Raw genomic sequence first — 57,671 nt, 5'->3', positions numbered from 1 at the left:
CAACACAATGGCACTTGCGCTGTTCAAGAGACCAAGCCGATCCGCAATAATATAGTTCGGGACGAGCGTCACTTGAAATGGCATAAGCATAACCATTACATAGATGAAGAACAGTGGTTCGCGCCCTCGAAACCGTAGTTTTGCAAAAGCATAAGCCGCAAGAGATCCGACTACGACCTGCCCAATAATGATGGGTACCACCATGAAAGCAGAGTTCCAAAACATATTTAAATAATTTGGTGTTTCCAAGAGAATCTTTTCATACTGCTCGTAAGACACCCAATCGGGAATCAGCTTTAAAGTTACAAATGGATTCTTCTCAACCCAATTTTGATCAGTCATTTGGCGAATGAGATAATAATGATGTCCGATCTCATTTTCTGTCATAAGTGAATTTGTAAATGTCATAAAAACAGGGAATATCATACATGCCGCAATAACCATCAGGAAAACAGTTAACAACCATTTATTAATCAATGATGACTTTTTCATCTTTTTCACCATCACTCCATAAAACGTCTGAATTGTCGTTCTAGCGTAAACATCCCTAAAACGAGAATCAGCATAAAGCCCACCATTATTGTTGAGGCTGCCGTCAGTTTCTGGACATCAAGCGAGAAAAACATATTATTCATATAATGCTGCAGCATATAAATGCTATCATGTGGATAATCCCCCGCGATTAAATAGGTTTCACGAAAAATTTTGAATGAGTTAATGATCGACATGAGGACAACGAAAAACATGGTCGGTATTAAATAAACAAGGGTAATGCTGACTAACTTCCGAAAGGGACCTGCTCCTTCTAAATCAGCAGTTTCGTAGTAGTCTCTCGGGATACTCTGCAGTCCGGCCAGAAATAATAGGATATTGTATCCAATGTTTTTCCATAAACTAATAACGGATATTACCCCTCTTGCCCACTCTGATTTCATCCAATCCATTCGCTCAAGCCCAAAACTGTGCAACCAACTATTGATCACTCCATTCCAATCAAAAAAAATTTGCCACATCATGACTACAGACGCGACGGGTACGACGAGTGGCAGAATATAAGCGGTTCGCAGCCACTTGCGGAAATAAACATTTTGATTCAAAAACAGTGCCAGCAGCAGAGACGTAACAATGATGAGCGGTACACTTACGCCGGTAAACAACAGAGTGTTTACTGAGGCTTTATGAAAAGAACCACTGTCAAACAAATGTTCATAATTGGTAAAGCCTACAAAGGAACCATTCATCGTCCGATCCATGAAGGAGTAACCGACACCAATAACGAATGGAATGAGATAAAAGATGGCAAAGCCAATTAAGCTTGGTGCAAGAAAACCAATCGCAATTACACTTTGCTTTCTTAAGAACGGAGGAAACTTCATTTTTAACCTCTTATCTGGTTAGTGGCGTTCATAAACACCACATTCCTTTTTAAATAATCACAATCGATGCTCCTAGGATAAATATTCAATAATACCCTCGACAATCATGTTTGCGGACTTCGTTTGGAACTCTAGTGATTGAATCCGTTGTTCATCCTCTTTATTTGAAATAAAACCTAGCTCAAGTAAAATGGCTGGGCACGTGTTTTCACGTAGTACATGATAGTCACCATAGGACACTCCTCGATCTTTTGCCCCCATGCTTTGTGTAAGTATTTGATCGTGTACCATTTCTGCTAATTGTTGATCTTCATCCTTGTTAAAATAGGTCGTTATCCCTTTTACTCTATTGGATTCAAAAGCATCGAAGTGAAGGCTAATAAAAAGATCAGCTTGATGGTCTGTTGATAATTTCACGCGTTCGGGTAAAGACAGAAATTCATCATCCTCACGCGTTAAGATGACCGTCGCACCTGTTTTCTCTAATAGCAATCGTTGTATATTTTGGGCGGTATGAAGCGTTATTTCTTTCTCATTTAATCCAGATTGCCCCGTTGCGCCTACATCCTTTCCGCCATGACCAGGATCAAGGACAATTGTTTTCCCTTCCAAAATCTTAACTTCCTTATGGATAGATTGTTTATAAACAGTCTCACCATTTTTCATGTCTGTCGCTTGTACCTTGAATAATAAGTTGTATGAAACCAATGCAGATATTGCTAAACCGGAAAAAATTATTGTTTTTTTCATAATTTTATTTCTCCTCACTTGTCTCTCGCGTTTAAGGTTGATCTCTTAATCTAGTACTAGTGTACAGATGAGAGATGAAGATAAAACGGAGTCGAAATGAAGTTTAAATAAAGATTATGACAAAAAAACCACTTTCTCTGATGTTGAAATTACACATCATGAAAGTGGTTAATGAGGTTAATTTATTAAGCTTTATTCAAATAAAAGTAAAACTGAACACCGTCGTCCGTGTTCGTCACACCGTAGGAGACACCGTGGAGCTCCAATATATTTTTGGAGATGGCGAGTCCTAAACCAGTACCACCTTTAGCACGATGACGTGCAGTATCACCGCGATAGAAACGGTCCCACACCTTGTCCATCTGTTCTAATGGGATATGAGCTCCTTTATTTTCGATACAAACCTTGATGAGCTCTTGTTCTTCTCTAACTGAAATATAAATATGTTCTTGTTCAGGTGTATACCGAATAGCATTGGTCAGGAAATTAGTGATGACTTGTTCGATACGATGCTGATTAGCCATGACTTCAATCGTTGCAAGCTCTGTATGCAAATGAAGCTGTTTATGGCTAATCTCTACAGATAACTGTTCACAAATTTGCTCAATGATCCGATCGATGCAAAACGGCTCCATCTTCATTTTATAGGTGCCTGACTCGAATTTTGCAAGCTCAAGCATATCTACGATCAAGAGATCCATCCGATCAACTTCTTTTTCCATCGCTTCGAAGTAATGTTCTTTTTTATGTGTCGCAACGCCATCCTTCAGAATCGAAATGCAGCTCTTCATCACACTAAGCGGTGTCTTTAGCTCATGGGATACTCCAGAAATAAATTCTTTCCTTGTGTTCTCTAATTGCTTTTCTTTTTCAATGTCCTTCTGCAGTTGTTCAATATAGGAATGCAGCGTTGTCGATAAGGAATTGATACTGTGAGACAAATCACCAATCTCATCATTTGATTTAATCAAGACGGTTTCCGAAAAATCCAAGCTTGCAATCTGTTTGGTCGTCTGATTAATTTGCAGCAATGGTCTTGCTATCTTTCTTGAGTAATACAAAGAAGCTAGCACAATAAGAAGAAAAACAAGAGCGATCATATATACATAATAATCTTTTAACATATTTACCGCTTCGTCAACGGGCTGCAGTGAAGCCATTGAGAAAATATAACTCGTTTCACCATCATGGTCTATGATAGGGTCAATAAACAATTTATACTTAACATCGTTTTGTGTTATATCAACAATTTGCTGTTGTTTATAGTGGTCAACATTCTCATCAAATAGTAAATCAGCTTGGAACTGCTTGATTTTTTCCATAAATAAACGGTTCGTATAAATAAAGCTGGAGGATTCATTTCCACTCGGCAAATGAACTTTGGTAATCGTACCGCTAATTGAAAGAACAGGAATTGGAGTATAATCAATTTTTTCAGCATATTTGATTTTCAAAGTGAGCTCTTGTATCTTTTCGAAAATAGTCTCGTTTGTCCTAACCTTACCGTTATTATCCAATTGCAACTGAAACGGAATGAATGCTGTATCTTTTTTAAACTCAGAAATAATAACGCGTACATCGGGTTTTAAAAAAGAATCCAACTGATTTGGGCCTGTATTCATCACTTCATCAATATTAATTATGTTATACAAAGGAACCGAAATGATTTTATTTGAAATTTCAGTATCATTTTTAGTACGATCTGTTTTTACTTCTAAATGAAAATCATTTACATTTTTCAAGTTTCCATAACGATCTAAAGTTGTAATCCACGTATTATTGTTCCGATAGAAGTCTAGCTCTAACTTCTGAATAGCCAGCATATTGCCACCGCTGTTCAAGAATTCTTTCTTATAGGTTTGAATATTCGCTTGAATATCCGCTACTTTTCTATTCGCATAGTATTGCTTAAAAAAAATCGTTTGCCCCATATAGATCGTAGCAAGGATGAACAAGCATAACAGAGTCGTCAACGTAAATATTTTAAAAACAATACTAATCCTCATAGGTCACCGTCGAACTTATAGCCCGTTCTTACGATGGTTGTAATAACTTTGGATTTATCGCCTAGCTTACTTCTTAGATTACGGATATGTGTATTCACGGTACGATCATCACCCTCGTATTCATATCCCCAAATTTTTGTGATGATCTGTTCTCTCGTAATGACAATGCCTTTATTCTGCATTAAATAGGCCAATATTTGGAATTCTGTATAGGTCAGGTATATTTTCTCATTATCTACGGTCAAGGTTCGAGAAGGCAAATGCATACAAATACCGTTAGTAGATAATGTATCCGTTTCATTATTTTTAGCAGTATCTGGTTTCTTTTCTTGACGGTACCTGCTATCTAGAAGTCGTTTGGTTCTTGCTAATAAAACTGGCGGGCTATATGGTTTTGTTACATAATCATCAGCACCTAATTCAAATCCGAGCAGCGTATCATCTTCGTCTACCCTTGCTGTTAGCATGATAATTGGAACATTAGAAGTTTTGCGGATTCGTCTGCAGACAGACCATCCATCCAGCTCAGGCAGCATAATATCAAGAATGATTAAATGAACCTCATGCTCTTGAAATAAGTGTAATGCTTCTTTCCCATCGGCTGCCTCTAACACTTTATAATTTTCACTCAACAAATAATCTTTAATGATTTCTCGTAAAATATCTTCGTCTTCCACAACTAAAATTGTATTATTCATCTGTAGTCTCCCTCCGCTAGAAATGCCATGGTGCATCGAATCATTTCATATATGTTTTCCTCATGGCTCTTTTTTTATAGAGAAATATGTTTTCCTCATATTTAATATACAGTAACATAGCCAGATGAAGATTATGTCAAGAAGAAAATACATAACGAACAAATCGAAAAGGCTGACACCAATATAAAATCGATGTCAGCCTCAAGCGAAGAAAAGTTTTTCCCATTGGATTAGCTACCCTTTAATTTTCTCGGTAAGTACACATGAAATAAAGTACCCCCATCACTTTCTGCCCATACTTGTCCTCCATGACGTTCGACTAGCGTTTTTGTGATAGCAAGTCCTAATCCCCCTCCCCCCGATTTACGGTTACGAGATTTTTCCACACGATAGAAACGCTCGAATACATGCGCTAGCTGATCAGTAGGTATTCCCATTCCGGTATCCTTGACGGTTATCTGAACACCTTTTGGATCTGCTTTCCCATAAATTGAGACCTTTCCACCTCTCGGTGTAAACTTGAGGGCATTCGATAATAAATTCGTCCATATTTGGATGAGCCGATATTCGTCAGCGTGCATAGTAATTCTAGGTATGATGCCTCTTTCCAGAATAATTCCTTTATCAGAAAATGAGGGCTCCATAAGATCTATGACTTGCTCAATAGATTTTGTTAGAAGAACATCCTTCAATGATAAATGCAGTTCTGTTGAAGTGAGTGTTTGCAGTTCCTCAAGGTCATTAACCATTTGTACTAAACGGTGAATTTCTTCTCTGCATGATTGAATGCGTTCGGGTGTAGCTTCCCAAATCCCATCTTGTATGGCTGACAAATAACTATTTAACGTCGTTAAAGGTGTTCGGAGTTCATGTGCGATGTTTTCTGTCATGGTTACCCGTAAATGCTCTTGTTGCTCAAGCTGTTCAGCCAAATGATTTATAGAGGCTGCTAATTCATCGACCTCATCTTTAGGAGATCCCCTTAGCGGTAGCCGGACATCTCTTTTTCCTCTTGCCATAACTAGCGTTATATTTTTCATGCTTACTAAAGGTGAGGATATTTTTTTGGCGATGTAAACACTCAGAAAAAGTGCAATAAGAAGTGCTCCGCCGATCGTCAGACCAATGGACTGAAGAATCGCTTGCTCTAAATGTGAATTTAATAAATCAGTCTTATCGTGGCCTTGGGTTAACTCTTCACCGTATAGCTGGAAATGGTGATGGGTAGCCGTAATCAGAGCAGCTGAAGCAATGATTAATATGGCAGTTGTGTAGAAGAAAAGAAGAATGCTTAAGCGATAGGATAGCGATTTTTTCATTTGCTTCCCCCATGAAAGCGATATCCGGCACCAAAAACCGTTTGGATGAATATTGGATTTTTAGCATCTTCCTCTATCTTTTGTCGTAAATTTTTGACATGCTGATCAATTGTACGAGTATCCCCCTCAAAGTCCATACCCATCACCATATCAATTAATTGTTCGCGAGAAAGCGTTCTTTCTGCATTTCTAGCCATTACAATTAGCAGTTTATATTCATTGGGTGTTAAATTTATCGGATTTTGATAGATATAAACCTGCTTGGCTTGACTATCGAGCACTAATCTCCCATTACCGTATTCCAAACGATCGGCTAGAAGCTCTTGATGATTTGTACGACGAAGTACAGATCGAATTCTGGCTAACAACTCATGAGGATCAAATGGTTTAACGATATAATCGTCTGCTCCAGCAGATAACCCTTGAATACGATGATGGAGTGAAGCTTTAGCAGTAAGCATAATAATGGGTACCGGATTAGAGCCGCGTATATGTTTGCACAACACCTCTCCATTCATATCTGGAAGCATCAAATCAAGAATTATTAATTCAAAAGGTTGTCTGTCTATCTCATCCAGAGCAGATTGGCCGTCACTTGCTTCATACGTATCATAACCAGCCATGTGTAGATATGCGATTATAACTTCTCTAATTTTATCTTCATCTTCGACAACTAGGATTTTACTCATGTACGCTCATTCCAATTTACTTTTTTAAGCTGTTCTATTGTTATACGATTAACAAACTTGCTGAATTTTTCTTTTCCTTTTGCATGATCTTTATAATAATAAATGAGGTTGGTAATTGTAGGTATTAATTGTTCCTCCGATAATGCTGTTAGTAAAAGCTGGGCAAAGGAAGTTTTTAATCCTTTTGGTTCCCCTCCAACAAATACGTCAAACGTATTCCTCATTTTTACGACACCAATATCTTTTAATAGCGGTTCACTTGTACCTAGCGCACAGCCAGCATAACCCACTTTCATTGGAGTTGGTGTTACAATTCCAGCGATCGCCTGATTTAATTTACGTGCTATGTCTAAGCCGGCATCCTCAGGCCACTTGCAAAAGTTGCAGGCGATTAAGCTTTTTGTCGTGAACCCTGAAGGATTAACTTCGAGGCCAGCTGCTCGTAATTTTTCGGTTATTTCATCTTCTTGATCTAATGGTATTTCCACATAAAGCTGCTTAAAAGGTGTCATCTCTATGTTTGCCTCTGAACCAATAAGCGAACCTATCGTCATTAGTTGAAGTGGTGTAAACAGGCTGCCGCCTACCTGGATGGCTGGTGAGACCGCAATTTTTATTTTTTCATTCATATTGTATCCCTCCTTTGCATCGTAACCACTTAAATATACCCCCTAAGGGTATGTTGGTCAAGAGTTATTACTATACCTAGGTAGAGTATAGAGATGAAGCTTAATGATACCCTAAATCCTATGTCGTTGATTGAACAAAAAGAGTGAGTCGATTGCTCGACTCACTCTTTTGGAATAATGATGATCAATGGCTTCACACAAGCCGCTTTCCTATGCTAGACCAGACTTGACCATATAATTTGCTTCGTACCGAGCACGGATTCAGGTACCCATGAGTAGATGGATGGCACCATGATAACGACAACCAGCTTCTCAACCGGATCTACAAAAAATCCGGTTCTTCCCGCACCTTCCAGCTGGAAAGTTCCTACTGATTCATAGGAAAGGTGATTAATCGCAAGGTCAAAACCAAGCGCATGTCCTTTGTCTTTGATTTTACCTCCCCAATGGTATGCTGGAACGTTAAAGAGATGACGACGAGTCATCAGTTCTACCGACTTTCTTCCAAGGATACGCTGACCTTCAAAGGTTCCTCCGTTCAGCAGCATCTGTCCGAATCTCCACATATCATACAGGGTGGAATAAAGTCCGCTGTCTGAACGCGGTGGCAGAAGAGAACTGTCTTCTCTCCTAATTAACCTTTCGATATCCATTTTATCTACACTGCACACCTCAGAATGAAGATTCTCAGGCACATCAAAAAAAGTCCGGTTCATCTGGAGAGGTTCTATAATGTTCTCGGTAACGTAGACCTCATATTGCTGACCAGATACTCGCGAGACGATCTCTCCAAGCAGAGCGAAACCCACTGTGGAATAATTATAAGCTTCCCCAGGCTGGCAAACGAGCGGCCCTTGCAGCACTTTACGAATCCAATTATCCATTCCATTAGCGCCCCACCACTCTCGTGGATAAGGCTCATTATAATATCCCGTCACCGGCATAATACCAGACGTATGCGTTAATAAGTGGAACAAAGTGATATCTTTATGTACAGCGTTGTCGAACTCTTCCAAAATGCTGGACACAGGCAGATCGATGTATAGCTTACCGTCCTCTATTAATTTCATGATAGCAACATTTGTGAATGACTTTGTTATGGATGACATCTTACGCAAGGAATCCGGCTGCAATTCTCCTTGATTTGTCGAGCCATGTAGTCTACCCATCGATTTCCATGCTGCAACCTTCCCTTGACGAGCAACGAGATAACTGGCGGCTTGAATTTTTTGCTGGGAAATCAGATCCAGAAAATGATTATCCAGCTTATTCAATTGACGGGAGTCCAGTCCTACCTCCTCGGGTGCTACATCCAAGTGACCCTCCGTGATTTCCCACACGCTTAGCAATTCATTCATCCGTCTCCATCCCCTTCCATATATTAGGAACAATGAATCAATTCTACACGAGCTGCTCTAATTGCGTCTATAAGTATGAACAGACTGCCTTTAAAATTATAAAAGTTTGTTCATTTGTATCAAATTCCTAGCCACATTGCTTACACCTCCCTCTGCTCAGCAAAACCCATCCTGCACATTGACCAATTAAAACTTGTTTTTGAAATCTTATCACTCAAATCCCATAAATTATCGATCATACGAACTTCGACTTTTCTACGTATGAGTTCTCCAAATAAATCATTCACAGTTATTTTATTAATGGGTATCTGTGTTTTTTCGCTTACATAGTAACCTGCACTTTTATCTGCGCCATAGAAATCATCAGAATCGAATTCATATAAATACAATGTTGTTCCTCTCATGATTTCAAACCATTTATGCTCTATCGCAACAACGTGGTTAATCGATTTTGAAGATAAATACAGCATTTTATGCTCATCTGTTGTCGTTTCATTGCAATGATAGGTTACCCTTGGACAATTACGCGGTGTTAGGAAATTCGGCAAGCACAACTCGTTTATTGCCCACACTAAACCCTTGTTCTGATCCAGATCCTTTCGCGATGGTATTCTTGGTTCAAAAAGTGTAATATTACTTTCTTCACTTACATGAAATAACCTCAATTTATCCCTTCTTTCTGATTTTGCTTTAGTTATCGGTTGGAGTCGTTAAATGTTATTGAAGTTTTGAATAGTCATAAATATCGACGACAGCTCCATGTTCAAACTCCTTTTTAAATAAAAATCCAATTATTTGTTTTGCAGTTTCTTCAGGCGAGGTAAGCAGACCAGCATTTTTAACCATTCCAAATATTTCTGCTGATGGGAATGCTTCTTTGTCTCGGTTCCTTGCTTCTTCTTGTAGATTAGTGTCAATCATTCCAGGCCAGATTGAAACAATTCCTACTGGTGCTTGAAAGTGATTTTGTTCGAGGCCTACACATTGCGAAAATACATCTAACCCTGCTTTAGCAGCCGAATACAAACTCATACCGGGATGAAGATTCTTCGCAGAAGCTGACGAGATATTTACTATTCGTTTTTCAATACTACTATTACTCGTATGCTTTATAAATGAAGAAGTCAGAATAATGGGTGCAATTAAATTCACATGAATGTTATTCGTAATATCCGTTGCTGTAGTTGAATTAATGAATGCTACAGGAGAGATCATGGATGCATTATTGATCAGGTATACTCCTTCTGTTTTAGATAGGTCGATTGCGTTAAATATTCGATCCATTACACAATCTATCTGATCAATATGATTCAAATCGAATTCAATATATTCAATATTCATACTTTTACTTATCAACTTCGTATTCTTTCCACGTGAGATACAGAACAAATAATGCTCCGGAGAAATCAATTGTTCTGCGATAGATTCTCCAATGCCTCTTGATGTTCCCGTAATTATAAAATATTTCATAGAAGAGTCCCCCCCGAATAATTGGTATGTACTTCGTTATGTATAGGCTTAAAAAGGTTATGGTTACGAGAACAGTTGGCCTCAGAACAAGTTTATCTTTTTAGATAGACAGGTCTTTGTTCATTTTATGTCTTCTCTCAGCAAGCAGCAACGCTCCACTCCGTAACCAGAGGGCAGCTACAACCACTAGTACAATCAGGGCTTTAAGTGTATAATAATGGCGTTTTTTGATTCCCTCTTCAAATGTAATATTGCCGAGCCGCTTCTCAGCGTGCTTCATAAGGGACATTTGCAGCACTGGGTCATTTGCCTTACTTCCAGTATTCAATCGAAAACCATTCGTTTGTCCCGGCTTGTTTAAACCCATTTTTACAGTCAGCGTAACATTAATTCCTAATTGCTCACAAATGTCCAGAAGTGACTGCGAGAAACCACCAAAAGGAAAAGCAAGCACATTGTTTTGAATGCCCAGCTTCTTATTAAGGATGTCATTGGCTTGCTTAAGATCGTTAGTAACACGCTGCTTATACTCTTCCTCCGTTTCCTGCCTCTGCGTGCTCTTCAGGTAAATCGGACTGGCAAGCATAGCAGTCTGCGTAGCACTCGAAGAATCCTTTTTCACATACTTATGCGAATCATAGGTATGACTGAAAAATTCAATACCGTTTCTATGCATTAGCTCAACCTGCTCCCATGTTACCTTCGGTATTCCTTTATACTCCGGATTGTCGACTGCATTGACAATAAGAAAGCTGGACGCTGGAGCTTGATATTTCTGAAGGAGCGGATAAGCAAATGTATAAAATGATTCATAGCCGTCGTCGAATGTAAGGAGCACTGCATTGTCTGGAACAGGTGACGAGTGCAGTATGAAATCTATGTATTGACTCATGGAAATCCAATGAAAGTTATTTGCTCTCATTAACTCTAATTGCTTCTCGAAATTAGCAACGGACAATGTTCCAGGATCCTGCGGCTCAGGACTGAGATCATGGTACATCAACACAAGAACGCGATCCTTATAGTAGATACCGTTTGCATCATTAGCTTCAGGTTTTAATCCATCGTATGGGGAGATCGGAGTATCCAAAATCACCATTTGGGAACTTTTAGTAAACATCTGGTTAATAAAAGGTATTTTTGAATGATATCTTTGAACTAGGAAGTAGCTGACCACAATTGCGGAGGTTACTAGCAAAAGAGATAAAAATATAAATTTAACTTTTAATAACATGTTGTCTCCTCATAAAGTAAGATTAGTTTTAGAATTGTAATAATTTTCAACATATGAGGAGATTGTACCATAATTTGGAACATAGTAGATATAAAAAAAACCGCGATATACGCGGCTTATTTGGTCACTTAAACGTTATGATGTTTCATAATATCAGTTGACGTAAACGTATCACTTCGAGATGCTGCCACTCCAAGCGCCAATGCCTCCCTGTAGATGCGATAGCTTTGAATAGCCTTTCTTTTGCAGCATGCGAGCCGCGCTCTTACTTCTCATACCACTTCTACAATAGAGATAAACGCTGCTGGTATTCGGTATTTCATCCATTCGACTTCCAAGTTGTGATAATGGAACGTTTTTTGCGCCAGGAATGAAACCGCCTTTAAACTCTGAAGGTTCTCTAACATCTACCAGAATATAATCAGATGATGATTCGATTTCCTTAAGGAACTCAGATGCTCTTAACGTTCTTAAACCCTTAGTGGGACCAAATCGTTTATAGAAAAACCACATTATTAATACGATAAAAATAATATTGATCACTGTATTAGTGTCCATTCAGCTGTGTGCCCCTCTCGATTATTGTAAAATAGATGCCCACACTTTTAGTGCTGTAAAAATGAGCAATAAAACTAGGCTATAACGTAAATATTTCACGTTTATTTTAGCGCTGATTCTAGATCCGAGCGGCGCACCGAACAAGCTGCCCAACACGACAAAAACAGTAGGCCAAATCGGAATGGATCCAGCTGACAACTTTCCGATTACACCGCCAATCGCTGAGACAAATACAATGGCAAGTGAAGATGCAATTGTCGTTCGTGTCGGTATCTTTAAGATCGTTAGCATAATTGGAATAAGAATAAAAGCTCCGCCAGCCCCTACAACTCCAGATACAATGCCAACAATGAAAGCTGAAGTAACAGCTATGAGCTTATTAAAAGTGATCATGTCTACATTTGATTGTTGTTTTACCCGGCTCGGAATTAGCATCAGCACTACTGCAATGACGGATAATATTCCGTATATAATATTAATGGCGTCTTCATTCAAAAACCGCGACCCGAATCCGCCAATCATGCTCCCAAATAATATACTGCTGCCCATATAAACAACAAGTCCTTTATGAATGACTGCTGTTTGATTGCTTTTCTTGCGGAAAGCGATAATACCAGCTAACGAAGCGAAAAACACTTGAAACATGCTGATGGATGCAACTTCCTTTGCAGTAAACTGCGCCAAGCCAAGACTGGATGGAACATATAACAAAAGGGGGAAATTTATTATGGCCCCGCCGATGCCAAGTAATCCTGAAAAAAAGGATCCGACAAAACCGAGCAGCGTCATGATGATGTAAAGGATAATGTCCATAAAAACTCTCCTTGTTTGAATACAATAAGTAAGCTATAATTAAAACCAAGTAATTTCATGTGAAATGAGGTAATTAAAAAATGAAAAGCATATTCAAAAAAATATTTGAAGATAAATGCCCGACCTGCAATGAACCATTAACATCAATCAATGAAAGCCTGTCCAGCACCAAGTATTGTGAGCAAGGACATTACAAAGAAGAAAATTATAGCTCTTTAGGTGTAAGAATTATATATGACGACTTGGAATAAGCGAACACGATCCACCGTGTTCGCTTATTTTTTGTTAAATATCGATCTCTTTTACCGGCTTTTCACGAGCAGCTCAATTGCTTCTTTCACAAGTTTATTCGTATCCCCGCCCGCGGATTGCTCTTCAATGATACATTGATGAAGGTTTTCTGCAACAATTTGCGCCATAGCTTTGTCAGCTGCATTGCGGACTGCTGATAGTTGACTCACTACGTCCTTACAAGATTGTTGTTCATCCATCAATCTCAAAACGCCACGAACCTGACCTTCGATTCTTCTTAGACGTGTTTTCATTTCATCGGTATAATGATAAGCCATTTTCTTAACCTCCCATTCCATTACGTGTACGTGTATGGGTATATTATAAACCAAAAAAGAGTATTATTTCATTGATTATATAAATAAGTTCACTTTTGCATCGGTGGCATCACCTAAGTAACCGGCTACACCAGCAAGCTGAATACCATCAATGAGCTCTTCACGCTGCAAACCAAGAAGATCCATTGTCATCGTACAAGCTACAAGCTTAACCCCTTGCTCCTGCGCTAGTTCAATTAGCTGCGGAAGTGTTAGTGCATTATGCTTTTTCATAACATGCTTAATCATTTTGGGTCCCATACCGCCAAAATTCATTTTGGATAGTCCAAGTTTTTGTGGACCTCGTGGCATCATCCAGCCAAAGGCTTTTTCAAGAAGCCCTTTTTTGGTATGGACGGCTTCATCCTTGCGCAAAGCGTTTAATCCCCAAAAGGTGAAAAATATCGTAACCTCGTGATCATAAGCTGCTGCGCCATTTGCAATAATAAAAGCGGCTATTGCTTTATCTAACTCCCCGCTGAAGAGGACTATCGTTGTTTTCTCACTTGCAGATTCCATTTATTTTTTCCTCTCCCTTATAAAACATGAGTTATACTTTTTTAACTAGAAACGCGAACACGCCATTTTCTTCCTTATGCTGCACGAGTTCATGGTTGGTTTTTCTGATCCAAGCCGTAAAATCATTAAGGGAGCCTTTATCTGTAGATAATACCTCCATTAATTGTCCAGGCTTCAATCCATCTAGCGCTTTTTTTGCCTTGACGATTGGCATAGGACATGCAAGCCCCTTCGTGTCTACGATTAAATCTGCTTTCATCATTTGTTCCTCCTTAGTTTTCGTGAACGGCACATCGGTTAGGACCGATTTCCATATCACGTTGTTCTTCTTCACTCGGTGAGAGCTTACCCATATTAGTTTGGCGTATTTCTAAATAAGCGTTCGGGTGCTGCGGTAGATTCTTGGTCACCATGCTGCGAAACTCAGCTTCATCCGATATTTGCAATCCTGGATTTTTCTTATATACATCTGACAAAACAGCTGCTACACGCCCAGCTTCACCAAGTTCCGTGAAATGGCCGAAATGAGCTGGGAGTACAACTAAATCTTGAGACAACTCAGGATAACGGTTGTATAGCGTTTGACGGAGATCGCCAACCCAGTCTTCAGCGAGTCCAGCCAAATCAGGACGACCAATTGAATCAATAAATAAAATATCCCCAGTCAGCAAATACTGATCATCTACAATAAACGATGTACTGCCGATCGTATGTCCTGGTGAATAAATGGGTTGAATTTTTATAGTCGTGTTGCCTACCGAAATATCATGACCGTTCTCAAGCTGGGCATATTCAAATGTGACTTCTGTCGCATCCTTTGGAGGCAACCAATACGTTGCTGATTGTTGGTCTGCCAGTTTACGGCCACCCGAGATATGATCCGCATGTAGATGGGTATCCATCGTATGCATAATGCGAAAACCGTTGTCTTTCGCAAATTGTTCCAACACATTTGTCATTCTGGGAGCATCAACGACAGCAGCTTCACCGTCTGAAACAATCATATAAGACAAACAGCCTTTACCCATTCTAACGAACTGATAAATTGAACCTCCTTGGCGCAAATCGCCTATTTTCACTGGTTCCAGATGCTCGCTCCACGACTTCATGCCGCCCTGCAAGTAATAAACCTGATTCCTGCCTGCTGCTAGAAGCTGCTCTCCAACAAATTTAGAAGAGCCTTCCTTTGCACATACAACAAGCACTTTTTTGTGTAATGGAATTTGATCGAGAATCTCGTCCACACCCTCAAGCAATTCAAAGTATGGAATGTTGAGGATCTCCATTCGTTCACCTTCGATTTTCCAATCCACAAAGTCACTTTCATTGCGTACATCGAGGATAAAGAGGTCTTCTTCTTTATTTAGAATAAGCTTTGCCAGCTGCCCAGCATTCATTTCGTTTAACTCATTTCCTGAAGTCATGATGTATTCCTCCTACTATTATGAATGAGTTGTATTATTGAACGTCATTCTCCGTTGGCCCTTCCCATGCGGACATGCCTGGAATGACATTGTATACAAGTTTGAATCCTTTATCTTTTAGCATCTGACAAGCGATATCGCTGCGGGTACCAGTGCGGCACACTACATGAAGTTCCTGGTCTGATTGGAGTTCACTCATTCGCTTCTCAAGCTCTCCTAATGGAATTGATTTAGCTCCCGGGATGCGGTTGAAAACATATTCTGCAGACTCACGTACATCCAGAATCATGATGCTCTCATTTGAATTAAGCTTTTTCATCAATTCCTCGTTACTGGTTGTTTTCGGATATTTATTCTCTTCTTTTGTTTCAGTCGGGTTGGATTTTCTAAGGTAATGCTTCAACACATCGCCCTGTTTCATCGTACCCAAGTATTGATGTCCTGTATTTCTACTCCACCCTTGAATGTCGGCCAAAGATCCTTTATCCGTTGCAACCACTTCGATGACTTGCCCGGCAAGGAGCTCATCCATTGCTTTTTTGGTCTTAATGATGGGCATGGGACAAGCCATTCCTTTGCAATCTATGGTTTTGTCTGCTTGAATTTGTACCATCAATTCAGGAACCTCCTTTATTTTTTCAAAAAAGATGACTTAGCCAACATACCCATGGGGGTATGTTTTAGGGTAAAAAAATGACGCATTACTTATACCCCTATGGGTATGTGGCGTTGATAAGAATATACATGTTTTAAATTCAGATGTCAACGTGCTATTACAACATAAAAAAGACCGCAATTCAGCGGCCTGCTAGTCATCTCTTTCTTTTTCCCTATTTCTTCTTTCTTGATCTCTTTTCAGTGCACGCCTCACTTCGTCCTTGTTTCGGTCTCTTTTCGGCAGCTTGCCGTTGATTTCAAATAACAAAATAACAATTATGGTTAACAGTAAAACGATTAGAAATCCCATTTCTCTCCCCCTACCAAAATACGTTACCTGCTTTATACATTCGCTTATTTCCACTCATTTCCTTTTCACTCAAATAACGAAAATAAAAGGTGAAATAAATGATTTGAGATCTACTCTTTTTACCAATTGATTATGATCGCATAATGAGAGCATCAGGATTAAGCGGTATGAGGAGGAATGGATCATGTTGTTTCATAACTATGTTGCAGAAAGTTTATGGAGAGATCAGCAGCAAGCTTTGGAGAAGCGAATACGCAGAGGGGATTTTATTGATCATAAGATTGTAGCAGATACGCCTAAAGTATCCACTATTCGAAAATGGTTATCTTCCCGCAAAAAAAAAAGGGTTAATCCTCAAGTATGAAGATTAACCTTTTTTTTGGAATAGGTGCTGAATCTTAATCATCCAGCAATGACTTCACAAAACGAAGTGCAAATAAAATGATGTTGACCAAATCAAGATAAATGTTGACGATCATAAGTGGAATATCTTTGTCTTCAAAGCCTTCTTTGGACATGCGGCTAAAGTCGTAAAGAGTATAGCCGATGAAAATAAGTAAGCCAAAGCCAGCATAAATCGTCTCCATCATCCCTCCAAAAGGAAAGATAAATTGCATAAGCCCCATAACGATGAGCCCTATTAACGATGCGAATAAAAACCCGCCTAGAAAGCGGAAATCCTCTTTGGAGTAAGTAGCGTAGATCGCAAGTCCCGCATAGACGAGAACCGCTACTGCAACGGTTTGAATAACGACCGATGTGCCCATCGAAGCGATGTAATAGCTTAAAGAAAATTGCAAGGTTGCACCAGAAACGATCATAAACACATACATCAATGAGTATCCTATTGCCGTTGATTTGCGCAAAAACATGATCGCAATGATTAAACCAATCTCAACAATAAACAGTGGAATTCGCGCGGTGCTTGGAAGCAGCGTTCCTATGTACATGCCGCCTACTGAAACAATTAAGGCAAAGAAAAAGGTTAGCATTAATTTTTGCATCGGTTTACCATAACCGCTTGATTGTGTATAGCTCATCTTATTTTTCTCCCATCATCAATATTTATTGATCAATAATAGCATGAAAAGCATGAATGCAAAATGATTATTTACAACTGATGCTTACGCCAATACTGACGTTTTCCTTTATCGTTCAAGGTAATGCCAAGCTTTGACAACTCCTGTTTCAATTCTTTTAAATCTTCCTTCTCTCCATCCTGAAGATACTTATCCCGTGCTTTGAACAAAGCGTTCGCGCTTGGAGAAAGCTCTGGCATATCAGGAACCCATCGTCTAAAAATATCCTTATAAGGGTCTTCTGACACCATTTTGTAGCCATGCTTGGCAAAAGCATTTATCACTTTTTCATTTTTAGATTCATGTTTTTCACGAAAAAGCTCCTCTTCCATCGGACCAATTAATATAAGCTGCTTCCCATCAAGGTAAGCGAAAGCAATCTTTTCTTTAACAAAAGTGCTCTCAACACCGTTTATGTTTAGCAGGATGTCATCATTCGAGATTCGGATATCAAGACTTTCTTTGAATGAAGCTGCACTTAACCATATTCCTGCAATCAAGCCTAAGAAGGTTGTAATTGCAGTAAGCCATGGGCCATGAAAAGAGTTAATCCATTTAAGCGGACCTTCGAACGGTATCCATGGCAAAGTTAAAGCCCATTGTACAATAGAAGGAGTATAATACCCTAGAATGAGACCAAGTATGGCTGGGACTATCCAGATTACTATTTTGTCCACGGTTGAAAAGCCTAGATGGGTGTACTGATGCTGCTGGTTCACTTTCATGAATCTCCTCTTGGTTAAATTTATCTTGTCATGATTGATCTCGTCCACGCCATATGTAATCCGGCTCGTTCCATATTATGTTGACTAGTTGATCCAAAGCTTGCTTGCGCCACGACAAGTTCACAGCCTGCAAGATGGGCTTCGTGTAAACGCCGGCTTATGAGCGCTGTTTGCAGCCCTTGGTTTCTGAATGAAGGGGCAGTAGCCGCTAAAGCGCAGGATGCGATACCATCTTCGCTAATATACATGACACCTACGCCTGCAGGTATGCCATTCAAATAACCTAAAAAGATTTTCCACCCTTTGCGATTCAGTAATCCAATATTATTGTTAACGAAGTGGTGTTTATAGGACAATGACATGCCTGATCCTAAGCAATGGATTTCAGCATAATGATCGAACTCCTCTTCTGTAACTACTTCTGAAATCGTGATATTAGGCTGCAAAATAGGCTTATCTTCTCTAGGCAGTCCATAAAGAACGGAATGGAAGCCATTTTGACGAAAGTCCAGCTCTGCCAGTTTCCCAAAAAGTTTAGCTGAGCATTGTGTAGGATTCAAATCAATCTGAAAGCCTCTGTCTCTAGCATCATAGAACTCGATAATTTCCACTAGCTTGTCGTTATCCTCATCGCCTAGACCTTTTACCGAATTAAAAATGCCCCAAGGCATTGTTTTAATATAGTAAGCAACGGTTTGGCCATATTGATTAATTTCGACCCCTTCGGGATTGCCTGGTCTCTCCCCAATTGAACTTATTCTTGATGTAAGATATTCAATTTCCGACTGCTGAATTCGTTTGGCCAGTTCTTTACTCAAAAAGGGCAGCTTCATTTATATCCATCCTTGCGTATTATAATGGCATCCATCCGAAATGCGAAACTTACATTAACATTCATAAAGAACCTTCCCCGTTTGCGATAAGTCATAGCCGGAAATAGCCGCAAGCTCTTGTTGAAAAGATGAGGATTTCAATATTTCAATGATCAAATCAATGAGGGTGTTATTTTCTGAATTTTTCATAATGACGAGATCATAACGTTCACTAATTAGGGGTACAAAGTCCACTCCATCTACAATTGCTGCTGCTTTTTCGATCCCTACTCCAACATCCGCCTCGCCACCTGCCACTTTGGCCGCAACGCCCAAATGATTCGTGAGTTCATCCTCATAACCGAGAAGCTCTTGGGCAGAAATGCCATGCAATCGCAGCTGCTCATCTAACAATACGCGTGCTCCAGAGCCTTTCTCTCTATTTATAACGCGTAAATCCGGCTGAGACAGATCGTCCCATCCTTTCAGGTTTCGGGGATTTCCCTTTTGGACAAATAGTCCAGCTTGCCTTGAAAGCAAATTAATAACGACGTAAGATGAGCCGACGAGCAGCTTACGTATGTACGGTATATTATATTCGCCAGTATCTCCGTCTATCAAATGGGTACTTACTACATCGGAATGCCCATTGTACATTGAAATCAAACTGTCCAGACTACCGACATTAGAGCGTAATGGGCGCAGTGTAGGTGTATACTTCTCGATATGCCTTCCCAATATGTCCAAGCTGATGTCTTGTCCAGTGATGACAATGGAACGAGCGCCAAGGTTATTGCGAGCCGCGCTCACAACATCCGGTTGGACACTCAAAGATTCACGCACGATTTGCTGGCTCCCCTTTGAGCGCTGCTTATATGCTTCTAAATCAGAGGCGTCCACTCTCATTTGTTTGCCTACTCGGTATGAGGCCAAATCACCTTTTTTAATGAGATCATAAACGGTTAACTTTGATATTTTGAGCAGCTTGGAGATTTCCTCCGTCGTATAGGAAATATTTTCTGATATGTTAATCACCTCTTAAGGATTGTATGCAGCAATCATTATTGTAGCATAAACAACAGAAATACTGCGTGGGTTCACTTTACAAAAGTATTTCCCAAACCTTATAATCAAACATGTATTATATCTATTTATATCTAAACATAACGAAAGAGGGTATTATATGAATGGTTTAATTAGAAAAAGCTATGTTTTGTTTTCTTTAATTATGATTTTAGTTGTCGTAACGGCTTGTGGTTCGAATCCATCCAATTCAACCAATCAACCAGAAGCAACAGCAATAAGTACGGAAGCACCAGCTGCAAATGTTGAATTAACGATTTCGGCCGCTGCGAGTTTAACCGATGCCTTAAAGGAAATCGAGGCACAATTTAAGGAAGTCCACCCTAATGTGAAGCTGAATTTTAACTTTGGCGCCTCGGGCGCTCTTCAAAAGCAGATTGAAAACGGGGCGCCTGCCGATCTTTTCCTTTCTGCTGCTTCCAAAAACATGAAATCACTTGTAGATGCGAATCTTATTGCAGAGGACAGCCAAACAAACCTTTTATCTAATGGTCTCGTACTCATCACTTCAAAATCGTCAAAAACGAATCTTACAACAGTTAATGATCTATTGAATGCTGACGTCAAAACCATCGCGATTGGCATACCAGAAAGCGTTCCAGCTGGAAGCTATACAAAAGAAGCTTTGGAGCAAGCGAAGCTATGGGATAGCTTGCAGGCGAAGGTCGTTCAAGCCAAGGACGTCCGTCAGGTTCTCCAGTACGTTGAAACAGGCAACGCTGACGCGGGTTTCGTTTACAAGACTGACGCCTTAGCATCAGATAAAGTGAATATTGTACTTACAGTTGATCCTTCTACATACACGCCGATCTCCTATCCGATTGGAATCGTCACAGCAACGAAACATCTACCAGAATCGAAGCAATTTTATGACTATCTTCAAACGGAGGATGCAATGGCAGTATTTGAAAAATTCGGTTTTTCGAGGCCATAATGTTGTCCTTCCTTACTTAACTAACCGTTATTATACAAGAAAACCTCCGTCTTCCTAATGGAAGAACGGAGGTTTTTTCTTATTCATGCCAGCTACTACATTTACGGGTTCAAAATAAGCTTTAGGCCTTCAATTTTTAACTGATCCATACGAATAACCCAGTTTTTTATGGTTTCGCAAGTTTCTTCGTCGAGATTGAGCAGCTGTTTCATATCTTTTGTCAATTCTTTTTCATCGTCATTGTAGTCGCCGTCAGCGAATATGAGAAGCAGAATTTCTGCGAAAAAGATCTTTTTTACATGATCATCTTTAATATCTCCTATAATATCCGCTAACTGCTTCTCGGAAGAAAAGCTTATTACCGTTTGCAGCATATCCATCTCTTGCATATACGATTGAAGATATCCTTGTTCCTTCTTGTGAATGAACCCATCAGCGTTCGCTGCAAGATGTGCTAATTCGAGAAAAGCTTCTTTATGTTCCTTGGCTTGTAGAAAATGTAAAAACAAAAGGTCCACTCCCTTCATTCAAAAATAATTGCTCCTACACGTATTCGACATGATTTGACTATTTCCTACTTGTTGCATATCTTTTCTATTTCATTAAATGTTTTGTACCCTCCTGTTTTGTGTAGTTTTATAACAAAAGGATGGTGGTCTTAATGAAAGAAAAATTCAACACGCTGCAATTTATAAAATGCCTATACAGCCGTTTTCGCGAGGATGATGTGCCCGCGCTTGGAGCGCAGTTGACGTATTATTTGATTTTATCATTTTTTCCTTTTCTTATTTTTATGGTTAGCTTGCTTAGCTTTATTGAAATGTCTGGTGACAGTGTTATTGCAGAGCTGATTCGCCTCCTTCCCTCAGAAGCAAGTGACACGATTAGCGGTATTCTTGCGGAGGTTTTAGATAACAGCAGCGGAACATTGCTGTCGTTCGGTATGATTGCGACGATTTGGTCAGCTTCGAACGGAATTAACGCTATTTTGAAAGGTTTGAACAAAGCGTACGATATTGAGGAGCAGCGACCTTTTTGGAAGATACGAGGCATTTCGTTAATATCAACCCTTTTTCTAGTTGTCGTCATTGTTTTAGTGATGGTTATGCTCATTTTCGGAAAGGCAATTGGCGAGTACTTATTTAAATGGCTTGATTATCCGAATGGATTTGAGTGGATATGGAACGTTTTGAAATATGCGATACCAATTGCGGCAATGATCTGCGCTTTTACGCTGCTTTATTGGATCGTACCCAGCAGAAGGCTGCGTTTAAAGGAAGCATTGCCAGGAGCTCTATTCGCAACATTCGGCTGGATTGCCACTTCACTTATTTTTCAGTTTTATATGAACAATTTTGGTAATTACTCGAAAACGTATGGCAGTCTTGGGGGAGTAATCATGCTGTTGATTTGGCTCTATATAAGCTCGATTCTCATCATGCTGGGTGGTGAAATCAATGCTACTCTTGCATCAGCAAAAAGCAATATACCGCCTAATAACTCAGCAAGACATAGCTTCCGTATGCCGTTAAGCCATCATTAACCTTAAGAGGATTATAGGCATATGCTGTATGATCTGATTCTGAGGAGTAATGCTGCATGTTTCAAATTGAACAAGGCACCATTAACTACGCTTACCCCTATGCGAATGCTTTCACACTCTGCGAACGATTATTACCTAGCGAACAGCCGCTTACATTTGTACTCATTCATGGAGCCTGGGCGGATGCGAGCTTCTGGAATGGCATAGGTTATGAATTAAGCAAGATGGGGCATAGCGTTTATGCGCCTGAATATCCTGGGCACGGTACCGACCCTAATAAAAACGTTACCCATGAAATGATTAGTCAGTCTGTCGCAACTTTTATTGTAACAAGAAATCTTCATCAAATTATACTTGTCGGACATAGCTTCGGAGGCTCAGTCATCCAGAAGGTGGCTGAGCTTATTCCAGAGCGAATTAGAAGACTCGTTTTTTGGAACGCATTTGTGTTAAATGATGGTGAAATGGTTGCGGATGAGTTTCCTGAGCCTGTTCAAGCCGTTTTTCAACAACTTAGAGAAAGCTCAAATGATGATACGATCATGCTTCCTTTTCCACTGTTCCGCGAAACTTTTGTCAATCTAGCTAGCCTCGGCTTTGCAGAGAAAATGTATAGTATGATTAAGTCAGAACCCGCTAAGCCGTCATACGAAAATCTCGATCTCAAAGTATTTTATAGTCTAAATATCCCCAAAAGTTATATTTTTCTGACGGAAGACAATGTCCTGCCTCAATATAACAGCAACTACGGCTGGCATCCGCATATGTCCAATCGACTTGGCCTGTTTCGTTATATTCAAGGTCATGGCGATCATATGTCAACAGCAAAAAATAATCCAGCGATGCTCGCTCATCTAATATATGATGCTGGTAGAGACTGAGCCTTATAAAACATACGAGTGATTTGTAATATCGAATCAAAAAAAAAACCGCGACTTTCGCGGCTTTTTTTCGTGAAACTTCTTTTTAATTTATGGAATGAATTGCTGCACAATACGTACGATTTCCCCATTCTTGACAGTCATATGATAAGGGAAGCTCTTCATATCGAAGTCGTCTTCCGTATTTATAAGCTCAATAAACTTTTCAACTGAAATAGGTTCATTCCAAACGGTGTCTGCTTCGTTAATATTGCCTGTTCGATTATAGATTTGCATAAGCACCTCGGCGTTATCCGCAATCGGCAAATCACGCAAGGTTTCATCATCATTCTCGTAGTAATAGCCGTCTGGCGGGCCATCAAGCCCAGAATCCCCTTCACGCTCCAGGAAAATTTTTGTAGCTTCATCCCCCTCGTACCAATCGATTTGATCGATGGACAAGGTGTAATGATTATTTTCACCTTTTGTCATTTCAACGTAGCCAGTTATCATATCCGGTGTTTGTTCTACCGTTGTATATTCACGGCCTCCCGTCGGCGCAAAGCTAAAGGCCGTGAGACAAGCTATCGCAACTATTGCGATCGATACATATTTTTTCATAGCGCAGACGCTCCTTCTATATGGTGTATATTCTTATTCAGCTTACTTATAGAATATAACGAATTGGGTGTGTAAAAAGTTACAGAAAAGCTACAAAAAAAAATGATTTTAATAAGAAAAACCTGCGTTGTACGCAGGCATTCTCCTATATAACAAATCGTTCCATAAATTGTTGTACGGGCGTGTTTTCTAATGCTTGTTGATCTTGGCACAGCTCCAATATTGCTTGTGTTTGCTTGGCTGGAAACCTGCTCTTCAAACTGGACTCGAACTTTGTGAGCAAATGCGGTATGGCCTCTTCACGCCTGCGTCGATGGCCGATCGGATATTCAATCTGTACCCTCTCTGAGGTCGAACCATCTTTGAAAAAAACTTGAATGGCGTTTGCTATGGAACGTTTATTGGCATCCAAATAGTCCTGTGAGAAAGATGTATCTTCAGTAGTCATCATTTTTTGACGAAGCTCATCAATACGATGATCATTCGCACAATCTTCTTCATAATGATCAGCTGTTAAATGTCCGTGAAGAAGACCAATCGCGACCATATATTGAATACAATGATCTCGATCCGCTGGGTTATGGAGCGGTCCAGTCTTATCGATGATTCGCAGTGCGGATTTGTGTGTTGTAATGACTATTTTATCAATTTCATCCCATCTGTCCTTTACAAGCGGATATAGAAGGATGGCAGCCTCCACCGCTGTTTGTCCATGAAATTCAGCGGGAAAAGATATTTTGAACAATACATTTTCCATCACATAGGCTTCAAACTTTCGTTTTATCGAAAAGGAATTCCCTTTAAAAAGCACATCATAAAATCCCCATTCCGGAGTCGTTAGTGCAGCAGGGTAACCCATCTCACCTCGAAGCGCCATGAATGAAAGCCTTATTGCGCGGCTTGCAGCATCGCCGGCGGCCCATGATTTTCTCGTCCCCGTATTTGGTGAATGCCGATAGGTGCGAAGTGGATGACCATCAATCCATGCGTTGGATAAAGCATCGATAATTTCATTTGTCGTTCCTCCTAGCAGCGCTGTCACTACAGCGGTTGAGGCGACCTTAACAAGAATGACATGATCGAGTCCCACGCGGTTAAAGCTGTTTTCAAGGGCAAGAATACCTTGAATTTCATGAGCCTTGATCATAGCAGTAAGCACATCTCTCATGACAAACGGCGGTTTGCCCTCGGCTATGTTTTTTCTGCTTTCATAATCCGCAGCAGCTAGGATGGCTCCAATATTATCAGAGGGGTGCCCCCACTCGGCGGCTAGCCAGGTATCATTATAATCGAGCCAGCGGTTCATGCATCCGATGTTAAAGGCAGCAGTAATCGGATCAAGCTGAAAGGAAGTACCAGGAACTCGCGCCCCATTCGGAACGAGTGTTCCCGGTACGATAGGACCTAGCAGCTTCGTACATTCTGGATACCTAAGCGCTAACAATCCGCAGCCAAGCGTATCCATGAGACAATATCGTGCGGTCTTGTAAGCTTCTTCGCTTTGAATCGCGAAATTCGCAGCATACTCTGCAATATCGACTAATACGCGATCGGGCTCCGGTCTCTCATTGCTGATCAATGTAGACATGAGATTCAATTCCTCCTCTTAGTCGGATCGTTGCTCGATTGGCAGCCAAGAGAGCAGCTCAGGACCGATATATTCGGCATTTGGACGAATAATCCGATTGTTCGCACGCTGCTCGATGATGTGGGAAGCCCAGCCGCTGGTACGGGAGATAACAAAGATAGGTGTGAAAAGTGAGGTTGGAATACCCATAAACCGATAAGCAGATGCGCTGTAAAAATCCAAATTAGTAAACAGCTTTTTCTCTTGCAGCATTATTTTCTCTATACACTCGGAAATTTGATAAATCATAGGACTCCTACTATCTGTAGAGAGTTTACTGGACCAGCGCTTAATAATATCAGATCTTGGATCCGAGACAGAATATACGCGATGGCCAAAACCCATTATTAATTTCTTATCTTTCAGCATTTGCATTATTCCACTTTCGGCTTCGCTTGGGCTGCCGAATTGTTCAATCAGCTCCATTGCTGCTTCATTCGCGCCGCCGTGAAGAGGTCCTCGGAGTGTACCAATGCCAGTCGTAATGGCCGAATAAATATCAGATAAAGTAGAAGCTGTAACTCGTGCTGCGAACGTAGAAGCGTTGAATTCATGCTCCGCATACAATACAAGCGAAACATCAAAAGCTTTCTCGTGAAGCTCACTTGGTGGATGACCATGCAGCAGCTGTAGAAAATGTCCGGCTACACTTTGACGACCCGTTACTGTATCGATCCTTTTGCCGCTATCGTGATAATGATACCAATACAGCAACATAGAAGCACTGCTTGCTATTAACCTATCAGCGATCTGATAGGCATCACGCTCTTCATTCTCCGGTTCAAAGGCAGCTAACGCAGAAACTCCTGTTCGAAGTACATCCATCGGGTGCGTACTGCCAGGCAGCTGCTCCAATATGCTCAATACACCTGCTGGTAGCTCTCTAAGTGTGGTAAGCTTCTCCTTGTAATTTTTCAATTGTATATCATTTGGTAAAGTTCCATATAAGAGTAAAAAGGCAGTCTCTTCAAAGGTACCATGGGAAGCAAGATCATCAATCGAATAACCCCGATAGGTTAAACCCTTTCCCGTTTTGCCGACTGTGGAAATCGAGGTTTGCCCCGCTATTACGTCGGCAAGACCGCCTTGTTTTTTAGTTGTCATGACGGGTCCCCTCCTTCTTGACGCCATAAAGCTGATCCAGCTTTTCCTCATAGCTCAGATAATGAAGGTAATCATACAGCTCTGCTCTTGTCTGCATAAGATCTATGACGTTTTTCTGCGTTCCTTCTTGTCTTATCGTTTCATAGACATGTAGAGCAGCCGCGCACATCGCACGAAAGGCTGATAATGGATAAAGAGCCAAGCTGACTCCTGCTTCCTCAAGCTCTTTTATCGTATACATCGGAGTTTGCCCGAACTCAGTAATGTTTGCTAGTACAGGCACCTTTACCGCATCAGCAAAGGCTTGATAATCCTCAAGTCGTATAACCGCTTCTGGAAAAATCATATCTGCTCCGGCTTCAACACATGCGCATGCCCGATCAATCGCTGCTTCTAATCCCTCAACCGCAAGCGCATCCGTGCGAGCCATAATGACAAACTGATCATCCTCTCTCGCATCTACAGCTGCTTTAATCCGATCGACCATTTCCTCTTTGCTTACGATCGCTTTATTAGGGCGGTGCCCGCATCGTTTAGCCATGATTTGATCCTCAATATGAACGCCTGCTGCTCCAGCGCGGTTCATTTGCTTAATCGTTCGCGCAATTTGGAAAGCTCCTCCAAAGCCAGTATCAGCATCTACGAGCAGCGGCAGCTCCGTAACGCTCGTAATCCTTCTAACGTCCTCAAGGCAATCCTGCAGCGTTGTAATGCCGAGATCAGGCAACCCGAACGATGCATTGGCGATACCTGCACCGGATAAATACAAGGCGTGAAACCCCACTCTTTCCGCCATCATCGCTGAATATGCATTTATTGCGCCAGCAACCTGCAAAGGCTTTTCGATTTGAAGCGCCTCGCGAAATCGCGCTCCGGGAGTAAGACCCACCTCGCCACCGCCTTTTTAGAGAAATTCAATTATTTGAACATTTTACTGCTAATTACGATTCGGTGAATTTCGTTGGTGCCCTCGTAAATTTGAGTAGCCTTCGCATCTCGAAACAGCCGCTCTACGGTCGCTCCTTTTAGACAGCCCTCAGATCCAAGCATTTGTACCGCCGAACTTGTCACCGCAACGGCGGTATCGGAAGCGAACATTTTCGCCATTGAAGCTTCCTTCGTACAGGACAAACCTTCTTGATGCATATACGCGGCGCGATAAACGAGCATTCTCGCTGCCTCTACTCTAGCTGTCATATCTGCAAGCCTGACATGCTGGTGCATGGGCTTCTGAACTGGCTTCAACCCAGCTGTGAATTTTGGCTTGAAGCGCTCATTTAAAACCTGCAGCGCAGCTTGGGCAATACCCAGCGCTTGGGCGCTAATACCGATTCGGCCGCCGTCAAGCGATCCTTTTGCAATGGCAAATCCTTTCCCTTCTTCACCTAGTCTTTGAGAAGCGGGTATCTTCAACTGATCAAAAATGAGCTCACAGGTATTGGAGCCGTGCAGACCTAGTTTCTTTTCTTTCCTTCCGATCATTAGTCCTTTTGTTTCACTTTCCATAATAAAAGATGTAATGCCATAGGGGCCTTTGCTTGGATCAGTCACTGCGAAAACAATATAGATATTGGCCTCATCGGCATTCGTGATAAAAACCTTCGACCCGTTCAAAGTATAATATTCTCCGTCAAAAACGGCTGATGTTCGTATGGCAGAAGCGTCTGAACCTGCGTGAGGCTCCGTTAAGGCGAAAGCGCCTAAGCTCTCTCCCGATGCCAGCTTTCGCACATAATTCGATATTTGCTCCTGCGTACCATATTGCAAAATCGGCAAAGTACAAACGGATGTATGAACGGATATGATGACGCCAACCGCTGCACTGATCTTGGATATTTCGTTAACAGCAACGATATAGGATATAAAATCTGAGCCTGCTCCTCCCCATTGCTTAGGAATCGGAATGCCCATAAATCCTAACTGTGATAATTTTGCAATCAGTGAGCTGGGGAATTGGTCATCTTGTTCCATGATCGGCACGACGTTAGCAATTTCTGTTTCTGCAAAATGCCTTACGGCTTGTTGCAGCTCTAGCTGTTTTTGTGAAAGTCGGAGTTCCATCGCCCGTCTCCCTTCGGGTGAACCTATCCCCGCTCATTCGAGTACACGTAAAACCCGCGTCCGGTCTTCCTGCCGAGCCAGCCTGCTTGCACATATTTGCGCAGCAGCGGGCACGGTCTATACTTTGAATCGCCGAATCCAGCTTGCAGCGTCTCCATAATGGCTAAACATGTATCCAGTCCAATAAAGTCGGCTAGCGTGATCGGCCCCATCGGATGGTTCATGCCAAGCCTCATCACTTGATCTACAGCCTCAGGTTCAGCAACGCCCTCATAAACCGTATAGATAGCTTCATTTATCATAAGCATCAGTATGCGGTTAGAGACAAAGCCGGGGAAATCATTAACTTCTATCGGTGTTTTACCTAGTGTGAGCGTTAATGCCTTTATTTTTTCAAATGTATCGTTCGAAGTTTCAAGCCCTTTGATGATCTCGACTAAAGGCATAACAGGTACGGGGTTCATGAAATGCATGCCGATCACAAACGAAGCCCTTTTTGTTGCTGCCGCAATTTCAGTAATAGATAATGAGGATGTATTTGTAGCTAAAATGGCATTTGGCTGGCAGATTTTATCGAGCTTCTCAAAAACTGATTTTTTCATCCTTATGTTCTCTGGGGCGGCTTCAATGACTAGATCAGAATCCTTGGCGCATGTTAAGTCGGTCGATGATCTTATGGAACTTATCATTAGAGACCGCTGATCCTCACTTATTTTTCCCTTTGTGACTAGCCTAATAAGTGAGGTGTTTATTGAATCAATGCCACGGGTCACCGCAGCTTTCTCGATATCGTAAAGTGTAACCTGCAGACCATTTTGTGCTAATGTCTGAGCAATTCCGCTGCCCATCTGTCCGGCTCCAATTACTGTAACGGTTTGGATAATCAACAACGCCCCCTTTGACTCACCCCTCCACCTGAATGAGCATCGCGTCTCCTTGCGCTCCGCCGCTACAGATTGCAGCAATGCCTAAACCACCGCCGCGGCGCTTTAATTCATAAATTAAAGAGAGCAAAATTCTGGCGCCGCTTGCTCCGATTGGATGACCAAGTGCAATTGCACCGCCATTTACATTGACCTTCTCCTCATCCCAACCTAGTATTTTTCCGCAGGTTAGAATAACAGAGGCAAACGCTTCGTTCACCTCAAACAAATCAATGCTTTTTAAAGGAATTCCTGTTTTTCGCAGTAGCTTTTGGATAGCAAGCGCTGGAGCGGTAGCTAAATTAGGAGCATTCGTACCAATCGTGCTATGACCGATAATTTTGGCGAGCGGCTTATGTCCGCCTCGAATCGCTTCTTCCTCAGACATGATGAGCACAGCGGCGGCGCCATCATTCACACTCGGAGCATTTCCAGCCGTAATCGTACCGCTCGGACCGTGAATGGGTTTAAGCAGCGCAAGCTTCGTCACATCCGTATTAAAACGAGGTCCTTCGTCGATGGCTAAGATAACGTTTGCAGAAGTGAAGAAAGGTTCAACTTCCTCCTCGAATAATCGCAGATTAATAGCTGAGCTCGCTCGCTCATGGCTTCTAAATGCCCACTCATCTTGTTCCGTTCGACTAATGTTAAAATCCGAAGCAACTTTGTTGCCATAAACAGCCATCAATACATCCTCGAAAGGACAAAGTAAACCATCATTAATCAACAGATCCGTTAACTCTGTATTTCCCAGCTTGCTCCCCCATCTTGCCGTTCGAACAGCGAATGGCGCCTGACTCATGCTTTCCATACCGCCTGCTAAAATAATGTCGGCATCACCTGCACGGATGACCTGCTCTGCCATAGAAATGGCACGTAGGCCCGAAGCACATACTTTATTGATTGTTTCCGCTGGTACGCTCCAATCGACCCCTGCAAGAATGGCAGCTTGTCGTGCTGGATTTTGACCGCAGCCTGCTTGAAGTACCATCCCCATTATGACTGCATCTGCCTGAGTTGCATGAATGCCGGTTTGCTGAATGACTCCTCTAATTACGGCTGCTCCCAGCTCGACTGCTTTCTCATTTTTAAAAATGCCGCCGAGCTTTCCGAACGCTGTTCGTTTACCTCCGATAATGACGGCCTGCCGCATGGTGATTCGCCCCTAATCCTTCAGTACACGATAGATGCAATCTGCTTCTATCCCGCCAGTTCCAAGCTTCGTTTCTAAACATTTTGCATCCCGTAAAAAACGCTCCACCCGATATTCTTGCATATAGCCGTACCCGCCAAATATTTGCACAGCCTCAATCGCAACCGCTACCGCCATCTCTGCCGAGAACTTACGTGCGATTGCAGCTTCCTTGGTGAAGTTTAAGCCTTCATCCTTACGCCAAGCAGCTTGATATGTGAGCAGGCGAGCTGCTTCGAGCTGGGCTGACATATCTGCTAGCTTGAAGGAGATGCCTTGCTGCTTCCCAATTAGAGTACCGAATTGCTTCCGTTCCTTGGCATATGAAGCTGCAGCCTCATAGGCTCCTTGGGCAATGCCTACCGATTGCGCGGCAGCGCTAAGATGTGCGATATCGATGAGGGACAAAGCGATTTCATGACCCTGACCATCATTTCCTATTTTGTTTTTCTGAGATATTTGACATTTATCAAGCTTCAAATTTGAAATGTGGAAAGAGCGCAACCCCATCGTTCGTGCTCGCTTCCCGATCTGCCATCCAATCGTTCCTCTTTCTATTAAAAAGGTATTAAATTGAGGTTTTTTTCGATTTAGCTCTGTCCTTGCGATTACAAAGCAGTAATCCGCACTATCCGCATGAATGACATAAGGATGCTCGCCACTTAGCTCCCAATAATCTCCTTTATGTCTTGCTGAGATGCTGCAGGTCAATCCTCCGCTTTCTTCATCAAACGAGGGAAGAGCGCAGCCCCCAAGCTTTACACCTTTAACGAGGTCCTTAAGATACATCGCTTTCAAAGCTTCACCGCCAAAAGTATAAATCGGCCATGCTGCATAAACCGTGTGGGAAGCTAGCTTAGCTGCTGTTGAAGCACAGACTCGAGCCAGTTCTTCTATTACAATAATGAAAGTCATCCACTCGCTGCCGGCACCACCATTTAATTCATCTATGGGTATTCCGGTTAAGCCAAGCTGGCCCATTTTGTCAAAAAGAGAGCGATTAAACTGTTCCTTCTCATCACGTTCTACTGCTTTAGGCGCAACCTCGCTTTCTGCGAATTCCCTTAACACTGAACGGGTCATTTCCTGCTCATCGGATATAGAAAATTGCATCTCACTCCACTCCTTCTTATGAGAGGCATGGTTAGTGGACAATGTTCGACGGTATCCGCACGTATCGTAGTATATGAAGACAGACCGCTGAAAAATGACTTCCATCTCTCCCTTTATAAGCAACTTATCCTTACCAATTAAGATTGGACAAACAAAAAAAGCCAACCCAATTAGGTTGACTTCATCTTTGCATCTAATTTGCGATTAAACTAGACTGATCTATACACTTTGCTGACTGATTACTCCGCCTGGTTCGAAGGTGAGTAGTTTCGTAGCTATTTTATCAATGAAGAAACGATCATGGCTTACGGTGAGCACGGCTCCAGGGAAATGAATTAACGCCTGCTCCATCACTTGTATGCTGGTTAAATCAAGATGATTGGTAGGCTCATCCAAAATGATCAACTCGGCACCAGAAAGCAGACATTTAGCGAGTGCCACTCGTGCCTGTTGTCCGCCCGATAAGCTTCCTATAACTTTTTGGAGATCTGCCTCCGAAAATTGCAGCATAGAAAGAAATTTATTCACTTTCTTGCGCGGCGCGTTAAGTCCAAGTCCATATACGTTAACGGCATGGCTTACGGTATCCTTCTGATCCAGCTCGTCCCACATGCGATTGAAATATGCGTAGCTTACGCCTTTACTAAACTGTACTGAACCCGAATCAGCTGTTTCTTGTCCAGTCAGTACTTTGATTAATGTGGATTTACCGCTTCCGTTAGCGCCGATAATGGCAATCCGATCTTCCTTCTGAATGTCAAAGCTGACATTTTGAAAGATAACGCGTTCTGCATAATTTTTACCGATTGCATCTACCGTACATAAGTTGTCTGGGAAACGCAGGTTTTCATAAATATCAGTAATCAGAACGTTTACAGGATGCGGCTCTACTCTCTTCTTCATATCAGCCAGTTTACGTGACAGGCGATCCTTGGAAGACTTCCTACTCGAACGGTTGTCGATTTCTTCGGCTTCCATAAGCAGAAGTTCCTCTTCCCATTCGAACTGCCGATCAAGCTCCTTCTTGCGCAGCTTCTTTTTACGAATATAATCCGTGTAATTTCCTTCGTATTCTTGAAAATGATAATTCTCAATTTCAATGGTACGAGTAACTACCCGGTCAATAAACTGTCGATCATGAGATACCAGCACCATCGTGCCGCTAAAGCGATTGAGCCATTGCTCCAGCCAAGCTAGACCCTCGAGGTCCAAAAAGTTCGTTGGCTCGTCAAGGAGTACGACATCCGGCAGCTCAATTAACATTTTGGCAAGTGCGGCGCGATTGCGCCAGCCGCCAGATAATTGATCGACAGGCTGCTGACGCGATTGCTCATCGAATCCAAGCTTAGTCAGCACGGTATCGATCTCGACAGCAGCATTCCATCCGTTATGATGCTCCATTTGCTCGAAGAGATCGGCTTGACGATTCAGTAACTGATCCATTTCATCTGCATCGACGATAATGCCAAGCTTTTCTCCGATTTCTTGAAGCTCACGTTCGATGTTCCAAATATGCTCATAGCAAAGCTCCAATTCTTGCTTGACGGAACGATTGCCGCTCAGCTCTGAAAACTGGGAAAAGTAGCTTACCTTGACCTTCGGATCAACCTCTACCTTCCCTGCAGTGGGCTCTTCTCTGCCTAGAATAAGTTTGAATACGGTTGATTTCCCCGCGCCATTACGACCAATAAGACCGATTCGTTCCCCTTTGTTTATGCGAAAATAAATATCTCGGAAAATAAGTGTATCTTCATATTTTTTCGTTACGTTCTCCAACCGAATGACGCTCATGTCGTTCACCTCTGTATATGGTTGTAAACCAATTGCGGGTGATGTGTCAAGCATAGCGCAACTAAGAACCATTCCGCATCCGCTTGTCAGCAGGGAATGGTTCTTACTATGAAAGCTTCTAATAATACACGACATAGGCGTCTACTTAGGAGGCTGCAAACGCAAAGGGCGAATCGAAACCGTTGAAGTCTTGAACCCAGGCATTTTACAATTCGGATCAAGTTCAGGACTAGTTGCCTTATTTACATTTTGTATTCCACCCCAATGCATCGGTACGAACAACGTATCCTCTCTAATTTTATCCGTCACCCGGCTTCGAACGCTGAAGCTGCCTCTACGGGAGGTCACCTCCACCCATTCGCCATCCTCGATGTGATACTTTTTAGCTGAGTTAGGATGAATCTCGACATAGTTCTCAACATTTCTAGCCGCTAACGAATAACTTCTATGTGTCTGGACACCGGTCAAATAATGGGATAACACCCTGCCATTCGTCATGGTCAGCGGGAACTCGACGCTCGGAACTTCCTGCGGCAGCCTATTCGGAACGGACATGAAAATCGCTTTTCCGTCGGGATGGGCAAAACGATGCTCGAACATCATCCCTTGATTACCATTTTCCTCGGTAGATGTACAAGGCCAATAAACGCCGCCATCTCTACGCAATCGATCATAGGTAATGCCATAGTAGTCCGCAAGCCCGCCGCGGCTGGCCAATCTCAGCTCATCAAAGATCTGCTCGGCAGATCGAAAGTTGAAATAGGAATGCTTTCCAAGTCCTTCTGCTAGTTGACATAAAATCATCCAGTCATGTCTCGTTTCACCTGGGGCAGCAAGCGTTGATTCACGCAATAAAACTCGTCCCTCAAGGTTGGTTAGGGTTCCGTCATTTTCCAAATAAGCAGTGACAGGCAGAACCACATCGGCCATCTGTGCAGTTTCGGAAATAAACATGTCCGCTACGACCAAGAAATCCAATTGTTTAAGGCCCTCTTCAACTAAATTGGCGTTTGGATTAGAAACGACGGGATTCGAGCCCATCACAAACAAGGATCGGATGACCCGTTTATGGACAAGCTCCATCATTTCATAGGCAGACACGCCTTTGCGCGGGATATCAGCTGCATTTATCCCCCAAACGCTGGCAACATAGTCTCGATCCTGCTCATCCTCGATATTGCGGTATCCGGGCAATTGATCGCTTTTCTGTCCGTGCTCTCTGCCGCCTTGTCCATTGCCTTGTCCAGTAACGGCTCCATAACCGCAGCCAGGTTTTCCTATTTTCCCTGTGGCAAGTACAAGATTCAGGAAATTCCGAACGGCTACATGACCGTCTGTCTGCTGCTCAACGCCCCGCGCTGTAAAAATGATTCCGGTTTCCGCTTTACCATACGCCATCGCAGCTTTCCGGATAGCTGCTTCATTCAAGCCTGTCATCGAAGCTATATCCTTAAGGTCCATCGTAGAGATATGTTCTTTGAGCTCCGGAAAACCATTCGTTTTATCGTCGATGAAAGTCTTATCCATCAGTTGCTCATCAAGCAGCACCTTCAGCATACCGTTCGCAAGGGCCGCATCGGTTCCGGGCTTGAGCTGCAAATGAATATCAGCAATGGCTGCTGTTGCTGTAACACGCGGATCAATAACGATAATAATCGCGCCATTTTCCTTTGCCTTCGTGAAGTACGGCATTAAGGTCGGCTGACACTCAGCGATATTCGTTCCAGCCAAGATAATGCAGCGCGCCAACGGGATGTCGGATAAACGACAGGTCAGACCGCGATCGATACCAAATGTTTTATTGCCTGCCGATGCAGCCGCAGACATACAAAATCGACCGTTATAATCGACATATTTTGTTCCAAGCGCGACTCTAGCGAATTTGCCTAGCAAATAGGCTGATTCATTCGTCAATGAGCCGCCGCCATATACACCAAGCGAATCGGGACCATGTGCTTCACGAATAGCTTGAAATCTATCGCAAATGAGTGACAGGGCTTCCTCCCACGTTGCAGGCACTAGCTCACCATTCTTCTTTACGAGAGGCTGCAGCAGACGATCTCTGCTCATCGCATGCTGATGGGCATTCATGCCCTTCACACATAAGCGCCCTTCCGACGCTGCATTTGGCAGACCCTCTACGGTATAAGTATACCGACGCGACCCAGACAAAGGCTGCTCTTTCGATACACGCATCTTGCATTGAACACTGCAAAATGGACACTGCGTTTCAGTAACGAAGCCTAGATTCACGTCCTTGGATGCAGCTATCGATTTCAGCATATTTCCTCACCCAGCCTTTCCTCGTTATTCTTCAGTGCAGATGATGCTTCCGCGCTCTCCAGCAGTTCGATTCGATAATCAGCATCCAATATCATTTCTCTAATTTCAACGATGCCTTCTCTCTCCATCCATTTCCAAAGCGGTTCGCCATACGCTGCTCTTTCACGAAAAAGCTGAAGACAGGATACAGATAAACTAGTTGCAAGAGTGTCTGAATCGGCTATTCCAATAAGCTGGCCCTGCTTAACGGGATGCTCCGAATGCCCACCCGCATAGATCTCCCAGCCGGCTGGCGCGCCTGTTATGCCGATGTCGCTTACAAGCACACCAGCCGGATTATGAATACCAGTGGTTATAACCGCCTTTACTGCTGAGGGAAAAAGCATATTTCCACAATATTTTTGGAGCTCGCCTCCTATAATGGAAGAGTCATAGGGTTCAAAAGTATCCGTGACTAGGTTGCTGTGAATCCTGACTTTGAGCTCATTTCGACGTATATCTGCTTCAACAGCCGTATCTAATTTTGTACTATGCGGATGATAAAGGGCTGAATAATAGTAATAAGCGGAAATGCAGGCGGAGCAGCCAGCAGCTGTTTTCCAGTCTAGATTTGTCATAATATCAGAGAAGCTTAACGAAGAATAAGCCGAGATAGCAGCCTTTAGTGCATCATGACCTGCTTCTGTACAGCTGCAAACAGGAATAATTGCTGCATGTGCAGCTTCATTTCCATGCCGCAGTGCATATTGCACGATCGCTTCAACCATTGGTCGGCATCCGCCGCAAGAACTTGACGCCTTTGTGCGTTCACGAATCTGCTCTGTCGTTTGCAGACCATCCTCAATAACAGCGCATAGGATTGTTGATTTACTGACAGCATTGCAAGCACAAACTGTCTCACGATCAGGCATATTTGCAACTATCGCCTCATTATCACTGCTGTTATCCGTACTTGGAGATGCGTTTAGCCGGCTAACGGATGCTCCGCTTTTCACTAGAGCTAGCAATGAGGTGGCTTCAGAGGTATCTCCAAATAAAATAGCGCCGCGAACTGCTCCGCCTTTCATCGTAACCTTCTTGTAGGTACCTTGAATGCCATCATAGCGCTGAATGGCTGTGTCTGCCTCATTCGCATGGATTTCGCCAACAGAAAATACCTCGACCCCAGAAACCTTGAGCTGTGCATAGGGTACTGAACCAAGATAAGGCTCCGCTTGCACTCCGCAAAGAACGCTGGCAAGTACTTTGCCTTGTTCATATAAGGGAGCTACGAGCCCATAAGCAACACCGCGGTGTTCTGCACATTCTCCTACAGCGTAAACATGCGGCGTGCTCGTTCTCATAAAGTCATCCACGATAATGGCACGATTCGTATGAATTCCGCTTTTTTTTGCGAGCTCGACGTTTGGTCTTATACCTACAGAGATCACAACCAAATCTGCCTCTAATGTGCTTCCGTTCGTAAAGCGAATGCCTTTTGCGCGATTTAGACCTGTTATACTTTCCGTCTCTTTACTAAGCCAAAAACGCATACCTTGCTCTTCCAATTCTTTGCGAAGCATATCAGCTGACATTGGATCTAGCTGCCTGTTCATCAGGTATGGTGCATTATGAATCACATCCGTCTCCATACCGAGGTTAAGCAAGCCTCTCGCTGCTTCAAGACCTAATAAACCTCCGCCGATTACGGCAGCTTTCTTATATTTTTTCGCATAATCCATCATGGTTTGGCAGTCTTCTATATTACGGAAGGAGATTACCCCAGGCTTGTGAACGCCCGCTATGGGCGGAATGAAAGCCGATGAGCCAGTAGCTATAATGAGATGATTATAATCAGCACGAATACCCGATAGGGTCTTTACATATTGTGAATCGGATTGGATTTGTGCAACCGTCTCGCCTGTATATAGCAGAATTCCCCTTTCCTCGTACCATGACCAATCATTGATTACGATGCTGTCGATAGAGGAATCGCCTTGCAGCACTTTAGACAATAATATACGGTTGTAATTAGGGTGAGGCTCATTGCCAAAAACAGTGATATTGAATTTATTTGGTGCAAGCCTTGTAATTTCTTCGACGCATTTAATGCCAGCCATCCCATTGCCAATAACGACTATTTTCTCTCTATTCATCTAGGTTCACATCCACTCAAGCAATTTACTATCTTGTTAATGCAAGCCAGTTAACATCCTGTCCTGTACTAGCGCCCGCACCTCCGGCAGGGATACGAACAAGCGCATTAGCCTGTGCGAAGGCAGCAACATTGCCAGACTTATCGTTACGCAACGGCTCAATCATCCACTCTTTATCAGCACGGTATACGAAAGCTCTAGCATATCTCGGATAAGGCGAAGGTTTCAGTATAGAATCCATTAGTTTTCCTTCATTCCATATAGATCTGTAATCGTTTCTACCTGTTCCCTTCAAAATTAGAGGACGAAGCAGCAGCTCCATACCTGTGTAGCAAGCCGATGGATTGCCTGATAAGCAGACGAGCAGCTTGGAACCAAATTGATAAGCGGATGTTGGTGTTCCAGGTCTCATTATTACTTTCGTAAATAAAGGTTCTCCTCCAAGACTCTCTGCTGCCTGCTTCACATAATCGTATTCTCCTACGGATACGCCTCCAGTCGTCACCACAATGTCCGATTGATCTAATGCTGTCCGAATAGCCGATTTCAAAATATGTGGGCAATCTGGAAGAGGCAAGTGACGATTGACTATAGCACCAAGCTCTCGCAGCCTCGCACTAACCATAAAGCTGTTCGCATCGAAGATTTTTCCAAATGGTAAGCTCTGTCCAGGCAAGGATAGTTCATCACCTACGGGAAGAATTGAGAGGACAGGTTTTTTGTATACATTAACTTCTTCCTGCCCGAAAGAAGCTAATACAGCAATCTCCTTCGATTGGATGGCAGTTCCCCGATATAACACCTTCATGCCCTGCGGCACATCCTCCCCCTTTTCCGCAATATGCTGGCCTTTAGGATAGGAACGATCAATTTGGATACTAGGAAAACCAAGCATGCTGCTTCGTTCTATAGTCGTCTCCTGCATGATCACTGAATCAAAGCCATTCGGGATAGGTGCACCAGTGAATATTCGAATAGCATTCATCGTTTCCGCTTCAATTAATTGATTCGCATCAGATTGCCCTGCTCGAATCTCGTCTCTCACCTGAAGCATAACCGGCTGCTCTTTACAGGCACCTATCGATGCAGAGGCATATATCGCATAACCATCCATCGCGGCACGACGGAAAGGCGGCAGCGAGAACGGGCTCTCAAAGTCGAGTGCAAGTACTCTAGATAATGATTCCTCTAATGTCACCTGCTCAAATAAAGGCTCCTTTATCACTCGGGTCATCTTCATAACAGCGTTCGATACAGATGCTGTTAGCGGGTTAAGTGCATTCATAACCGACATGTTATCTCCCCCCCGTCCTTAGATTTGAGTAAAAATGAACAGAAAAAACCCTTTCCCGCGTTCGGGGAAAAGGCATCGTTGCCGTTGGAACTCGCACGCCACTGTGCGTCATTCGTTCTATAAGGTTAGATTAGTTCAAGATGAAGTTTATGTCAATATACATAACGTGAATAGGCGACAATTTGGGCAAACAAAATTTTATGTAATGTATATTGACATGTACATCACGTGAATTTATAATTTGAGTTGGGATTACAAATTTGTGATCCAATAAATAGCAAGGTCGCACAATGACGTGTAACCAATGGCAATGAGGCCGCATTTCGTTCCTTCATAAGGACGGGTTGCGGCTTTTTAGATTTAATAAATAGATAAGGGAGAGATTAGGATGGAGAAAAAAGGTTTTTGGAAAAGCGGGCATAAGCCTACGTTATTTAGCGCATTTCTTTATTTTGACATGAGTTTTATGATTTGGGTTCTGATCGGTCCTCTAAGCGTTATTATTGCAGCCGACTATCCTATGGATCCCGTGCAAAAGGCCAATCTCGTAGCCCTACCAATATTGGGGGGCTCGATTCTAAGATTAGTGTTAGGATTTATGACAGATTATATCGGGCCGAAGAGAACGGCACAAATCGGTATGTTACTTACGCTTATTCCATTAATAATGGGCTGGAAATTCGTAGATTCCTTAGACCAGCTCTATATCGTAGCACTACTGCTTGGCGTTGCAGGAGCGTCATTCGCAGCAGCCTTGCCGCTTGCCAGTCAGTGGTATTCGAAAGAGCATCAAGGCCTTGCCATGGGGATTGCCGGTGCGGGCAACAGCGGTACTGTCATCTCAACTTTGTTCGCTAACCGTATTGCGCAACACTACGGAAGCTGGGAAGTTGTATTCGGACTTGCCATTATTCCTATCCTGGCCGTATTTATTATATTTACAATCTTCGCCAAAAACAGCCCGAATCGCCCTGCACCTAAAAAAATCTCCGAATATGCGCGGGTATTAAAGCAACGCGATGCGTGGGTATTCTGCTCCTTCTATTGTGTCACCTTTGGCGGATTTGTTGGTCTTTCCAACTACTTGACCATTTTCTTCAATACACAGTATGGGCTTTCGCCTGTAAGAGCAGCTGATTTCACTACCTTCTGCGTAATAGCAGGCAGCTTCTTCCGACCAGTCGGCGGATATTTATCAGATCGAATCGGCGGCGCACGAATGTTAACGATTCTTTATGCCGGAGCTGGTTTAATGCTTGCGGCAGTTGCTTCCTTGCCATCTTTGCCTATTGTCATCACAATGCTGTTTATCGGAATGATGTGTCTGGGTGCAGGCAACGGTTCTGTCTTCCAACTTGTTCCACAACGCTTCGGCAGCGAGCTTGGCTTAATGACCGGTATCATAGGCGCAGCAGGCGGCTTAGGGGGATATGCACTTCCTCTCATACTCGGGAAGCTTTATCAATCCACAGGCTCGTACACCTCCGGCTTTCTCATTTTAAGCTCTGTGACCTTGTGTTCCCTCATTTTATTAATAGTCATGCAAGCCAAATGGAAAAATATATGGATGGCTAAGGGTGGAAAAGCGCAGCTCGATAAAAATTTAGATTTATCTCATATGAATGTTTAATAATTGACTGGATTAATTATTTCAAAACGCACCCTCAGATGAAGTGAAAGTTCATCTAGGGGTGCGTTTTTTTGTATTTTTGAAGAAGCGCTATTTATGTCGTTAATTATTATATTTAACATGCATCAACCGACAAACATCACATCACGAATCTGATAGACTTGCAATTAGGTTGTCCCACCACAGAATAGGAGCGCTGATTATGCATACAATTTCGAATGAGCATTTTACGAATGAAACGATTGCTTTTGACGGATTTAGCTTTATCGGGTGTACCTTTACGAACTGCGTCATCATTATTACAACACTAGACTTCAATTTTGATCGATGCTCTTTTTATGAGTCTTCCTTGCACGTCAATCCGAAACTCCCTATATTCTCAGTCTCACACAAGCTTTCGCAATCGACTTACGATTCGGATACGAACTGTTATCAAAACGACTATAAATATCCTCAGACCGTAGTGGATTTGCCAGCTGCCATCCATCGTTGATTCAGATCTTTTTTCAATCCATACTCTTCTCGAATAAGAAATGCAAACCTGTATTCATAAGCTTTACTAAAAAAAATCGCGCTTCGTTGAGAAGCGCGATTTTTTTTGCTATTCATTAATCTAGTTAACTATTCGACTAGCCAATCGCTCGATACGCAGCACGAGCTCCTGCATATGAAATGGCTTAACGACGTAATCATCTGCACCGATTTGAAGCGCATTTACGATATCTGACGTATTATTGCGAGCCGTCAGCATAACGATTAATAGCTGCTGTTCAGGATAATTAAGGCGCAGCTCTCGCAATACCTCTAACCCGTCCAAATCTGGCATGGAGCCATCGAGCAGTATAATAAACTTCTCACTCTCTTTGTACCAGTTGGATGATAAAAACGTTCTACCGTCTGCAAATCCTTCTGCTTTTACCTTTGTATGATTCGTTGGTTTCCAATTAAAGAAACGATTGATAATAATTTCTCGGATTAATGGATCATCATCAACTACGATTATGTTTAGAATCGATTCATTTTTACAATGGTTTAACTCTTTGGAATACACAACGGTTTGATTTCTACCGCCACGCTTTCCGCTGTATAATGCTTGATCCGCCTCGTCTACAAGAGTAGCAGAATGGCTATTAAGTTCAGTTATTTCCGTTATCCCTGACGAAAATGTAACCTGGAAGTTTGTATCAGTCGTTTGAAAATTAATGGCATTAAACTTCGTGCGCAGACGTTCCATAAGGAAAGCGGCTTGAACCGCATCCGTATTCGGAAGAATCAAAGCAAATTCCTCTCCGCCATATCGACATAAAATATCTTTTGGTCGAATCATATTTTGCGAAGTAGCTACAAAGGCTTGCAGCACCTCATCCCCTTGAAGATGACCATATGTATCATTTACAAGTTTGAAATAATCCAAATCAATCATGACCAATGAGAAAATATCGTTTGATCGCTTAAAGCTGTCAATTTGCTGCCGCATCATTTGGTTGAAATGCTTGCGATTGTAAGCGCCTGTTAGCTCATCGATTATAATCGAGCGTTCCCAGTCCATCTTCAGGGCAAATCGATTATCAATGAGAGCCGTCAATAACTCGACATCAAACGGCTTGGCAAGGAAGTCCATCGCTCCGGATCGATAGGCGTTAACTTGATTCTCGACTGAAACATTCCCGCTGACCATAATAATCGGAATATGCTGCTGCTTGGCCTTATCAACGATTTGATTAAGGACATACATGCCGCTTTGATCAGGCAATACAATATCAAGAAGAATGAGACTCGGCTTCCATTCGTAAAACAGCTTTAAACCGCGCTCAGCATTTAGGGCAATGCTTACCGGATAATCATTTTTTTCTAATACTTCTTTTACATAGGTAACGAAATCAACATCATCATCGATTACAAGTACACGATTTTGATTGTGTGAGTTCTCATCTTGGGAATCGGTTTGATCATCACTAGCATTTTCGAGTCCGCCCAATAGCTGCAGTACCTGAGGAAACATGTCCGTCAAAGGAAGCAAATGCTTGGACCATTCCTCGCGGATATACGCTTTTTTGCTTTTTTCGGAAAACAATTGTTCTTTAAATTCCGAGAATTTTTCGATCTCATACAATCCAATCGTACCGCTTGTCCCTTTAAGATTATGGAAAAATCGATGTATTTCCTGCTCCTCAACTGTCGTTTGATTGGACCAATCATCGATTGTCTGTGTAATGCGCTGTTGGATCAATTGTTTATATTTTTCCGTCTTCATTATAATGGGCTCCCCCAATTATCGCAGCATGCGAGAAATTGCTGCACTTAGTCTGCCAGGCATATATGGTTTCACAAGGAATTCATTAATTCCCCATTGTGCCGCTTTTTCTTTCTCTTCGAAAGCGCTCGATATGATGATTGGCATATTTAGCAATAAATCAGACTTTTTGATTTTGCTAATAATATCCCAGCCGGAAATCCCAGATTCCAACATAAGATCTATGACCACGATATCTGGTTTCAACTGTTCAATTGCTTTTATAGCCAACCCGCCCTCTGTGAACAGGTGAACATGATATCCATTAGACCTAAGCTCGTCTCGGAGCAAGGTAGATAAGTTAAGGTCGTTTTCAATGAGCATGACTTGAATGGATGTTTCAGGAGACGTGATTTCCTTCGTATCATCGCTTTGTATCCGTTCTTGCTGCTTAGCAAGTGGTAATGTAACGATAAAGGTACTTCCATGTCCAAACTCAGAATAAACGTCTATTTTACCGTCATGCCTTGTAATAATTTCCTTGACGATAGCTAAACCTAAACCTGTCCCGCCAATTTCCCTGCGGTCTGAATTATCGACCCGATAAAACTTGTTAAAGAGATTAGGCAGCGCATCCTTTGGTATGCCAAGTCCCTGATCTTCTAAACGTATGACGATCATGCCATTATTAATGGTGCTAAATAATGTGATTTGCCCACCATTTGGTGAGTATTTAATCGCGTTGCTCAGCAAATTAATGAATACCTGCAGCATTTTATCTCTGTCAGCAATTACGACAGCTTCTTGTGCATCATTCTGCCACGTTATTTGATGAATACTTGTAGGCATTTGCTGCATTTCGATGGCCTCTTTAATTAATGGCGTTAACGATGTGCTTTTCATTTCATAGGTTTGTTTACCAGATTCCATTCTTTGCAAATCAAGAAAATCATTAATTAACGTCGTTAATCTTCTTGCTTCCTGATAAATAGTCGACACATATTTCCGCTGGCGTTCTGGTTTCAGTTCACGGTGAAGCAGCAGCTCTGCGAATCCAAGGACACTTGCAAGAGGCGTCCGCAGCTCATGGCTAACCGTACTTACAAACTCCGATTTCATCCGGTCAACCTCATACTCCTTCGTGATGTCCCGATGAACGAGCAATAACCCGAATTGTAGACCATTACGGTACAAGGGTTCGCAATAAATTTGAATGAATTTTCTTTCTGGTTCAACTATTTCATAGTTCATGGCACGCAAACCATTATAATGGCCATGTGAAATGAGCCCATTCATAAATTGAATTAACGGTTCAGATTCAACAACGGAAGATTGGACAAACCCTTTGAATTGCTCAAAAGACATATTGGTCATCCCTATATCTTGGTGGAAAAATCCGAATATCTCTGCCATTTTGTTATTAATTTGAAGTGTGCTTCCGTCCAAATCCAGCAATTGTATACCTTCCTGAATCGTGTTCAGTATATCTCCAGTCATTAATCGTTGCTTCTCCGACAGCTCGTACAAATGTAATTTATCGAAGGCTAATGATATTTGCGTCATCATGCCAACGATCTCTTCTTCCTCTTGCTTAGTAATCGAACGATTAACCTTCGTTATGATTAAACAGGCTACCATTTCTTCAGTTGCATTCAAAATAGGCAAAATAAGATCGGTTGCTCTCATAGACGATTCGTGATATCCCTTTTCTCCAAAAGTACATTCACGAATCATACTGTATGCTTGTTTGGTCTGTGATGCACGTAATACGATTCCATCTTCCATTTGCTCAATAAATTGATTCGCTGAGGCATCGGAAATACCGACGGATGCGTAATCATGCTCCCTATTCATCATAACAATTAAGCCTTTATCGGAATCGGTTATGGCTACAATATTGTTTATGATGCTTTGCAAAAGCTCTTGTTTATCGAGTGTGTTAGAGAGAGATTGCACAAGCTGGTTGCGCTTCTCCAAATATTTCTCATTCTGCTCCATTAATTCAACAGCAACTTGAAGCTCCTCTTGTTGAGCCTGCAGCTCATCCTGCTGTGCAATAAGCTCTTCGTTCTGAGCTAGAAGTTCCTCTTCCTTACTCTGGATTTGGGTCATCATTTTCTTAAATGTTCGCGCTAGCTCGCCAAGTTCATCTTCTCTGGACAGATCCTCTAACTCAGAATATTCACCATTAGCAAACTGACGTGCTTGGATCGTCAACCTCATGAGCGGCACGCCAATATCTCTGGCAACTTTTCTCGTAATAAATGAAGATATAATCAAGATAAGGATTATGTAAGCAATTAATAAAATGGCTTGAAGTGACAAACTACGAAACAGTTGATCATTTTTTTGCTCAGAAAGCAGTTGTACTTGTTGCTCAAAGTCACGTGAATAGTCAATTAGTTTATTAACAGGGTTATCCTCGCCAGCTGGTATAAGTACTCGAAGCGCTTCATAATCTTGAGCCTTGGAAAATTCAATAGCTTTAGGTAATGTGTTGTCAAAGAAATTGATGAAAAAGGTTTCAATATTATTCATCACTTCTTGTTCCGTCGAATTTATCGGATAAGTTTTGATTTTTTCTAAAGATTGGTTCAAAAGTTCCTTCTCTGAAAAAATTTGCTTATATTCGAAATCTGACAAAAATACATAGTAGCCGCGGGCTCTTAAAATAAGTTCTTTGGAATGATCAGCAATTTGCGCGACAACCTCTTGCTTCTCCCTCAACTGAACCGTTTCTGCTTCATAATTTTTTAATGTGATAACCGAACTTATCAGCACGGATACAGCCCCAACAAGAATAAGCGATAAAGCGAGAACCATCATTACTACGAACTGTCGTGTAATTCGTTTTTTATAAAAGAGACGCAGCTTACGCACGTAGCATCTCCTCTACCTTATCAATAAGCTCTAGTGGGCTAAAGGGCTTGGACATAAAGCCATCTGCTCCAGCGAGCAGCACTTTTTCCTGTTCAGACTGTTGGCTCTTCGCAGACAACATAAGAATACTTGAATGCTGACGATTACCGAGCAACCTTGTTTTCTCAATGACTTCGATACCGGTCATCTTTGGCATCATGTAGTCTAGAATAATTAAATCAAAGTCAGTCTCCATAATTTTTTGTAAAGCTTCTTCCCCATCAGCCGCTTCTTCGAGAGCATAACCTTCATCTTCAAGCGTATCCATAATAAGCATGCGCAGAACCGGCTCATCTTCTGCAATTAATAGTGTTTTCATTTTCTTTATCCTCCACTGCCATTAGTTCTTTTAATGATTCGACATGATATGTCAAAAGACATTCATTAAACATTCGACGTTCGACAAAAAAAATCCCTTTCAAAGTATTGTCTTTGTTTTGTCAATCCTACTAAATTCTCTAAATTCTCAATAATGACAACAAAAAAAGCAGATGCTTGAAGCAGTCTGCTTTTTTTTAATATTTTATCATTATCGTGATTTGACAATTATCTTACGAATGCTTTCGCACGATAAATGATATTTCCGTTCTAGATCAGCAACAGTCCAACCATTCGAATAGTAAAGGTAAATCTCCTTATTTCGCTCGGCAAGCAGTTTTCGAGTACCGCTTACCTCACCCCAATGCGCACGCTTCTCCGCAAGCTTTGGCACATAGATCAGATCACCTTGAATGTATTTTTGCAGCTCTTGCAATAAGCTAGGGGGAAGCACGTCTCTCCCATTTTTGTAGTTCACAATAAATGTCCTCCTCGAACAAGCTAATCTTTTTAAGGTTATTTGTAGCGGTATTAATCAACATTTTTGCTGCCTCCTTTCGATTTTTGGTAATGCCAGATTTTTTTTGCAAGCCATAAAAGCCATGGATGTTATTCCTTCCACTTGAACTTCTTTCATGTTGCACTTTCTTAATTATATTGTAAGCATTTTCAGATGACAAGAAATGTTTAACAATTATTCCATTAAAAATATTACGAACAATTATAAAAGTAAAAAGGAGACCTTGCGGTCTCCTTCTAATGAGTGATCTCCGTTTAAACGGAGATCACCTCCAGGTTGTTAATCAAATTGATCAGCTCCTTTCTTCAAGATTTGTCGGCCCGACTTCATCAGTATATATCGCTTATCCAGTATGTGGATAGTGTAAGAACACTTATAAAAGAACTTTACCAAAATGACGACTGTCAAGTGATAAAAAGTGAGTATTTTATCATCACTTTTTAATAAATGTGATTTTAAGCAGCAGCAGCAAGGGTTTGCTTCCTCATAGGTAATTAGTGGGTTTAAATTCTATGTTATGGTATTTCTAGTTCATCACACAGACAACCCACATCCAAGGAGGAACATCACATCATGAATAACACAAAGAACAAAAAGATTAGTAGACTTATCGCAGGTATTGGAATCAGCTTATCCATTGCCATTGCCAGCGTTCCTGTCATAGCGCCACAAGAAGCAAGCGCAGCTACTGTATCAAAAACGTCCAAAGCAAATAGCGTAGTTGCTACTGGAAAAAGATATTTAGGCGTTAAATATCAATTTGGCGCAAAATCAGGTATCACAAGCGCGTTTGATTGCTCTTCATTCACGCAATACGTATTTAAGAGAAATGGAATTAGTCTTCCGAGATCTTCTAAACAACAAGCTAAATCAGGCGTTTATGTATCGAAGAGAAATCTTAAACCAGGTGATCTTGTTTTCTCAGACACAAATCGTGATGGCGTCATTAATCACGTAAGCATATATATCGGCAATGATAAACTCCTTCACACTTACAAAGTAGGATTGGGCGTTACGATCTCCAAGTTCTCTGGCAGCACTTGGGACAAGACTTATAAAACAGCAAGACGCGTTATCAGATAGTGAATAAGAAGAGGCTGATCTCTAATCTGGAGATCAGCCTTTTCTTCTTTTACACTCTCATAGGGGCGGCGAGGCAAGTTCCTGCTATTCTTTTAACAGCCCCAGCATTCGCAGACCATACATAATGCCATCCTCTGTTACATCTTTTGTTACATAACGAGCTGCTTGTTTCACTTCTTCGGATGCATTCCCCATTGCAACACTATGATATACGTATTGCAGCATCTCAAGATCGTTTAAACCATCACCAAACGCATAAATGTTTTCACGGTCAAATCCCGCTCGCTCGACGAGAGCATGAATTCCTTTTGCCTTTGAACCACCTGGCGGTAAAATGTCACTTCCAAACAGATGCCAACGAATAAAGCCAAGCTCAGAGAAATTTTGTTTGTAGCAGCCTTCATCTTCTTGCTTGCAATAAAGGAGACACTGATATATTTCTTTTCCTACATAATAATCGGGTTCCATAGGTGGGAGCTTCATCTTTAACGGTTCGTTGGTATCCTCTAAATAAGCGGTTTCATGTGTGCTGGAGCGCATGCCCTCCGGCGTCATATACACTAAAGGATGATTATTATTTAAAGTAATTTGAGTAAGCTCTGCAAGTCGGTCGGGATTAATCGTATGACTATATACGACTTCTCCATTGTAGACGACATACGAGCCGTTAAAGCAAACATAGGATTCTATGTTTAATTGTTCGCTCACAGGTTTCAACATAAAAGGGCCCCTGCCTGTCGCAATAACGATTTCATGCCCTGCCGCTTTCAATTCCTCAATCGCTTGCTGCGTTGAGGGCGGTATTTTCTTCTCATGATCAACCAAAGTACCGTCTATATCAAAAAAAATTAGCTTTCGTGTCATTATAGTTTGCCTCAATCCTCCATGTACTATTTCTCTATTATAGCCTATTTCTCAATTATCTGCGCCTTGCTGCATACACCAAATAAACCGACGCCCAATGGCTTCGGTTTATTCCTTTGGTCATTGCTTATGCAGCCATTTGCGCATGTATTGTGTTGTTAGCAAATAGACGAGGCCCACTTCTTGAGGCTTTATGTTTATTGTTCTGAGCAATTCCCACAATAATTGGCGCCTCAGTAATATCACGCTGTGAAAGCTCGACTAGAAGCGCTAAATCCCCAGTCTGATAGGCGACTGCCATTGCTCTTAAAAAGGTTCTCATATGCTCATCTTCTGGTAAAATTACTGCCTCAGCCTTTAATTCCCTTCTTACCGCATGCAGGGCTTCACGAGCTCGGTGTAGAGCCGCTTTGATTGCGCCGGTCGTCGAATTCAGCCGTTCTGCTGTCTCCTCTATCGAAAAATTAAGCACATCTCGCAAAAGAAATACGGTTCGTTGCACAGGTGTTAAATGAAGCATGAGCGCGTACAAAGCCTCTTCATGATCAAGGCTGCTTGAATATGATGCAATTTCCAAAGGCCTCGCCTGCTGGACGAGTAGATGATATTGATTTCTTCTTCTAAGCTGATCAATCCAAGTATTTTTGGCAATACGCAGCAATAAAGCTTCAGGATTATTGTGATTTGAATCCACAGCGGCACGCAAGCCTTTTAGCCAGGTATCCTGCGCTAAATCCTCCGCATCCCAGGGTGACCTTGTTAGAAACAAACAATACCGTTGAAGGACGGTTTGAAGCTGATCGAGATCTGTCTCTGCGTTTTTCATTTCTGTATGGGGTAAAGATTTCATTTCATTCATCATGCTACCTCCTCGGCATTTACCTCTCTTTTCATCATAAAAGGAGAACATCCTTACTGAAGTAAACGAATGAATTAGTAAAAAAGATACGCTTCCCTCAAAAAAAATAGAGCCGTATCTTTTTTTGCCTCCTATTCGTTTACAAATCGAAATCAAAAACATCAATATGGAGGTAAAACACGATGAGTAATTATGTTCCTTATGTAGTCGAACAATCAAGTCGAGGTGAAAGATCTTACGATATTTATTCCAGATTGTTGAAGGATCGAATCATTTTCTTAGGCTCTGCTATAGACGATATTGTCGCCAATAGCATCGTCGCTCAATTATTATTTCTAACCGCGGAGGATTCAGAGAAAGAAATCTCCATGTATATCAATAGTCCAGGCGGCTCCACTTCTGCCGGGTTCGCCATTCTCGACACCATGCAATTTGTAAAGGCTCCAGTACACACCATTTGTACGGGATTCGCTGCGTCCTTTGCAGCAATACTTCTCCTTGCTGGTGAGAAAGGACATCGTGCTGCGCTTCCAAATAGCGAAATTATGATACATCAGCCTCATGGCGGCGTACAAGGGCAAGCCAGCGATATCGCGATAAGCGCAAATCGTATTTTGAACATACGCTCCAAATTAAATCGGATTAGTGCTGAAAGAACTGGGCAGCCTTTAGAAAAAATCGAAAAGGATATGGATCGTGATTATTATATGTCATCAGAGGAGGCTTTGGAATACGGAATTATCGACAAAGTCATCACCTCTATGTAGATAATAAACTCTTATGAATCCAAATCGCCGCTTGGCTGCCGTCACCCATCGCAATAGTCATCATCTCCGAGTGCGCAGTGACGTCACCGGCGGCCCATATGTCTTTGACACTTGTGAGCTTTGTACGCGGATCAACGACAATATGATTGTTTTCCATTACCTGAACCCCAAGCTGCTTGGCAATCGAGGAACGAACCTCATTGCCGCCGAAAGCAACAAAACATCGCTTACGATAAATAGATGACCCGTCAGCTAGTATTACACCAATAAATTGATCCCGTTCGGTAAGAACGGTATGAATGGCCTGATCGATATATTGGATGCCTTTTTCGGCGAGCTTAACAATTAGTTCATCTTCAATTGGAGAGAGCTCATGATTAATATAAATGAGCTCCTCCGTCCAATGTGTTAAAGTTAGCGCCATTTGAGCTCCTGCATTTCCAGCACCAAGAACAAGTGTAGGCTGATTTCTCACTTCGTAACCGTCACAATCCGGGCAAACATAGACGCTTGTTCCCATACATGGTATCAGCATTTCCAAATCCGGGAGACGGTCCTTCACGCCTGTTGCAATAAGCAGCTTCTTTCCATGGTAGCTTTCATTATTAGAGGTTTTTAAATGGAAGCCATCGCTAACTATTTCCGCTTGTATGACTTCAGCTTGAAAGAATTCGATGCCAAGCTGTTCTGCTTGTCTTTTCCCTGCAAGACGAAGCTCCGCTCCGCTAATGCCGTCTGGAAAACCGATTAAATTATGATAGCTTCTGCATATTGAAGATCTTCCATTACCGGAATCGATAATCGCAACGTGATGGCGATATCTTCCTAATTGTATGGCAGCCTGCAAACCAGCAATGCCACCGCCTACAATTACACAATCATAGATCATCGAATGCCTCCTGGTAAAAGGAATAATGTACAAAAAATCAGTTGATTATTTATTATTAATATTTGGCTGCCCACTTATACAAGGAAGTAATGAATGAAGCTTTGAAGTAGCATATATTGAAAAAGAAGCCAACTGCTCTTGTCCAAGGCAGCTGGCTTCTATTTCAACCATTTACTGTACGCTTAATCTCCTTCGCTTAACCTTGATCAGCTCAGGAAGCGAAATACCTATTAATACTACAATGACACCGGCCCATTGCAAGGCGCTGACATGCTCATTTAGAACGAAGGATGATAGCAATACAGCGACAGGCAGCTCAGATGCGCCCAATATTCCCGCCATCCCCTCGCCAACATGCGGCACTCCGATTGCAAATAACACCGGTGGAATAAAAGCGCCAAACATGCCAAGTAAGAAACCGTAAAGCATCAGATCACCCAAAATTAGTCCATTAAACAAAAACGTGGGAGGGAATAAAATAAATACAAGCACCATGCCTCCGGTAATCATCCATGCGCTTCGATATGCCGGATGTACGGATGGTACCGCTTTTCCGCTAAAGAGAATAAATAGTGAATAGCTTACTGCAGATAAAAGGCCAAGAACGACTCCCATTATATTGAACTGTCCTGTTCCCTGCTCGATGATGCCTGCTGCAAGCAAGGTACCGCCAAATAAGATCGCGATCGTAAAAAACATAATGCCGTTCGGACGTTTCCGATGACCTACGGCTTGTATTAATACACCAATCCATGTGAATTGAAATAGCAATATAATCGCAAGCGATGCTGGAATATAGCGTAGAGATTGGTAATACAGTAAACCTGTAATGGCTGTTGGGGTTCCAGCTGCCATTAGGATGAAACGTTGTTTCCAAGTCATGCTGCTCGTGCGAATAGGTGCATTAGCTTTTCCATGATTATTTGATCCTTTGCTGCGCTTTTCACGCCATTTCATAAAGAATGTGAGTATCCAAGCGAGTAAAAAACCTGTTAATAATTGACTACCTACAACTTCACCAAGCTCATAGCCGCGACCATAAGCAAGAACAACGATGGTGGACAAAATGCCGTAGCTTGCGGCACCTAGAAAAACCGAAAAAATATACTTCATCTGTATGATTCCCCCTCATGAAAATTTCAAATCAATGTTTTTACGCATAAAAAAATCCCAACTGCGAATATAGGATCAATGTTTATTGATCGCATATTCGTAGTTAGGAAGTTAAGGCTCCCCGTAGAAACCCTCACCCTATTCAAGCTGTAACTCCGTGAGGTTATACGAATTATTTAGTTGTGGAATACGTCTTAAGCACATTGAATATTACATGACAAGAAATGTACTGTCAATAGATAATAAAATGGAAGTACGGAAAATGGACAGATTTCATATGCCTTTTTTCAAGTTTCGCCCCCTATGCTTCCTACGAGTATGCTATGATAATACGACATGAATATGGTTGTTATATGGAGTGAAATGAATATGAGCAAATCCGTAATAAATGGAACTGTAAAATCGGTTTGTCCCTTTGATTGCCCTGATACTTGCGGTCTCAGCGTCACCTTTGAGGAAGGCAAAATAACTAAAATAACAGGTGATTCGGAGCACCCGGTAACCCAAGGAGCCATTTGTAATAAAGTAAGACAATTAAATGATCGTGTCTATCATCCAGAAAGGCTGCTCTACCCTCTTCGTCGCATTGGACCTAAGGGCGAGCACTCCTTTAAACGAATATCTTGGGAAGAAGCCTATGAGGAAATTGCATCACGGATGAAGAGGATCATTTCCGAGCATGGCGCGAGCGCTATTTTGCCTTACAGTTTTTACGGAAACATGGGCGTTCTTAATGCAGAAGGAATGGATCGACGCTTCTTTCATCGCCTTGGAGCGAGTCAGCTTGATCGTGCGATATGCAACGCTGCTGGATCAACGGGCTACGCGTATACGATGGGCGCATCCAAAGGCATTGATCCGGAAGATACGGTACATACGAAGCTGTTTCTCATATGGGGCTGCAATTTAGTCTCAACCAATATGCATCAGACGATGCTGGCGACAGAAGCTCGGAAAAACGGAGCAAAGGTCATTCATATCGATGTTCATCGCAACCGGACCTCAGCTTGGGCTGATCGGTTCATTCATTTGCGACCGGGAACGGATGCAGCTCTAGCACTAGGGATGATGCATGTCATCATTCGTGATGGGTTAACTGATCAAACTTTTCTCGAACAGTTCACACTCGGCTATGAAGATCTTGCTAAACAAGCTGCTGAATACACACCTGAACGAGTGGAATCCATAACCGGCGTACCAGCAGCAGAGGTTGAGGAGCTAGGCAAGCTTTATGGAGCAACCACCCCTTCTTTTATTCGAATTGGCAATGGGCTTCAGCATCATGACAATGGAGGAATGATTGTTCGCACCATATCATGTTTGCCTGCCTTGACTGGCCAATGGAATGTTCGCGGGGGCGGAGCAATGAAAGGCAACAGCTGGTATTCGCGGCTTAATGCTAACAAAGTTGAGCGCCCTGATACAATGCCAGACCCTGAAGTCCGTACGATCAGCATGAATCAACTTGGGGAAGCCCTTCTAGATGCAGCTCCTCCAGTAAAGATGCTGTTCGTTTATAACAGCAATCCAGCTGTCGTAGCTCCAGATCAGAACCGTGTGCGCGAGGGGCTTGCGCGTGAAGATCTATTTACCGTTACACATGATTTGTTTCTAACAGATACCTGCAAATATTCAGATATTGTATTGCCTGCAACTTCGCATTTTGAGAATTTAGATTTGTACACCTCCTATTGGCATCTCTACTTGCAGCTTCACGAACCGATCATGGAACCGATGGGTGAATGCAAATCTAACTTTACTCTCTTTAAGGAGTTAGCGCTTATGCTTGGTTTTGAGCGTCATATATTTGACATTTCTGAGGAGAAAATGATTCGTGATGCGCTGGATAGCGAGAATAACCCTCTTCTCAAAGGGATTACATTCGAGGAGCTTAAAGCTAATACATGGATGAAGGCTGGCGGTAATGCACTCCCTTCCTATACCTCAATCATTCCAACTCCTTCTGGTAAAATTGAGCTCTATTCGGAAAAGATGCTTGTTGACGGCTTGACTCCTATTCCAGATCATATGCCGCTTCGAGAACCGGACACGTATCCATTTTGGCTGATGACAGGACCGAATCACAGCTTCATCAACTCCACTTTTGCCAACCAAGAGCGGCTGCAAAAGCTTGAGAAGGAGCCGCTCCTTCATATGCATGCAGATAACGCAGAGGCACTCAGCCTCATTGACGGAGAACGTGTAAAGATACGCAACGATCGTGGGGAAGTTGAAATGACGCTGCGCGTTGGTAAGGATGTACTGCCAGGTGTACTCGTCACACAAGGACTGTGGTGGGATGACAAGCAAAAGGGACATCAAGCTGTTAATACACTGACGCCACAGCGACTAGCGGATATGGGCGGCGGCGCTACCTTTTTCTCTAATCGCGTTGAAGTCTTGAAAGTAGATCCAATTTAGAAAATAACAATTAAAAAAACCTGAATTCCAATGATAAGTAGGAATTCAGGTTTTTACATGTTTTAAAAAGATTAATAGCTAATACCAACCCGCTCTCGAACATAATCACCGTTAAAGTATTCCGAAACAGCGAGCTCAGCCGTATCCGCAAATGAAATCGATGCACCCTGTGATGGCAGCATGTCCTTTCGCACACGATAAACACCTCGTAATTCCTCTTGCACTAGTCTCGTAGGACAGATGATTGTCCAGTCCATATCGGTATTAGCAAGTGCCAGATAAACTTGCTCATGCTCTTTTGCAGCGTCATGATGGACGCGTTTGTTTTCGCTGGACTGGTACCTAAGCAGCTCAGGCTGCAGCTCGCTTTGCAAGATGCCGGCTGTACCGATCGTAACGATTCTTTTTACCTGATAGTGCTTCATTGCGGTAATCAAATTCGTTATACCGCTGATGAGTGTTCCGTTGCCTTCCGTATTTAACGCACAAATTACACCGCTCGCATCTGTCATTGCATCTATAACATCTTGCTGACTACGAATATCTCCAAGAAAGCTGTCATTTGTCATTTGTTCAGACAGTCTTACGAATCGCTTAAATGGAACTTTTCTATCTTCTAAGTAACTCCCGATAAATTGACCGGTCTTACCTGTTGCTCCGACAAGCAAAAGCTTTGTAGATGACATTTTATCACTGATTTCCCTTCGAGAATTCATTCAGTTGATCATGGGTACCGCCACTTTGCAAAATGAAGAGTAATAAAAATGTCTAGCGCTATATCAGCTCATCAACGATGTTAGGCGGAGTTTGGCCGGTTAAAGCACAGACTAAATTTTGCGCTGCAAGCATAGCCATATCAAACCTAGTCTCAGATGTTGCAGAGCCGATATGAGGCAAGGTTAGTACATTATCCATCGTCAGAAAAGGATGATCAGCATCGATCGGTTCTTTCTCGAAAACATCAAGGCCAGCTGCTGCAATCGTACCATTTTGAAGAGCTTCGATCAAAGCTTGCTCATCCACGGTTTGACCTCGAGATATATTGATGAAAATTGCTGATGATTTCATTAAATTAAACTCTTTGGGTCCTATCAGCTTCACGGTCTCAGGCGTAAGGGGGGCTAGCAACAAAACAAAATCAGAATAAGCAAGCAGGTCATTTAACTCAAAATAACGAACACCTAGCTGCTCTTCCGCATCTGGCTTATGGCTTCGATTATAGTAGACGACGTCCATCTCAAAGCCAAAACGAGCACGGCGGGCAACAGCCTCACCAATTCGTCCCATGCCAATAATGCCTAGCTTAGCGTGATGGACATCTTTCCCGAACAGCTTGACTCCATCACCGGTCTTCCACTTGCCATCCTTTACGTATCGATCCAGCTCCGCAACTCGCCTTGCGGTTCCAAGCATAAGTGCAAGTGCAAGATCCGCAACCGTATCGTTTAGTACATGCGGCGTGTTCGTTCCAATTATTCCGCTTGCACGCATTGCTTTGACATCAAAATGATTGTACCCAACGCTAATACTGCTTACTGCTTTCAATTGCGGCGCATGGACGATTAATTCCTCATCAATTTTTGCTCCTGCTGTTAATAAACCATGCGTACTCGCCACTTTCTCAAGCAGATGCTGACGAGTAATTGGGGTCTTCCCTTCCCATTTGTCGATCATACAGTGCTCAGCTATAAACGCCTCTACTTCAGCGGGGATCTGTCGATCAATGAAAACTGATGGTTTCATTTTCAATCTCCTCTCAGCATTTGTCATTTATAAGCATAGCATAATTTATCCATTCATAGCGGCTTGTCTCTTGATCAGGTCTTCAATTACGATACATGCCATCGCTTCTACAACTGGAATAATGCGAGGACAGATACATGGATCATGTCTGCCAATCGTCTCGATCATTTTTTCTTGACCGTGAATATCAATCGTATGCTGCGGCAAAGAGATCGATGAGGTAGGCTTAACAGCTATACGAAAGACGATTTCTTCGCCTGTGCTGATGCCGCCGACAATTCCGCCTGCATTGTTGCTTAGAAAACCATCCTTGCTCATCTCGTCATTATGCTCGCTGCCTAACATCTCAGCTGCAGCAAAACCTGCTCCAAACTCTATGCCTTTCACAGCACCTATAGAGAGCATCGCTTTCGCTAGCTCTGCATCTAGTTTGTCAAATACAGGTTCGCCAATTCCGGGTAAAACACCTCTTACTCTGCATTCTACAATTCCGCCGCAGCTGTCTCCAATAGCTGCTAAATGTTCGATCTTCTCGATCATTCGTACCGCCGCTTCTGGATCGCAAGCTCTCACCGCATTTTTTTCAATCTCATCTTCCACGTATTTTTCGCATTTAATGCCGCCTATTTCCTTCGAATAGGCAACAACACTTATTCCTCGGTTCTCCAACAGCTTGCGGGCAACCGCCCCACCGGCAACTCGGCCTGCTGTCTC

Annotated in this window: 57 protein-coding genes and 1 riboswitch (2 of these 58 only partly in view); of the genes, 9 read left to right on the top strand and 48 right to left on the bottom strand. The window is 42.2% G+C overall.

Features of this window, described 5'->3' with window-relative positions; translation table 11 throughout:
- The 20 genes from AC787_RS10890 to AC787_RS34070 form a co-directional block, all read right to left on the bottom strand.
- On the bottom strand, positions 1–492 hold the 5' portion of the coding sequence (locus AC787_RS10890; protein ID WP_054027022.1) for a carbohydrate ABC transporter permease. 387 nt of this gene lie to the left of the window's left edge; the window shows 492 of its 879 coding nt (coding positions 1–492); it begins with the start codon at positions 490–492; its stop codon lies beyond the left edge, outside the window.
- Positions 493–503: 11 nt separating this feature from the next.
- Positions 504–1,376 carry a carbohydrate ABC transporter permease gene (locus AC787_RS10885; RefSeq protein ID WP_054024801.1) on the bottom strand — a complete coding sequence of 291 codons (873 nt, stop codon included), beginning with the start codon at positions 1,374–1,376 and terminating at the stop codon, positions 504–506.
- Between the two features lie 72 nt (positions 1,377–1,448).
- A complete protein-coding gene (locus AC787_RS10880; RefSeq protein WP_235560950.1) occupies positions 1,449–2,126 on the bottom strand; it encodes an N-acetylmuramoyl-L-alanine amidase family protein in 678 nt (225 codons plus the stop codon).
- Positions 2,127–2,311: 185 nt separating this feature from the next.
- On the bottom strand, positions 2,312–4,132 hold the full coding sequence (locus AC787_RS10875; RefSeq protein ID WP_054024800.1) for a sensor histidine kinase: 1,821 nt from the start codon (positions 4,130–4,132) through the stop codon (positions 2,312–2,314).
- A complete protein-coding gene (locus AC787_RS10870; RefSeq protein WP_054024799.1) occupies positions 4,129–4,830 on the bottom strand; it encodes a response regulator transcription factor in 702 nt (233 codons plus the stop codon). Before AC787_RS10870 ends, AC787_RS10875 begins: the two co-directional genes overlap by 4 nt.
- Positions 4,831–5,060: 230 nt before the next feature.
- The gene (locus tag AC787_RS10865) at positions 5,061–6,149 is read right to left on the bottom strand and encodes a sensor histidine kinase (RefSeq protein WP_054024798.1); all 1,089 of its coding nucleotides are present in this window, start codon (positions 6,147–6,149) and stop codon (positions 5,061–5,063) included.
- Positions 6,146–6,838, bottom strand: coding sequence for a response regulator transcription factor (locus AC787_RS10860; RefSeq protein ID WP_054024797.1), 693 nt, complete (start codon positions 6,836–6,838; stop codon positions 6,146–6,148). Before AC787_RS10860 ends, AC787_RS10865 begins: the two co-directional genes overlap by 4 nt.
- Entirely contained in the window at positions 6,835–7,467 is a 633-nt protein-coding gene (locus AC787_RS10855) for a nitrite reductase (protein ID WP_054024796.1), read from the bottom strand. Before AC787_RS10855 ends, AC787_RS10860 begins: the two co-directional genes overlap by 4 nt.
- 215 nt (positions 7,468–7,682) lie before the next feature.
- Entirely contained in the window at positions 7,683–8,825 is a 1,143-nt protein-coding gene (locus AC787_RS10850) for a serine hydrolase domain-containing protein (RefSeq protein ID WP_054024795.1), read from the bottom strand.
- A gap of 140 nt (positions 8,826–8,965) precedes the next feature.
- Positions 8,966–9,490 (bottom strand): DUF6886 family protein, encoded by a 525-nt coding sequence (locus AC787_RS10845; RefSeq protein ID WP_054024794.1) that lies wholly within the window; start codon positions 9,488–9,490, stop codon positions 8,966–8,968.
- A 52-nt stretch (positions 9,491–9,542) separates the two neighbouring features.
- Entirely contained in the window at positions 9,543–10,295 is a 753-nt protein-coding gene (locus tag AC787_RS10840) for a (S)-benzoin forming benzil reductase (RefSeq protein ID WP_054024793.1), read from the bottom strand.
- A 100-nt stretch (positions 10,296–10,395) separates the two neighbouring features.
- On the bottom strand, positions 10,396–11,394 hold the full coding sequence (locus tag AC787_RS10835; protein ID WP_161807527.1) for a polysaccharide deacetylase family protein: 999 nt from the start codon (positions 11,392–11,394) through the stop codon (positions 10,396–10,398).
- A 306-nt stretch (positions 11,395–11,700) separates the two neighbouring features.
- On the bottom strand, positions 11,701–12,087 hold the full coding sequence (locus AC787_RS10830) for a rhodanese-like domain-containing protein (protein ID WP_054024791.1): 387 nt from the start codon (positions 12,085–12,087) through the stop codon (positions 11,701–11,703).
- A 21-nt stretch (positions 12,088–12,108) separates the two neighbouring features.
- A complete protein-coding gene (locus AC787_RS10825) occupies positions 12,109–12,900 on the bottom strand; it encodes a sulfite exporter TauE/SafE family protein (protein ID WP_054024790.1) in 792 nt (263 codons plus the stop codon).
- 302 nt (positions 12,901–13,202) lie between these two features.
- Positions 13,203–13,469: a metal-sensitive transcriptional regulator gene (locus tag AC787_RS10820; protein ID WP_054024789.1), complete on the bottom strand. Its 267-nt coding sequence runs from the start codon at positions 13,467–13,469 to the stop codon at positions 13,203–13,205.
- 75 nt (positions 13,470–13,544) lie between these two features.
- Positions 13,545–14,027 carry a DsrE/DsrF/DrsH-like family protein gene (locus AC787_RS10815; RefSeq protein WP_054024788.1) on the bottom strand — a complete coding sequence of 161 codons (483 nt, stop codon included), beginning with the start codon at positions 14,025–14,027 and terminating at the stop codon, positions 13,545–13,547.
- A 31-nt stretch (positions 14,028–14,058) separates the two neighbouring features.
- Positions 14,059–14,286, bottom strand: a complete 228-nt coding sequence (locus AC787_RS10810) for a sulfurtransferase TusA family protein (protein ID WP_054024787.1) — start codon at positions 14,284–14,286, stop codon at positions 14,059–14,061.
- A 13-nt stretch (positions 14,287–14,299) separates the two neighbouring features.
- Positions 14,300–15,424 carry an MBL fold metallo-hydrolase gene (locus AC787_RS10805; RefSeq protein WP_414730978.1) on the bottom strand — a complete coding sequence of 375 codons (1,125 nt, stop codon included), beginning with the start codon at positions 15,422–15,424 and terminating at the stop codon, positions 14,300–14,302.
- A gap of 61 nt (positions 15,425–15,485) precedes the next feature.
- Positions 15,486–16,064, bottom strand: a complete 579-nt coding sequence (locus AC787_RS10800; RefSeq protein WP_054024785.1) for a sulfurtransferase TusA family protein — start codon at positions 16,062–16,064, stop codon at positions 15,486–15,488.
- A gap of 195 nt (positions 16,065–16,259) precedes the next feature.
- Positions 16,260–16,418, bottom strand: coding sequence for a hypothetical protein (locus AC787_RS34070; RefSeq protein WP_161807526.1), 159 nt, complete (start codon positions 16,416–16,418; stop codon positions 16,260–16,262).
- Positions 16,419–16,602: 184 nt separating this feature from the next.
- On the opposite strand from AC787_RS34070, the gene AC787_RS10795 reads away from it, so the two are divergent.
- Complete coding sequence (locus tag AC787_RS10795) at positions 16,603–16,782, top strand: hypothetical protein (RefSeq protein ID WP_054024784.1); 180 nt, start codon at positions 16,603–16,605, stop codon at positions 16,780–16,782.
- A gap of 34 nt (positions 16,783–16,816) precedes the next feature.
- Here the strand turns inward: AC787_RS10795 and AC787_RS10790 are convergent, their stop codons facing one another.
- From AC787_RS10790 to AC787_RS10775, 4 genes are all read right to left on the bottom strand, one after another.
- A complete protein-coding gene (locus tag AC787_RS10790; RefSeq protein WP_054024783.1) occupies positions 16,817–17,458 on the bottom strand; it encodes a Bax inhibitor-1 family protein in 642 nt (213 codons plus the stop codon).
- Positions 17,459–17,529: 71 nt separating this feature from the next.
- Complete coding sequence (locus AC787_RS10785) at positions 17,530–18,222, bottom strand: hypothetical protein (RefSeq protein WP_054024782.1); 693 nt, start codon at positions 18,220–18,222, stop codon at positions 17,530–17,532.
- A gap of 20 nt (positions 18,223–18,242) precedes the next feature.
- The gene (locus AC787_RS10780; protein WP_054024781.1) at positions 18,243–19,055 is read right to left on the bottom strand and encodes a GNAT family N-acetyltransferase; all 813 of its coding nucleotides are present in this window, start codon (positions 19,053–19,055) and stop codon (positions 18,243–18,245) included.
- A 54-nt stretch (positions 19,056–19,109) separates the two neighbouring features.
- Entirely contained in the window at positions 19,110–20,060 is a 951-nt protein-coding gene (locus AC787_RS10775) for a helix-turn-helix transcriptional regulator (protein ID WP_054027020.1), read from the bottom strand.
- Between the two features lie 157 nt (positions 20,061–20,217).
- On the opposite strand from AC787_RS10775, the gene modA reads away from it, so the two are divergent.
- Positions 20,218–21,051, top strand: coding sequence for a molybdate ABC transporter substrate-binding protein (gene modA, locus AC787_RS10770; RefSeq protein ID WP_054024780.1), 834 nt, complete (start codon positions 20,218–20,220; stop codon positions 21,049–21,051).
- A gap of 101 nt (positions 21,052–21,152) precedes the next feature.
- On the opposite strand, the gene AC787_RS10765 is transcribed toward modA, so the two are convergent.
- Positions 21,153–21,578, bottom strand: coding sequence for a TerB family tellurite resistance protein (locus AC787_RS10765; protein WP_235560949.1), 426 nt, complete (start codon positions 21,576–21,578; stop codon positions 21,153–21,155).
- Between the two features lie 134 nt (positions 21,579–21,712).
- On the opposite strand from AC787_RS10765, the gene AC787_RS10760 reads away from it, so the two are divergent.
- Positions 21,713–22,594: a YihY/virulence factor BrkB family protein gene (locus AC787_RS10760; protein WP_054024779.1), complete on the top strand. Its 882-nt coding sequence runs from the start codon at positions 21,713–21,715 to the stop codon at positions 22,592–22,594.
- A 56-nt stretch (positions 22,595–22,650) separates the two neighbouring features.
- Entirely contained in the window at positions 22,651–23,475 is an 825-nt protein-coding gene (locus AC787_RS10755; protein ID WP_054024778.1) for an alpha/beta fold hydrolase, read from the top strand.
- A 90-nt stretch (positions 23,476–23,565) separates the two neighbouring features.
- Here AC787_RS10755 and AC787_RS10750 read toward each other — a convergent pair whose 3' ends face one another.
- The 12 genes from AC787_RS10750 to glp all read right to left on the bottom strand — a co-directional run bounded on the left by AC787_RS10750 (position 23,566) and on the right by glp (position 39,598).
- On the bottom strand, positions 23,566–24,075 hold the full coding sequence (locus AC787_RS10750; RefSeq protein ID WP_054024777.1) for a hypothetical protein: 510 nt from the start codon (positions 24,073–24,075) through the stop codon (positions 23,566–23,568).
- 145 nt (positions 24,076–24,220) lie between these two features.
- On the bottom strand, positions 24,221–25,663 hold the full coding sequence (locus tag AC787_RS10745; RefSeq protein WP_054024776.1) for a bifunctional 2-methylcitrate dehydratase/aconitate hydratase: 1,443 nt from the start codon (positions 25,661–25,663) through the stop codon (positions 24,221–24,223).
- A gap of 18 nt (positions 25,664–25,681) precedes the next feature.
- Positions 25,682–26,806, bottom strand: coding sequence for a 2-methylcitrate synthase (prpC, locus tag AC787_RS10740; RefSeq protein WP_054024775.1), 1,125 nt, complete (start codon positions 26,804–26,806; stop codon positions 25,682–25,684).
- A complete protein-coding gene (gene prpB, locus AC787_RS10735) occupies positions 26,796–27,695 on the bottom strand; it encodes a methylisocitrate lyase (RefSeq protein WP_054024774.1) in 900 nt (299 codons plus the stop codon). Before prpB ends, prpC begins: the two co-directional genes overlap by 11 nt.
- 29 nt (positions 27,696–27,724) lie before the next feature.
- A complete protein-coding gene (locus AC787_RS10730) occupies positions 27,725–28,867 on the bottom strand; it encodes an acyl-CoA dehydrogenase family protein (protein ID WP_054024773.1) in 1,143 nt (380 codons plus the stop codon).
- Positions 28,868–28,890: 23 nt separating this feature from the next.
- Positions 28,891–29,754 carry a 3-hydroxybutyryl-CoA dehydrogenase gene (locus AC787_RS10725; RefSeq protein ID WP_054024772.1) on the bottom strand — a complete coding sequence of 288 codons (864 nt, stop codon included), beginning with the start codon at positions 29,752–29,754 and terminating at the stop codon, positions 28,891–28,893.
- Positions 29,755–29,770: 16 nt separating this feature from the next.
- Positions 29,771–30,943, bottom strand: coding sequence for an acetyl-CoA C-acetyltransferase (locus AC787_RS10720; RefSeq protein ID WP_054024771.1), 1,173 nt, complete (start codon positions 30,941–30,943; stop codon positions 29,771–29,773).
- A gap of 12 nt (positions 30,944–30,955) precedes the next feature.
- Positions 30,956–32,095 (bottom strand): acyl-CoA dehydrogenase family protein, encoded by a 1,140-nt coding sequence (locus AC787_RS10715; protein WP_054024770.1) that lies wholly within the window; start codon positions 32,093–32,095, stop codon positions 30,956–30,958.
- A 219-nt stretch (positions 32,096–32,314) separates the two neighbouring features.
- Positions 32,315–33,886: an ABC-F family ATP-binding cassette domain-containing protein gene (locus tag AC787_RS10710; RefSeq protein ID WP_054024769.1), complete on the bottom strand. Its 1,572-nt coding sequence runs from the start codon at positions 33,884–33,886 to the stop codon at positions 32,315–32,317.
- A 141-nt stretch (positions 33,887–34,027) separates the two neighbouring features.
- Positions 34,028–36,169 (bottom strand): assimilatory nitrate reductase catalytic subunit NasC, encoded by a 2,142-nt coding sequence (gene nasC, locus AC787_RS10705; RefSeq protein WP_054024768.1) that lies wholly within the window; start codon positions 36,167–36,169, stop codon positions 34,028–34,030.
- Complete coding sequence (nirB, locus tag AC787_RS10700; protein ID WP_054024767.1) at positions 36,163–38,304, bottom strand: nitrite reductase large subunit NirB; 2,142 nt, start codon at positions 38,302–38,304, stop codon at positions 36,163–36,165. Before nirB ends, nasC begins: the two co-directional genes overlap by 7 nt.
- A gap of 28 nt (positions 38,305–38,332) precedes the next feature.
- On the bottom strand, positions 38,333–39,598 hold the full coding sequence (gene glp, locus AC787_RS10695; protein ID WP_054024766.1) for a gephyrin-like molybdotransferase Glp: 1,266 nt from the start codon (positions 39,596–39,598) through the stop codon (positions 38,333–38,335).
- Positions 39,599–39,986: 388 nt separating this feature from the next.
- On the opposite strand from glp, the gene AC787_RS10690 reads away from it, so the two are divergent.
- The gene (locus AC787_RS10690) at positions 39,987–41,228 is read left to right on the top strand and encodes a nitrate/nitrite transporter (protein ID WP_054024765.1); all 1,242 of its coding nucleotides are present in this window, start codon (positions 39,987–39,989) and stop codon (positions 41,226–41,228) included.
- A 202-nt stretch (positions 41,229–41,430) separates the two neighbouring features.
- Positions 41,431–41,721: a hypothetical protein gene (locus tag AC787_RS10685; RefSeq protein ID WP_054024764.1), complete on the top strand. Its 291-nt coding sequence runs from the start codon at positions 41,431–41,433 to the stop codon at positions 41,719–41,721.
- A 120-nt stretch (positions 41,722–41,841) separates the two neighbouring features.
- Here the strand turns inward: AC787_RS10685 and AC787_RS10680 are convergent, their stop codons facing one another.
- The 4 genes from AC787_RS10680 to AC787_RS10665 all read right to left on the bottom strand — a co-directional run bounded on the left by AC787_RS10680 (position 41,842) and on the right by AC787_RS10665 (position 47,176).
- Entirely contained in the window at positions 41,842–43,482 is a 1,641-nt protein-coding gene (locus AC787_RS10680) for a diguanylate cyclase (protein ID WP_054024763.1), read from the bottom strand.
- Between the two features lie 18 nt (positions 43,483–43,500).
- Entirely contained in the window at positions 43,501–46,341 is a 2,841-nt protein-coding gene (locus tag AC787_RS10675) for an ATP-binding protein (RefSeq protein ID WP_054024762.1), read from the bottom strand.
- On the bottom strand, positions 46,334–46,699 hold the full coding sequence (locus AC787_RS10670) for a response regulator transcription factor (RefSeq protein ID WP_054024761.1): 366 nt from the start codon (positions 46,697–46,699) through the stop codon (positions 46,334–46,336). The genes AC787_RS10675 and AC787_RS10670 overlap by 8 nt, the downstream gene beginning before the upstream one ends.
- 210 nt (positions 46,700–46,909) lie before the next feature.
- Positions 46,910–47,176 (bottom strand): CD3324 family protein, encoded by a 267-nt coding sequence (locus tag AC787_RS10665; RefSeq protein ID WP_054024760.1) that lies wholly within the window; start codon positions 47,174–47,176, stop codon positions 46,910–46,912.
- 615 nt (positions 47,177–47,791) lie between these two features.
- Here AC787_RS10665 and AC787_RS10660 point away from each other — a divergent pair.
- Positions 47,792–48,301, top strand: a complete 510-nt coding sequence (locus AC787_RS10660) for a C40 family peptidase (protein WP_054024759.1) — start codon at positions 47,792–47,794, stop codon at positions 48,299–48,301.
- An 84-nt stretch (positions 48,302–48,385) separates the two neighbouring features.
- Here the strand turns inward: AC787_RS10660 and AC787_RS10655 are convergent, their stop codons facing one another.
- Both AC787_RS10655 and AC787_RS10650 read right to left on the bottom strand, forming a co-directional pair.
- The gene (locus tag AC787_RS10655) at positions 48,386–49,165 is read right to left on the bottom strand and encodes a Cof-type HAD-IIB family hydrolase (protein WP_054024758.1); all 780 of its coding nucleotides are present in this window, start codon (positions 49,163–49,165) and stop codon (positions 48,386–48,388) included.
- Between the two features lie 127 nt (positions 49,166–49,292).
- Complete coding sequence (locus AC787_RS10650) at positions 49,293–50,027, bottom strand: RNA polymerase sigma factor (RefSeq protein WP_235560948.1); 735 nt, start codon at positions 50,025–50,027, stop codon at positions 49,293–49,295.
- A 179-nt stretch (positions 50,028–50,206) separates the two neighbouring features.
- Between AC787_RS10650 and AC787_RS10645 the strand changes: the two genes are divergently transcribed.
- Positions 50,207–50,791 (top strand): ATP-dependent Clp protease proteolytic subunit, encoded by a 585-nt coding sequence (locus tag AC787_RS10645; protein ID WP_054024756.1) that lies wholly within the window; start codon positions 50,207–50,209, stop codon positions 50,789–50,791.
- Here the strand turns inward: AC787_RS10645 and AC787_RS10640 are convergent.
- Positions 50,784–51,680: an NAD(P)/FAD-dependent oxidoreductase gene (locus AC787_RS10640; protein ID WP_054024755.1), complete on the bottom strand. Its 897-nt coding sequence runs from the start codon at positions 51,678–51,680 to the stop codon at positions 50,784–50,786. The genes AC787_RS10645 and AC787_RS10640 overlap by 8 nt on opposite strands.
- A 171-nt stretch (positions 51,681–51,851) precedes the next feature.
- The gene (locus AC787_RS10635) at positions 51,852–52,793 is read right to left on the bottom strand and encodes an EamA family transporter (RefSeq protein ID WP_054024754.1); all 942 of its coding nucleotides are present in this window, start codon (positions 52,791–52,793) and stop codon (positions 51,852–51,854) included.
- A gap of 80 nt (positions 52,794–52,873) precedes the next feature.
- A riboswitch (purine riboswitch) is annotated at positions 52,874–52,984 on the bottom strand.
- Positions 52,985–53,162: 178 nt separating this feature from the next.
- Here AC787_RS10635 and AC787_RS10630 point away from each other — a divergent pair.
- Positions 53,163–55,214: a molybdopterin-dependent oxidoreductase gene (locus tag AC787_RS10630; RefSeq protein WP_152970616.1), complete on the top strand. Its 2,052-nt coding sequence runs from the start codon at positions 53,163–53,165 to the stop codon at positions 55,212–55,214.
- 71 nt (positions 55,215–55,285) lie between these two features.
- Here the strand turns inward: AC787_RS10630 and AC787_RS10625 are convergent, their stop codons facing one another.
- The 3 genes from AC787_RS10625 to aroC form a co-directional block, all read right to left on the bottom strand.
- Positions 55,286–55,900, bottom strand: a complete 615-nt coding sequence (locus AC787_RS10625) for an NAD(P)-dependent oxidoreductase (protein ID WP_054024752.1) — start codon at positions 55,898–55,900, stop codon at positions 55,286–55,288.
- An 88-nt stretch (positions 55,901–55,988) separates the two neighbouring features.
- Positions 55,989–56,957, bottom strand: coding sequence for a 2-hydroxyacid dehydrogenase (locus tag AC787_RS10620; protein ID WP_054024751.1), 969 nt, complete (start codon positions 56,955–56,957; stop codon positions 55,989–55,991).
- 45 nt (positions 56,958–57,002) lie between these two features.
- Positions 57,003–57,671, bottom strand: partial view of a chorismate synthase gene (gene aroC / locus AC787_RS10615; RefSeq protein ID WP_054024750.1) — the 3' portion only. It continues 387 nt past the right edge of the window; the window shows 669 of its 1,056 coding nt (coding positions 388–1,056); the start codon falls outside the window, past its right edge; its stop codon occupies positions 57,003–57,005.

The organism is Bacillus sp. FJAT-28004 (assembly GCF_001280845.1).
In the GTDB taxonomy this organism is placed as follows: domain Bacteria; phylum Bacillota; class Bacilli; order Paenibacillales; family Paenibacillaceae; genus Pristimantibacillus.
This window is presented reverse-complemented; position numbering and strand designations above follow the sequence as displayed.

Coding starts and splice junctions, on each gene's coding strand:
- AC787_RS10625 (WP_054024752.1), bottom strand. CDS start 55,900: ATGTCATCTACAAAGCTTTTGCTTGTCGGAGCAACAGGTAAGACCGGT.
- AC787_RS10645 (WP_054024756.1), top strand. CDS start 50,207: ATGAGTAATTATGTTCCTTATGTAGTCGAACAATCAAGTCGAGGTGAA.
- AC787_RS10730 (WP_054024773.1), bottom strand. CDS start 28,867: ATGGAACTCCGACTTTCACAAAAACAGCTAGAGCTGCAACAAGCCGTA.
- AC787_RS10680 (WP_054024763.1), bottom strand. CDS start 43,482: ATGAAGACGGAAAAATATAAACAATTGATCCAACAGCGCATTACACAG.
- AC787_RS10720 (WP_054024771.1), bottom strand. CDS start 30,943: ATGCGGCAGGCCGTCATTATCGGAGGTAAACGAACAGCGTTCGGAAAG.
- AC787_RS10800 (WP_054024785.1), bottom strand. CDS start 16,064: ATGGTACAAATTCAAGCAGACAAAACCATAGATTGCAAAGGAATGGCT.
- AC787_RS10795 (WP_054024784.1), top strand. CDS start 16,603: ATGTTGTTTCATAACTATGTTGCAGAAAGTTTATGGAGAGATCAGCAG.
- AC787_RS10855 (WP_054024796.1), bottom strand. CDS start 7,467: ATGAATGAAAAAATAAAAATTGCGGTCTCACCAGCCATCCAGGTAGGC.
- AC787_RS10880 (WP_235560950.1), bottom strand. CDS start 2,126: ATGAAAAAAACAATAATTTTTTCCGGTTTAGCAATATCTGCATTGGTT.
- AC787_RS10840 (WP_054024793.1), bottom strand. CDS start 10,295: ATGAAATATTTTATAATTACGGGAACATCAAGAGGCATTGGAGAATCT.
- AC787_RS10790 (WP_054024783.1), bottom strand. CDS start 17,458: ATGAGCTATACACAATCAAGCGGTTATGGTAAACCGATGCAAAAATTA.
- AC787_RS10785 (WP_054024782.1), bottom strand. CDS start 18,222: ATGAAAGTGAACCAGCAGCATCAGTACACCCATCTAGGCTTTTCAACC.
- AC787_RS10885 (WP_054024801.1), bottom strand. CDS start 1,376: ATGAAGTTTCCTCCGTTCTTAAGAAAGCAAAGTGTAATTGCGATTGGT.
- AC787_RS10650 (WP_235560948.1), bottom strand. CDS start 50,027: ATGATGAATGAAATGAAATCTTTACCCCATACAGAAATGAAAAACGCA.
- AC787_RS10635 (WP_054024754.1), bottom strand. CDS start 52,793: ATGAAGTATATTTTTTCGGTTTTTCTAGGTGCCGCAAGCTACGGCATT.
- nasC (WP_054024768.1), bottom strand. CDS start 36,169: ATGCTGAAATCGATAGCTGCATCCAAGGACGTGAATCTAGGCTTCGTT.
- AC787_RS10690 (WP_054024765.1), top strand. CDS start 39,987: ATGGAGAAAAAAGGTTTTTGGAAAAGCGGGCATAAGCCTACGTTATTT.
- AC787_RS10620 (WP_054024751.1), bottom strand. CDS start 56,957: ATGAAACCATCAGTTTTCATTGATCGACAGATCCCCGCTGAAGTAGAG.
- AC787_RS10850 (WP_054024795.1), bottom strand. CDS start 8,825: ATGAATGAATTGCTAAGCGTGTGGGAAATCACGGAGGGTCACTTGGAT.
- AC787_RS10710 (WP_054024769.1), bottom strand. CDS start 33,886: ATGAGCGTCATTCGGTTGGAGAACGTAACGAAAAAATATGAAGATACA.
- modA (WP_054024780.1), top strand. CDS start 20,218: ATGAATGGTTTAATTAGAAAAAGCTATGTTTTGTTTTCTTTAATTATG.
- AC787_RS10810 (WP_054024787.1), bottom strand. CDS start 14,286: ATGAAAGCAGATTTAATCGTAGACACGAAGGGGCTTGCATGTCCTATG.
- nirB (WP_054024767.1), bottom strand. CDS start 38,304: ATGAATAGAGAGAAAATAGTCGTTATTGGCAATGGGATGGCTGGCATT.
- AC787_RS10835 (WP_161807527.1), bottom strand. CDS start 11,394: ATGGTGATTTTGGATACTCCGATCTCCCCATACGATGGATTAAAACCT.
- AC787_RS10875 (WP_054024800.1), bottom strand. CDS start 4,132: ATGAGGATTAGTATTGTTTTTAAAATATTTACGTTGACGACTCTGTTA.
- AC787_RS10765 (WP_235560949.1), bottom strand. CDS start 21,578: ATGAAGGGAGTGGACCTTTTGTTTTTACATTTTCTACAAGCCAAGGAA.
- AC787_RS10655 (WP_054024758.1), bottom strand. CDS start 49,165: ATGACACGAAAGCTAATTTTTTTTGATATAGACGGTACTTTGGTTGAT.
- AC787_RS10755 (WP_054024778.1), top strand. CDS start 22,651: ATGTTTCAAATTGAACAAGGCACCATTAACTACGCTTACCCCTATGCG.
- AC787_RS10640 (WP_054024755.1), bottom strand. CDS start 51,680: ATGATCTATGATTGTGTAATTGTAGGCGGTGGCATTGCTGGTTTGCAG.
- AC787_RS10685 (WP_054024764.1), top strand. CDS start 41,431: ATGCATACAATTTCGAATGAGCATTTTACGAATGAAACGATTGCTTTT.
- AC787_RS10830 (WP_054024791.1), bottom strand. CDS start 12,087: ATGGACACTAATACAGTGATCAATATTATTTTTATCGTATTAATAATG.
- AC787_RS10865 (WP_054024798.1), bottom strand. CDS start 6,149: ATGAAAAAATCGCTATCCTATCGCTTAAGCATTCTTCTTTTCTTCTAC.
- AC787_RS10870 (WP_054024799.1), bottom strand. CDS start 4,830: ATGAATAATACAATTTTAGTTGTGGAAGACGAAGATATTTTACGAGAA.
- AC787_RS10715 (WP_054024770.1), bottom strand. CDS start 32,095: ATGCAATTTTCTATATCCGATGAGCAGGAAATGACCCGTTCAGTGTTA.
- AC787_RS10760 (WP_054024779.1), top strand. CDS start 21,713: ATGAAAGAAAAATTCAACACGCTGCAATTTATAAAATGCCTATACAGC.
- AC787_RS10825 (WP_054024790.1), bottom strand. CDS start 12,900: ATGGACATTATCCTTTACATCATCATGACGCTGCTCGGTTTTGTCGGA.
- glp (WP_054024766.1), bottom strand. CDS start 39,598: ATGTCGGTTATGAATGCACTTAACCCGCTAACAGCATCTGTATCGAAC.
- AC787_RS10745 (WP_054024776.1), bottom strand. CDS start 25,663: ATGTCTACATTGATCAGCAATGAGAGACCGGAGCCCGATCGCGTATTA.
- AC787_RS10820 (WP_054024789.1), bottom strand. CDS start 13,469: ATGGCTTATCATTATACCGATGAAATGAAAACACGTCTAAGAAGAATC.
- prpC (WP_054024775.1), bottom strand. CDS start 26,806: ATGACAACTAAAAAACAAGGCGGTCTTGCCGACGTAATAGCGGGGCAA.
- AC787_RS10780 (WP_054024781.1), bottom strand. CDS start 19,055: ATGAAGCTGCCCTTTTTGAGTAAAGAACTGGCCAAACGAATTCAGCAG.
- AC787_RS10630 (WP_152970616.1), top strand. CDS start 53,163: ATGAGCAAATCCGTAATAAATGGAACTGTAAAATCGGTTTGTCCCTTT.
- AC787_RS34070 (WP_161807526.1), bottom strand. CDS start 16,418: ATGGGATTTCTAATCGTTTTACTGTTAACCATAATTGTTATTTTGTTA.
- AC787_RS10860 (WP_054024797.1), bottom strand. CDS start 6,838: ATGAGTAAAATCCTAGTTGTCGAAGATGAAGATAAAATTAGAGAAGTT.
- AC787_RS10670 (WP_054024761.1), bottom strand. CDS start 46,699: ATGAAAACACTATTAATTGCAGAAGATGAGCCGGTTCTGCGCATGCTT.
- AC787_RS10750 (WP_054024777.1), bottom strand. CDS start 24,075: ATGAAAAAATATGTATCGATCGCAATAGTTGCGATAGCTTGTCTCACG.
- AC787_RS10815 (WP_054024788.1), bottom strand. CDS start 14,027: ATGGAATCTGCAAGTGAGAAAACAACGATAGTCCTCTTCAGCGGGGAG.
- AC787_RS10660 (WP_054024759.1), top strand. CDS start 47,792: ATGAATAACACAAAGAACAAAAAGATTAGTAGACTTATCGCAGGTATT.
- AC787_RS10805 (WP_414730978.1), bottom strand. CDS start 15,424: ATGAATGCTGGGCAGCTGGCAAAGCTTATTCTAAATAAAGAAGAAGAC.